A 56455-nucleotide genomic window follows, 5' to 3' on the forward strand; every position below is an offset into this window, starting at 1 on the left:
CGGTTTAAATGTGCCATCTATGTATCCACTGACTAAACCACGCTCTTTTGCTTCTGTTACTTCTGCTGCCAGCCGTCCTTCTACATCTGAAAACTCGGCTCCCGCTGTTGTCGCAAACACGCTCAGCCCCATCGTGATACTTGCTGTAAATAGTGCTGCTGTTTTACTTTGTTTCTTCATGCCATCTCCTCCTCTAGCTATCTACTTTTTAAATTAGCAAATCCAAGTTCTCATTTCTCTTTTCATGTCATATTTCCTTACACGATTTAACGAAAGCCATTTTTACTTGATTGGGAGGAAATAAAAAAACAAGCGCAAATCAATTTGCGCTTGTTTTACTGGCCGAGCTTTTCAATATTATTCCGGAGCTCCTGAAGTTCCTGGACCGTCTTTAACAGTTCCGTATTTTCTAAAAGAGCAGCCGGGTCAAGTGTACCGTTTTCGAGCTTGCTGTTTACTTCATTTAAACCTGATTCAAGCTGTGCACTGTAATCAAGGAGCTTTTCATGCACGCCTTCCGCAATGACCGGCGCTTCCATTTGCTGCACCTGGTCAATTTCCTGCTGCATGTTTTCAAGCTGCGCCTGAGCATCCTCCATCAAGTTCGGATTTGATGCAGCATTTTCAAGCAGCGCCGGAATATCACTTGCAAACTGCTGTGTTTCATCCAAAAAGCCTGATATATCATTGGCATAGGTTAACGTATCATTGGCCTGGTCGAGCAGGCTGCACCCGCTTAATAGAATAGCAGACAGCCCGGCAGCCGCGGCCCATTTTAACATCATATCGTTTCCTCCTGTTTCTTCGTTATCTAGTATACGAATGATACAAGCAAATGGATTCATTTCTTTTCACAAAAAAATTCACCGGCTTTGAGCCGGTCAATGAGGGTGTAGACAAAATAAGAAAACAGGCTGATTGAAAACGCCTGCTCTTCCAGGAACGCCGCCGGCTGAGAAGTGAGTGACCTTTTTCGGGTCATGAGCATTCGCAGACGGCAAGTGACGCCGAAAGCGGACGTTTGCGGGCATCCTTATTCAACGAGGTGCAGCCGGTAAAGCCGCCCTGCTGCTTCTTCTATTCGCTGTGCCGTTCCTTCTTCAAAGGCAACTAAAAAACAAGTAGATGGCCCGGCTGATTTTTTCATATCCAGCTCGCAGCGGCCCTTTTTGCCGGAAAGCTGCTCAAGCTCATAGGCAATTCCTTTTGACCCGACAGGCAAAACAGCCCGGATACCTTCCATTTTGACGATTTCGTGAAAAACAGCGAGAGGCGCTACATCCTCTGTGCATTCCAGTACTTCATTGCCGACGAGCGGCTTGCCAATAACACCGTACTGTACTTCTCTTCCTTCTACACGGCCGGCTTCCCGAGCATCCCGGCCGATGATGACCATGCCGGCGGCTGACTGAAGCATACTGAAGTTCGATTCTGTACTGCCGGTCACCTCCAGTGCACAGCCAAGCTCAGCCGCCGCCCGCTGAACCCCTTCCTTGAGCGCCTTCCATGCCTCATCTCCGGAGAAATTATGAAGAACTGCCGCAAACGGCTCTCCGCCAGCAGCCATACATTCCATTAAAGCAACCCGGGCTGAAAAGTAACCAACTACTTCATATGGAGCCCTGACGGCATCATGTTCCTTTTCTCCAATAGCGCCGCTGTTATCAGCAGCGATAATCAGTCCGTTTGTTCGAATTACATCACGCATAAAAACGGCCATACCGTTTCTTAAATAGGGGTACAAGGCGAGGAAGCAATACGTACGCGGCCGCACCGTTGATCAAAGCAGCAACTCCAATCGCCGGTACCGAGCTTACATAAAACACCATACCCATAAAGGGGATAAACAGCGCCGGCAGCACGATTCCATTTAAAAAGACAAAGACCGGCAGGGCAGTCCATTTCCGGCCTGAACGGTATATCCGGCCGAAAACCCACATAACGGCGGCCATTTCCACTGCCACAATCCCGTGCAGCGGCCCCATTGGAAAGCCGCCGAACAGCGCTGAGACGATATGGCCAAAAGCACCGATCAAGGCTCCTGCGGCCGGGCCCAGCAAAACCGCACCAATCAGTGCCGGAAATGAATCAAGCGCCACACTTGAAACAGGTGCCGGCACTTTTATCATCCCGCCCGCCACAGACAGCGCAATAAACAGCGCCAGCCAGCTTACTTTTCCCGCTCTCATGATTTGTCCTCTTTCCGTTTTCCTTTCCGGAAAACATTGGCGCTCCGGACGTACTCCACATCTTTCACGCCTTCACGAAAGTTAATAACACGGGCAATGGCAAAGAAATAGTCTGATAAACGGTTTAAATATTTCAGTGTCACCGGGTGCACTTCTTCACCCGTGCGCATAAGCGCGACAACAAGACGTTCCGCCCGGCGCGCTACTGTGCGTGCCAAATGAATATGGGCAGAGCCTTTTGAGCCGCCCGGCAGGATAAATCGTTCCAGCTCCGGCGCTTCCTGAATATACGTGTCAATTTTTGCTTCCATGTTATCAATCGATTCCTGCTGCAGCTTAAAACCACGCTTCCCGTTGATCGTGGCAAGATCGCCGCCACAGTCGAACAGTTCATGCTGAATGGTTTCCAGATCCGCCAGAATATCATGAAACTTGACCGGGTCAAGCTCAGTCATCGCTATGCCGACAACTGAATTTAATTCATCAACTGTGCCATAGGCGTCTACCCGGACATTGTCTTTGCCAACCCGCCCTCCGATAATGCTCGTTTCTCCTTTGTCGCCTGTTCGTGTATACAGTCTCATTCTGTTTCCTCCTTTATTGTTTCGGCAATACCATACCAGACGGTGTCTACACGTCTGGAGGCGGCTGCCGTATCTTGAAAACACCAGCCCGCTGCATCACGGAAAAAACGGTCAAAAGCATTCATTGGCACAATGCCTTTTGTAATATCCGTCCCAATTAAAATCACTGTCCGGTCTTCTTTTTGCCACTTCTCCAGCTGTTTTCGAAACAGCAGCCGGGCTTCCTCCGGTGTTTCAGACCGCTCCAGCAGGGCACGTATATACCGCTCTACCCCTTCCAGTACAACGATTTCTTCCCTTAATTCAGGTGCTTCCTTTTCTTTATAAAACGAATGCCACTGGTGCGGCGTCTGCTCCAGCTTATAAAAAGCGGTCACCCATTTTTTCTTGCCGTTAAAGGCACCACCCGTAACGAAGTGCATCGTTTCCCCCTCCTCATGTCGGTCAGGCTTCCCGAAAGCTCGAACCCCTGCCCATTTTCTGATGTCCATTCACCAAATCCTTTTGCTTCCGGCGCCCAAACCGATAATAAATGGCGGATCACACCCCCATGGGTCACAAGCGCCGCACGCTGGATGTTCCGCTCAGCCATTTCGTTTAATACATCGCGAAACCCTTCTTCCACGCGTTTGGCGAAGGAGGCATACGAATCGCCGCCCGGTACTGGAAGGGAGTAGTCCTCAAGCCAGCGCTGATAAGCCGGTTCATGCTCCAGCTCAACATGCGTTTTCCCTTCCCATTCCCCAAAATGAAACTCACGCAGTTTGTCGAACACGGTTTGCGGCTGCGGCCAAAACACTGTGGCAGTTTGCCTGCAGCGCACTAAATCACTTGTTACGATCCAATCATACTCTGCCATTGGCCGCCTAAGCGCTGCTCTCCCGCTTTCGCTGAGCGGCACATCGGTCCAGCCGCAAAATTGCTTCCTCTCGTTTGCTTCTGTTATCCCGTGCCGAAAGAGACCGACAGCCACACAATCATCCATAACAGCAGTTCCGCTCCTTCCTGTGAAGCACCGAGTAAATCTCCGGTCATTCCGCCGAATTCTTTTTTCATGGCGCCTTTTATCCATATAAAATATATCCACGAAGCACCTGCCATTACCCAAAACATAGGGTGAAGCGCATAAACAAGCAAAGCCGCCAGGAAAAAACAGCCGTAGACAAACGGCAGTGAAGCAGAACGCCCTTGTTGAAAAAAAGCGGCTAAGCCTTCTTCTTTCGCCGGCGGTACGTACTGAAGCAGAAGGCCGGTCAGCGCCTGTGCAAAAAACGGGATAAGAACGATGCTGTATGTATACTCGCTGCCAGCGCGCACCGTTTCGTAAATAAATAGAAATTTAGCCGCTAAAAGCAAAACAAGGGCCAGGACTCCGAATGCACCCATATGGGGATCTTTTAAAATAGCAAGCCTCTTTTCCTTATCACGAAAGGAAAAATGGGCGTCTGCCCAGTCCATCCATCCGTCCAAATGCAGCCCTCCGGTTAACGCAATGGGCAGCAGCCAGACAAGAAACGCAGCGGACAGCGCTGAAAAGGGACTCCATTCCAGCAGCAGCCAAAAAGCGCCGGCATAGATACATCCTTTCGCCATGCCAAGCAACGGCAGTAAATGCAGAACGGCTTTTCGCTCAGCCCGCTCCATGGGCAAAGTTCGGTGCAAAGGAACGATCGTAAAAAATTGCAGGATGATCCCGGCAGCGTATAAGTAGGATTTCATTGCCGCTCCTCCAAAATAGCTTCAAACGCCGGCCAATCAAGATGTTTCTCAAGATGAGCGGCAATCCGGTCATAGGTGCCATCCCGATTTATATCTGCCGGCGGCCGCTTCGTCAAACCCTTTGCCTGACGAAGCCTATTCAGCCAGTCGGCTCGAAAAGCATCATTGTAAAATAAATGATGTAAGTACGTGCCGCAGAGCTGCCCATCTTCTGAACGATAGCCGTCCGCATGCGAAGCCCCCGTTAAAAACGGCGGGCCGTCTACGGTCGTCCGGCCAAAGTGAATTTCATAACCGGACAGCGGAATCCCATTCGCCGTTCCTGTTGTACGGATGACCGTTTTTTTCTTTTGGAATACCGTATCAGCCGGAATCAGGCTAAGTGCTCGTTCGATCGAACCCGGCACCCCGGTGTCACGGCCTTCTGGATCAATCAGCTCTCTTCCTATGAGCTGAAAGCCGCCGCATAAGCCCATAACCGTTCCTCCTTTTTCGGCAAAGGAACAGATTTTTTGGGCGAGGCCGGTGTCTTTTAAAAAGCGGAGATCCGCAAAAGCGCTTTTTGTACCTGGAATAATGACAGCATCCGGCTGCCCAAACGTATCCGCACTGCCCACCCAGCGCACACTCACATCTTCTTCAAATGCAAACGGTTCTATATCACTTCCATTGGATACGTACGGCAGACGGATAACAGCAAGCTCTATTTGGGCTCCTTCCCGGTTTACATTGCGGATCGAAAGAGAATCCTCTCCTTCAAGCGCATGCCCCGGCAAAAATGGAAGAACCGCGAGAACAGGAATACCCGTATAATCTTCGATCCACTTTTTCCCGTCTTCAAAGAAAGCAGGGTCACCGTGAAACCTGTTTACGATAATGCCTTTTACCCTCCTGCGTTCTTCTTCCTCTAAAAGAGCGAGTGTTCCGACAAGCGAGGCAAACAGGCCGCCGCGGTCGATATCTGCTGTTAAAAGAACGGGCACATCCGCAAGCTCCGCCGTTTTCATGTTTACGACTTCCCGTTTTTTCAAATTCATTTCAACGGGACTGCCAGCACCTTCAATCACAAGTGTATCGCCCAGCTTTTCTGCTTCTTTGAGCCCTGTTTGAATAGCGGAAATGGCCTGCTCATAATAGGACTTTCTGTACGCCATGCCCGACATGACTTCAAGCCGTTCCCCAAACAGCACAATTTCCGACGAGCCATTGCCCGCAGGCTTTAAAAGCAGCGGATTCATGCAGGGACTGGCCTCAAGGCCCGCCGCCTCGGCCTGCAGTCCCTGCGCCCGGCCGATTTCTTTTCCGTCAGCTGTCACATAGGAGTTATTCGATACATTTTGCGGCTTAAATGGAACCGGCCGGTATCCTTTTTGCAAAAGAAGACGGCAAAGAGCCGTCGCAATAAAACTTTTTCCCGCATCGGAAGAGGTTCCTTGAATCATCACTCCGCGCATAAAATCCCGCCTTTCTTGACAATGGGAATACCGTGCTCTACTAAAATAGCAGTCTCGCATTCCTGTACAAGCCGCTGGTGAACCATGCCGAGCTTTGCCGCATACTGCGCCGTCAATTCACCCGGCATCGGCTCAAACGACAGCTCGTTGGAAACAAGAACGACCGCATGCGTCCGGCCAGCCAGCGAAAGCAAATCACTTACGATTCGTTCATCTGCTTCGGAGGCCGGCTTGTCCTCACGAAAAAACTCACCGGCCAAAAGCGTCGTAATACAATCGACCAGCAGTATATCAGACGGCGCTGTCTCGATCCGGCCCAGGTCAACAGATTGTTCCACCGTTATCCATCTGGCACCTGATTTTGCCCGGCGATCTTGATGGTGGCGGATACGTTCCTTCATTTCGCTGTCTGTCCGCTGTCCGCATGCTGCATAAACGAGCCGGCTTTCCTCACAGGCCAGCTGCATCGCTAGCTTTTCAGCCAGGCTGCTTTTTCCGCTGCGGACACCTCCTGTAATAAAAACGATCATTGCGCCTTCCACTCCTTTAGAGCAGTGAGCAGATGCTCATTTTCCACCCTTCCTTTGACCGCGGAACGAAGCCATTTTCCATCCAGCCCGCGAAAGTTTTCTGTATGGCGCAGGACGACCCCTTTCCCAAGCAAAAAGCGGAGCAGCGGTTTTTGGTCAACGAGTGCCGGATCCCGCAGCAAATAAAAATTTACGGCAGATGGAAGAACCGTAAATCCTGCTTTCACCAGCTCACTTGCGATCCAATCCCTTTCCTCTTCAATCCACTTTCTCGTCTGCTCGGCATGGACCGTATCCTGCGCGATTCTTTCGGCGGTCCGAAGTGCAATCGCATTTACATTCCAGTGAGGCTGGTAAGGTGCAAGAGCATGAATGATTTCCTGTGAAGCCGCCACGTAGCCGATGCGCAGGCCGGCGACCGCGTACATTTTCGTCATGGAATGCAGCACCGCTAAATGCGGAAACGAAGCAATCTCTGCAACCAAAGACTCCCCGCTGTTAAAATCATAAAAAGCTTCATCCACAACAACCCATGTGCCAAACGGGCGGGTTTGGCGAAGCAGCGCAAGCAGCTCTTCCCTTTGAAACACCTGTCCGGTTGGATTGTTTGGCGTGCAAAGAAAGAGTACGGCTGCTTCTTTTGCCTGCTCGGCCAATTCTTCAATTGGCAGCACCCAGTTTTCCGGGTCAACTGGCACATACCGGATCTCGCAGCCGTACGCCCGGCAGGCATCTTCATATTCAGAAAAAGCCGGCGTCGCAATCACCACTTTGCGGCCGGCAGCATGGCGGGCAATAAAATGAATAATCTCGGCCGCGCCGTTGCCGAGCAAAAGATTTCCCGAACCGACGGAAAATCGGGCGGCAATGGCAGCTTTGGCTGCTTTACCGGACGGATCCGGATAGTCTTCCACCACTTCAAAAAGAGACGGCCATGCTTCTTTGAGCCAGCGGGGCGGCCCATACGGATTTGTATTTACACTAAAATCAATCATGCTTTCCGGCTTTTCTACGCCGGATGCCTGATATAAATGACTGGGGTTAGCCCCATGTGATGGCAGCTTCATAAATGATCACTCCTGCAAGGAATAGCAGCACAAATAAATAAGCAGCTCGTTCCATTAATTTAGCGGCTTCGATAATGTGTTCCGCGCGGCGGGGACGAATGGCATCTCCCATTCGGGCACGGTCTGACACAATGCCTTTGTATGTATTTAATCCACCCAGCTCAATTTGAAGCAGCCCCGCTACAGCTGCTTCGCACCAGCCGCTGTTCGGCGATGGATGCTTTTTCGCATCGCGCCGTACGATATGCCATGCATAGCCCCGTCCTCCCTGCGGCTTTTTGGCTGCTAAAATAAGCAGGACGGCGGTCAAACGGGCAGGAATAAAATTAACGATATCATCAAAACGGGCAGATGCCGTGCCGAATCTGCCGTACCGTTCGTTTCGATACCCAACCATCGAATCACACGTATTGACAGCACGGTACAGGAGGGCGGCTCCGCCTCCGCCAACCATTGCCCAAAACAGCGGAGCGATCACGCCATCCGATGTATTTTCTGCGACGGTTTCTACCGCCCCGCGCGTAATCTCCCCTTCATCAAGCTTTTCCGTGTCACGCCCGACGATCCACGAAAGTTTATGGCGCGCTTCCTTCATATCGCCGGCAATGAGCGGGTGATACACATCCATTCCTGCTTCTTTCAAGCTTCGCGGTGCAATTGATGCCCAAATCATGACGGCTTCTAAAGTAATGGAGAAAAAAGGATGAAGACGGGCAGCGAGTGCCAGCGCGCCAAATGAACATACGCCGGTCACGAAAAGAACAACGGCCAGCATAGCCAGTCCTTTTTCGAAACGGCGGGCTCCTTTATTCCACTTTCTGTCCAACAAAGCAATCAGCGCGCCAAACCATTTAACCGGATGCGGCCAGCTGCGCGGATCGCCGACAAGCCGGTCAAGAAACAAGGCGATGACGATTGCCGCCGCATGTGCGATCACAGGCCGCCCTTTCTGCGGGCTGTTTTTTGAAGAGACGCCGTCACCGATTGATAGACCGCCCGGCCAATCGCAATGCCAAGGGGCGTAACCGATCCGGCAAACTGGTGATAGGAACCGCGCTGTGTTGCTGCTATTAATATACTATCTGTTGAGGTGCCCGTTGCCGTTGTTCCCGTATTCACATCCAACACTCCTCTATCCGCAAGCGCTTTTGTTTTTGCCTCGGTAGCTGTCATAACCCCTTGGACAAAAGCTTCTTCTGATAATTTTCCGTTTACAAAAACCCATATATTGATCGTTCCTGGCGCAGGATGCTGCTTCCAGCTGCTGCGCGGATGCGTAACATCTACTGCATTGCCGGCACCAGCTGTTGCCACCGCAAAAACAGAAGCATCTTCCTGCATTTCTTTTCGCCAGGCCGCATCCTCCATATAAACGGCCGTCATCATTCCAACGGTTTCCTGCAGGTTAAATCCATTTTGCGTAAAATAAGCAGCCGCTTCCTGCTCATAGTTATCGATATTATAATGCTTGTCCACATGGCGGTTTACAAACGTGCTCCGCCATCCCCAGCCGGCGCCAATCACGCCGGATGACAGCGATTTAAGGGGAACGGGTGAACGAAGCACCAGATGTCCGCCATGATGCTCAAGCAAATGCGCGTCAATGTCAACGGCTTCTTTTGACAGGACTCTTTCCGGCAGGATACTGATCTGCGGCTTTGGCACTTCCGGATGCGGCTGCTTTTGTACCTCTGTGCTGTACACATCCCGAATCTCCTGCTCCACCATCAGATCAGCCGGCTGGCCGAGCGCATGAATCCTTCCTTTATTCATAAGCAGCAGCCGGTCGCAGTATAAAGAAGATAAATTTAAGTCATGAAAAATAGAAACGACCGTTAATCCATCTGCTGTCATTCTTTTCAGCAAATCGAGCAGGTCTTTTTGAAAAGGCAGATCTAAATGGTTGGTCGGTTCATCAAGCAGCAGGATTTCCGGCTCCTGCGCCAGCGCCTGCGCAAGGAAAACACGCTGCCGTTCACCGCCGGACAGGGCAGACAGCGGTTTTTCAGAAAACGCCGCTGTTCCGGTCCGCTGCATCGCTTCCTGTACCATTTCTTCGTCCCGCTCAGTCCATGATTTAAAAAAACCGGTTTGGTGCGCGTACCGTCCGAGCGACACCGTTTCTTTTACCGTATAAGCAAACTGGCTGGACGTCATTTGCGGAAGAACCGCTATAATGCGCGCCAGCTCTTTCGGACTGTATGAATCAATCGGTCTTCCCTTGATGAGAACTTCTCCCGCAGCCGGCTTGATCAGCCCGCTGATCATATTCAGTAAAGTTGATTTACCACTTCCATTCGGCCCCAAAATACCGAATAATTCTCCCTGCTTAACAGAAAAGGATACGCCGCGGACAATAAGCCCGCTTCCGTATCCTCCTGAAAGCTTGTTCACTTGCAGCATCACGCGACGCCTCCTTTTCGTTTTCGGTTCATTAAAATAAGTGCAAATACCGGTGCACCAATCAGCGATGTAATCACGCCAATAGGCAGCTCTGTCGGTGAAATGATCGTACGGGCGGCAAGATCTGCTATAATCAAAAATCCACCGCCGGCAATCATGGACAAAGGCAGCAAATGCCGATGATCAGGCCCGATCAAAAGCCGTACAAAATGTGGAACCACGAGGCCGATAAATCCGATTGTACCGGATACCGCAACGGCCGCTCCAGTTAAAATGGAACCTGCAATCAGTACAAGTATTTTCTTTCGCTGAACATTCACTCCCAGGTGTTTCGCTTTCTCTTCTCCAAATGACATGGCGTTTAACTCTGGCGCCAAGTACAGCAGAAGGAGTGCACCTCCTGCAAAAAACGGCAGCATCAGCTGTACATAAGGCCATCCCCGCATTGACACACTGCCAAGCAGCCAATTGATGATTTGCCGGAGCTCTTCCCCCGTAAGGGCAATCATGAGCGAAATAAATGAACCTAAAAACGAGCTAAAAATAATTCCGGTTAAGATAATCGTTTCAAGCTTCATTGAGCGCTCGATCAACTGTGCAAACAGCAATACGCAAAAGATAGTCAACACAGCTGCCGCTATACTTACAACAGGAAGCGTAAAGCCGCCCAGAAATGGAATAGATATGTGAAAAAACAACACAAAAACCGCTCCTACCGACGCACCAGACGAAATGCCAAGTGTATATGGATCTGCCAAAGGGTTGCGAAGAAGTCCTTGAAAAGCAGCTCCTGCAATGGCCAGGGATGCGCCGATCAAGCCTGCCAGCAGCACACGCGGAAATCTTATTTTCCAAACAATGTTCTCAAAAGCTTCGTTAGCTCCTTCAATACTGGTTCCAAATAAGTGGTGAGCTAATATTGCTGAAATATCCCAAAACGGAACATGAATAGATCCGATGGCAATGCCTATAAACATAGAAAAAATCAAAAAGAAAAATGCCACCGGATAAGCAACTATTTTACTCCGCAAAAACGTCTGGATAAACGGCCTTTGCAATCTGCTCAGCTCCTTGAACAATACGCGGTCCCGGACGGCTTGTGAGATCTCCATCTACTTCAAATACTTCTTTATTCTTAATGGCCGCTACACTTTCCCATCCTTGGCGTTTTAAAACACCATCCAAGGCATTTTCTTCATATGCTCCGTAATTAATTAAGATGGTATCTGGATTTTTCGCAATAACAGCTTCTTCTGATACTTTCGGCCATCCCTCTTCTGTGTTCATAATATTATTGGCCCCCACAAGCTCAATTACTTCATTAATGAAAGTACCGTTGCCCACCGAATAAATTTCTGGTGATGCCCCAATTTCAAAATAAATGTTTTTCTTGTCTTCTTCTTTAATTTGAGATGCTTTTTCTTGAATCTCTGCAAGTCCTTCTTTTACTTCTTCAATATCTTTTTGCGCTTCATCTTGTGTGCCTGTTGCTTCGCCAATTAATTCAAATGATGTATAAATCTGATCAATACTTTGTGCTTCAGAAGATACAAGCACATCAATGCCCGCTTCACGAATTTGTGAAATAGCCTTTTCGTCATTGGAAATGTCCGCGAGTACCAAATCAGGATTAAGGCTTAAGATTTTTTCTACATTCAGACTCATGCCACCGACTTTTTCTTTTTCGTTTACTTCCTCAGGATATGTATCATTATCAGTTACCCCAACAATCTGATCGCCTAAATTCAGCTCAAAAGCAATTTCTGTTGTACTTGGCATTAATGAAATAATCCGCTCTGGTGCCGCCTCAATTTCTACTTTTTGATTGTCGGCTCCTGTAACGGTCACAGGAAAAGCAGCCGTTTCTTTCGCCGGCTCATTTTCTTTAGCTGTATCAGCCGTTTTTTCTTCCCCGCCTCCGCAGCCTGCTAAGAGTGCTGCTGATAGTCCAAGTGTGATCCACGTTTTTTTCATTTGTATTTCCTCCTTTTTTAACACACAAAAAAAGCACCTCTGTTTAAAAAAAGGCGCATGAAGAACCCGAAATCAGGGTTCGTCACACCACCTATCCGCGCAGGTTTTTGGTGCATGAGCAAGGCAGGTCTCCTGGCTTATGTTCATCACACCCGGCGCCTTCCCGTGCTTTTGCACAGTGGCAAGTCTGCCGGGTGCTCCCATTTACAGTGGCGGGACCGCGCTGGACTTTCACCAGCTTCCCTTTTCAGAATCCGCACAAAGCGGCTTCACCTTGCTCAGTTCCTATATGTTTTCCGTCATCGCTCATTATACCCGAAGAAGAGTCGAAACTGAATACTTTTTGAATATTCCGTTTTGAAGAGTGAGATAAAGGTTTATTGTTTAAAATAAGTGGAAGAGAAGGAATAAAGGAGGCGGGCTCCATGAACGGACTAACAGTCTTTCTGATTTTGGCCGTTATCATCATTGTAGGTTTTATCCTAATCCGCTTTATCCGAGGCTCATCCTATCCTGCCGATGCGCCTAAAGTTGACAGGCCGCCAGATGAAGAGGGCCAATTTATTAATCATCGTGACCATTCACATGATGACAAACTTTAAAAAGAAAAAAACGGCTCCACCATAAACAATATGTTGGAGCCGTTTTTCTGCACGTTTTAAAAACATAATAATAAGGAAGAAAAACGATCCACTCCCGAACTTTACTTTTCGTGTACCGGTTTTTCAGCGATCAGAATGCCATCTTCGTCTGCGTACACATATTGCCCTGGCACAAATTCAGCGCCGCCAAATGTGACCGAAATATCCCTTTCTCCCTCGCCTTTTTTCACACTTTTAAACGGGTTGCTGCCAAGGGCTAAAACACCGATATTTTGTTTGGCAAGCTCTGCTGTATCACGCACACAGCCATTGACAATGATGCCTGCAAGTTTTCTTTCTTCCGCAATCGCACCAAGCAAATCGCCAACAAGTGCACAGTTTTTTGAGCCGCCTCCATCCACTACAAGAACATGCCCGGATGGAATCGTCTGCAACGCCTGCTTTACAAGTACATTGTCTTCAAATACCTGCACGGTTGAAATAGGCCCATGAAATTGCTTTTTGCCCCCGTATGACTTCAGCTCAAGTCCGACGAGCGTGAGTTCTTCTGCATAATAATCACATAAATCAGCTGTTTTAATCACCTTTATCATCTCCCTTTTCCTTTAGGTTCGACAAAACCTGGTTGATCCCTCCAGGTTTTCATGGAGAAAACCCAGGGAAAAGAATGATAATTCATTTTGCAGGGAGGTTTATCATGAAACAGGTAATTGGCTTATTTGATGGAGAAATTGATGTGATTCGTAAAATAGAAGATTTAAAAGTAGAAGGATATGATCCCGCTAAAATAACAGCCCTTACAAAGGATGCCGATGTATACTTAACCATCCAAAATCGGACGGAAGCAAACGTAGAAACAGCCGGTCCTTCCTTAAAAGAAAAAGTAAAATCAATTTTCACCCGTGAAAAGCCGGTCAAAGATGCACTCATTGATTTCGGCTTATCCGAAGAAGATGCGGAAAAATACCATGAAGGGCTCGCAAAAGAAAAAGTGCTGCTCGTCACTGACGAACAGCACTCCGGTACTGCTTAAATAATAGCTGCACTGCTTCGCCGGCAGCACCCGGAAATGCCTTTTCACCAAGTGCCCGCAATGGTACGATTTCTTGAATGGAATTGGTTACAAACACTTCGTCCGCCGCTTCTGCCTCGGCCGGCGTATACAGGCCTTCCTCAAAGCGGAGACCTGTATCACGGGCAATATCCATGACAAATCGGCGGGTAACGCCGCCCAAAATACCTGTTTGGAGCGCTGGCGTGTACAGCGTTCCTTTTTTAATCCAAAACATATTCGATACTACGCCTTCTGCGACAAACCCGTCTTCGGTCAAAAATATCCCTTCTATAGAAGGATCACTCCCGGCTTCCCTTTTCCCAAAAATATTATTTAAATAATGATGGGATTTCAGCCGGCTTTCACCTTCCGGACGGTTCCGCCTCGTTTCAAGCCAAACACCCCTTTTTTCGGCCATTGGCCCGGCAGGTGCCAGCTTTTTTTGAAACACGATCACATTTGGTTTTTGATACGGAGCGGTCTGCAGCCCAATGTCTCCTTCTCCGGCTGACACGTTAAACCGGATGTACGCATCACGCCATCCGTTTGCTTCTTCCAGCTGCGCTAAAATATCCAGCACTTCTTCACGCGCAACGTGTAGATCAATATGAAGCTCCTGCAAGCTTCGATTGAGCCGGTTTAGATGCTCGTCGAGTAAAAAAGGCGTTCCGTCATACGTGCGAAACGTTTCAAATACGCCGACACCATATAAAAACCCATGGTCAAACGGAGAAATACGCACTTCACTGTTCGGGATAACCTGTCCATTTACGTATGTGAACATGGCCGCTCCTTGTACGTATCCATAAAGTTTTCCAGCATTTCTTTTCCATATTCGGTCATGATAGACTCTGGATGAAACTGGACCGCTTCCACCGCGAGTGTTTTATGGCGGATGGCCATAATTTCACCTTCTTCTGTCCAGGCCGATATCTCAAAGCAGTCCGGCAGTGTCTCTCTTTTTACAATCAGTGAATGATAACGGGTTGCCCGAAATGGGCTTGGCAGTCCTTTGAAAATGGTTTTGCCATCATGAAAAACAGGCGACGTCTTGCCGTGCATCAGCCGCTCGGCGCGCACAACATCACCACCGAAGCTTTGTGCAATCGACTGCTGGCCAAGACAAACCCCAAAAAGCGGAACCCGGCCTGACAGCTTTTCAACTGTCTCCAGGCTGATCCCCGCTTCATTTGGTGTGCACGGTCCCGGGCTGATCATCACAAAATCCGGTTTCATCTCCTCAATGGCGGCAACGGTTATTTCATCATTCCGCCGGACAACCAGATCCTCACCAAGTTCTCCAAGATATTGAACAAGGTTATACGTAAATGAATCGTAATTATCAATCATCAAAATCATGTGTGTGCATCCTCCGCAAGTTCCATCGCCTTTAACATGGCGGCTGCTTTTTTCAGCGACTCTTTGTATTCATATTCCGGCTTTGAGTCAATGACAATGCCTGCACCGGCCTGGACATATCCATAGCCGCCCGCACTAAGCATGGTACGAATGACAATGTTTAGTTCCATATCTCCGTTATAGCCAATCCAGCCGATGGAGCCTGTGTAAATGCCGCGGCGTACCGGCTCAAGCTCTTCAATAATTTCCATCGTCCGCACTTTTGGCGCGCCGGTAATCGTTCCGCCCGGGAAAACAGCGTCAATCACATCAGCATTTGTTTTCTTTTCCGCCAGCTCTCCGCACACATTAGACACAATGTGCATGACATGTGAATACTTTTCAATGACCATAAATTCATCCACATGAACAGAGCCGTAGCGGGAAACACGGCCCAGGTCATTGCGCTCCAAATCCACAAGCATTACGTGCTCCGCTCGTTCCTTTTCATTGTCGATGAGCTCTTTTGCAAGACGCTCATCCTCAGCGTCATCCTTACCGCGTGAACGTGTCCCGGCAATCGGCCGGGTTGACAGCTTCTGTCCACTTTTTTTCACCAGCAGCTCCGGCGAGCCGGAAACGACTTGAAAGTCCGGTGTTTGAATATAAGCCATATAAGGAGAAGGATTCAAGTTACGAAGCGCCGCGTACACAGCAAGCGGCGGTACGGTGAGGGGACGGGCACGGCGAACCGATAAATTCACCTGGAACACATCTCCTGCCGCGATATATTCACGAATCCGTTCAACCGCTTCTTTAAACTGTTCCTCCGGGAAAGAAACGTCTGTTTTATCCGTTCCCTGTCCAGATGTCCAATCTACCGGTCCGGCTGGGTCACACCATGCTTCAAACCACTCATCCAGCCCTTCTTCCGTTTCGGCAAGCTGCATTACAAAAAGCTCATTCGTGTGATGATCAAACGCCGCCCACTGATCAAAAAACAAAAAGCATGTATCCGGCAGGCCGGTATCATCCTCAGCGTGATCCGGAAGATCTTCGATAAACCGGACATAGTCATAGCTGATCCAGCCAATAGCGCCGCCTTGAAAATCCGGCAGCCCTTCCTTCCTCAGTACTTTGCGTTCATCAAGAAGCGAAACAAGCGCATGAACCGGATTGCCGGCTATCCGCTTCTCTTTCCCATCTTTTTTTACAACAAGTCCTTCTTCAGCGGAAACCGCGATGGCAGAAGGCTGAATACCGGCAAAGCTATAGCGGCCGCCCCGGCCGCTTTCAAGCAGTGCATGATGGGACTCATTTTTTGAAAGTGCTGTATATTGGTGAAAAAATTGTTCATGTGTATATGACGTTTTTCGGTAAAAAATGTTCACGTGGTGCCACCTTTCGCATGTTGTTGCCCTTATCATAATACGGCGGCACCCATTTTGAAAATGTTATTTCACAGCGATAAAACGATTGACCGTAACGGGATATTTAGACGATACAAGTTCTGTCCAGCCGTTTAATACAGCTTCTTGTGCCGACTTGGCGGACAGCTGCTGAAATAAGATCGTGGAAAAGCCGGCCGCTTTTAGTCTCTCCCAGTAACCGGCAAGTGATTCGGCGTATGGGTAGTCTGATGCCGAAGGCAGAGAGCTTGATTCTGCAAAATCCGCAACAAACCGGCCCCCTTCTTTCAGCGCTTCATAGGCTTTAGCGGTCCATTGTGCTCCGTCCGCATACGGATGAACAGACAGCGGCGCTGCTACCGTATCAAATTCATGCTGCTGAACCTGCGCAAACGAAACGACCGGCAAAACGGCTGCGCCTGCGTCTGAACACCGCGCTGTCAGCGTTTCAGAGCCGCCGATAATCATGACACGCTCTCCCTGCTGAGGTCGAATAGTAGTATATAAATTTCCTTGTTCAATCTTTAACGGCTTGTCTGTTTTGTTTTTGACGGTCATGACCGACGCCTCCTTTTTAAAAATAAAAAAACCTTTCTTCACGAAATAAGAAGAAAGGTTTTCTAGTTAGTCTTCTTATCTCTCAGCTTTCGCTGCAAGAATTAGCACCGTGCCTGCTATAGGTCGGTTGCCGGGTGTCATAGGGCTTGTCCCTCTACCTGCTCTTGATAAGATGTATGTAATTGTCCGTTTATTTGTTAAGGAGGATTATGACATGTTTCATTTTCCCTGTCAACCATGTTACAATTTTTAAAAAGACAACGGAGATGAAAAACATGAAAATTGCCTGTCTGCAAATGGATATAGCGTTTGGCGACCCGGAAGCAAATTACAGCCGGGCGGCAGACTTTTTAAAAAAAGCAAGCGAAGCCGGCTGCGAGCTGGCTGTGCTGCCAGAACTTTGGACAACCGGCTATGATTTAACGCGCCTGAATGAAATTGCGGACCGCGGAGCAGAGCGGGCCAAGCAGTTTTTAACAGAGGCAGCTCAAAAATACGGCATGCACATCATTGGCGGATCGGTTGCCAATGATACGGGCAGCGGTGTTAAAAATACAATGATTATCGTTGACAAAGACGGCCGCCTCATTCATGAATACAGCAAGCTGCACTTGTTCCGGCTCATGCATGAGGAGAAATATTTAATTGACGGCGAGGAAGATGGTTTGTTTGAGCTGGCCGATGAAAAGATGGCTGGATTTATCTGCTATGACATTCGCTTCCCGGAATGGTTCCGTAAACAAGTTGTAAACGGCGCCCGTGTTTTATTTGTTCCTGCCGAATGGCCGCTCGCCCGTGTAGATCACTGGCGAACACTGCTCACGGCGCGCGCGATTGAAAATCAGGCTTATGTGATCGCCTGTAACCGGTCTGGTTCCGACCCTGACAATCAGTTTGCCGGGCATTCTATGATTATCGGCCCGTGGGGTGAAGTGATTGCTGAAGCAGGCGAAGCGGAGGAAATGCTTACCGGTGAAATAGATTTTGGTGCGATTGATGAAATCCGCAGCCGCATTCCTGTTTTCGAAGACAGAAGAACATCGTTTTATTAAGCAAAAAGCGCCGCCGGCACATGCCGGCAGCGCTTTTTTTATGGAGCCCGGGGCAAGCAAAAACCCGCCCATTATGCGTGGACGGTCTTGCTCTTTCATTTCCATTCGTACGGTGTTTCCTGGTAGACGTAATAGTTAAGCCAGTTTGAATAAAGCAAATGAGCGTGAGAGCGCCATTTATTTGGCGGACGACTAGCAGGGTTGTTGCCTGGAAAGTAGTTTTCCGGCATGTCTATCTCAAGGCCTTTCGCACAGTCACGCTCGTATTCTTCCGCGAGCGTAGTTGCATCGTATTCAAGATGTCCGGTAATCATAATATTCCGCGCATCTTTTGACATGATGAGCAGCGGGCCTGCTTCTGGTGAAGAAGCGAGCAAAATCAGTTCATCATTCGCCTCAATCGCTTCCTGGCTGACATCTGTGTGGCGGGAAACCGGTGCCGAAAATACATCGTCAAACCCGCGCAGTAGTTTTACAGTCGGATCGGTGATTGCATGTTCGTATACACCAGAGCATTTTTTCGGCAGTTCAAACTTGCCGATGCCGTAATGGTGATACAACGCTGCCTGTGCTCCCCAGCAAATGTGCAGAGTAGACGTTACATTTGTTTTTGCCCAGTTCATAACGTCCTGCAGCTCCGCCCAGTAGCTGACCGCTTCAAACTCCATCAGCTCAATCGGCGCTCCAGTAATAATCAAGCCGTCATAACGGCGGCTTTTCGCTTCTTCAAGCGTAATATAAAATTGCTCGAGGTGGGATTTACTTACGTTTTTTGATTCATATGTGGCCGTATATAAAAACGAGACATTCACTTGAAGCGGCGTATTACCAAGAAGACGCAAAAGATGAGCTTCTGTTTTTTCTTTTTCCGGCATCAAGTTCAGAATTAAAATATTAAGCGGACGAATATCCTGCGTTCTGGCACGATCCGCGTCCATGACGAATATATTTTCTCTTTCCAGCACTTCGCGTGCCGGCAGCTGATGCGGTATATTAATCGGCATAATGTTCCTCCCTACAAGTCATAATGAATAAACAAACGATACAAACAGTAGCCAAGTAGATATCCCCTGCTCTTGTTTCTGAAATCATTATAGACACCTTTTTCAGAAAAAAACAACCGCCCCAAATTATTATTCTTAAATAATAATTTGAAACGGCTGTTCGATTATAGTTTTAAGTTTTTCAGTGCATCTGCCAGGGCCGTATTCACCGGTTCATCCTGGTTTTGTTTTTTCAGGTACTGATTCACATCGCGCTTCGTTGCCGCACCCTTGCCACTTTTTTGCTTTCGTTTTTCAAATGCAGACAGCTTCTCGCGGTGGCCGCATTTGCATACAAACAAGCGGCCTTCTCCTTCGCCCCGCATTTCCATTTTCTTGTGGCAGTTCGGGCAGCGCGCGTTTGTTACACGGGCAACCTGCTTGCGGTAGCCGCATTCGCGGTCCTGACACACGTGCATTTTACCCTTTTTCCCATTCACTTCAAGCAGCAGCTTGCCGCATTCAGGGCATTGCTTGCCGGTCACATTATCATGCTTGAACTTCGCATCGCTGTTTTTAATTTCATTTGTTACACTTTTTGCATAAGTGCGGATTTCCGCCATAAACGCCTCAAATTCCAGCTTTCCTTTCGCGATTTTCTCAAGCTTTTGCTCCCAGTCCCCTGTCAGCGCCGGCGTCTGCAGGTCTTTAGGAACAAGATCAAGCAGCTGCTTTCCTTTAGAAGTCACACGGATGTTTTGCCCCTGCTTTTCAATTAAAAACGTATTAAACAGCTTATCAATCACATCCGCACGAGTCGCCACCGTTCCAAGCCCGCCTGTTTCGGTTAATGTTTTCTTCACGTCCTGGTCCACATTCATCACCTTCGACGGATTTTCCATAGCTGATAAAAGAGTGCCTTCATTAAAAAACGGCGGCGGCGTTGTTTCCCCTTCTGTCGGAATCAGCTTGCTTACCGGCAGCTGCTGATTTTTTTCAACAGCCGGCAGTGATGGCTCCGCGTCTTCATCCTGGCCATATACTTCCTTCCAGCCGGCAAACTTGACCACGTTGCCTTTAACGGTAAATATTTCTCCGCCAATGCTGGCTTCAATGACCGTCTGCTCGTATTCATATGGCGGGAGAAGCGCAGCTAAAAAACGCTTTACGACCAAATCGTAAATTTTCCGCTCTTTATCGCTCAGCTCATTGAGTATTGGCGGCTGTTCGGTTGGCACGATGGCATGGTGATCGCTTACTTTTGCATCGTTTATAACCGATTTGCCCGGCTGAATGCCGCGGCGCAGCACTTTTGCCGCAAATGGTGTATACGGACGCACTTCTACTGCTTCCACCCGCTCTTTTAAGGTAGACACCATATCCTGCGGGAGGTAGCGTGAGTCTGTGCGTGGATACGTAACAAGCTTGTGGCGCTCATACAAATTTTGCATGGCATTCAGCGTTTCTTTCGCTGAGTAGCCAAACAGCTTATGCGCATCACGCTGCAGTTCCGTTAAATCATACAGCTCTGGGGCATATGATTTTTTCGCTGTTTTTTTCACATTCGTAACCACTGCCTTGGCGCCTTTGATTACCTCTATCCGTTCATCACGTTTTTCCTTTGAAAACGTCCGGCTGTTTCCTTTTGCATCCTGCCACGTCAGTTTCATACCGCCTGCAGATGCCTGGATGCCATAGTAGCTCTTCGGCTGGAAATTCTTGATCTCCTCTTCCCGTTTGGCAATGATGGCAAGCGTTGGCGTTTGAACACGTCCGCATGACAGCTGCGCATTATACTTCGTTGTCAAAGCACGCGTCGCATTGATCCCGACAAGCCAGTCTGCTTCTGCCCGGGCAACGGCAGATCGATACAGGTTCTCGTATTCACGGCCGTCGCGAAGTTTTTGAAACCCTTCCTTGATCGCTTTATCTGTCACAGATGAAATCCATAAACGCTTCACCGGCTTTTTCGCATGGGCTTTGTCGATAATCCAGCGTGCGACCAGCTCTCCTTCACGTCCTGCATCGGTCGCAATGACGATGGTCGAGACATCTTTTCGCAGAAGCTGTGCTTTTACCGCATGAAACTGCTTGCTCGTCTGGCGGATCACCACGGTTTTCAACGTATTTGGCATAAGCGGCAGATCCGCTATGTTCCACGTTTTATATTGATCGCCGTAGCCCTCCGGATCTGCGTGTGTCACAAGGTGGCCAAGCGCCCATGTGACAATATATTGATTTCCTTCTAAAAATCCGTTCCCTTTTTTGCTGCATCCTAGAACGCGGGCAATATCACGGGCAACGGATGGTTTTTCTGCAAGTACAACGGTTTTGCTCATATAACCATCCTTCCTATTGGTGCACTGTTTCTATTATATCACACACTTAAAAATTATTCTGAAATAGTAACCAGAAAAAGGACAAGGGTTAGCGCATATAAGTAAAAGGGAAAAGAACGAAAAAAGGAGGCGATTTTGTGCGAATTTTTTGGCTTAATTTAATTGGCTTTCTTGTCGTTGTGGCCGTAAACAGCCTGGCAAACGCTATCCCCCTTAATGGACAGACGACCGGCGAGATTTCCGACAAAATAAACGTTCTTTTCACACCGGCCGGCTATGTATTTTCGATTTGGGGATTTATTTATTTCCTACTGCTTATTTGGCTGCTTCGGGGCTTCAAACCATCTCATATTGATCGGAAGGTTCATGTGCCCTTTTTATTCAGCTGCGCCTTTAATGCAACATGGATTTTTCTTTGGCACTATGAGTTTTTTGTACTTAGTACGTTGGTGATCATCGCCCTGCTCGTTTCACTTATCATCATTTATTCACGCATAGAAAGGGAACACTTTTCTTTTTGGGACCGGTTTCCATTTTCAGTTTATCTCGGCTGGGTCAGCGTGGCTGTAATGGCTAATATAAGCTATACCTTAACGTATTATGAATGGAACGGCTTTGGCCTTTCGGCTGCCATCTGGACGATTCTTCTGATTGTTTTAGCTTCTGTACTGGCTGTGACATTCCGCTTTGCACACCGGGACCCCGTGTATCCACTTGTGTTTGTTTGGGCCTTCTCTGGCATCGCAGTCCGAAACTGGACAGATGAGCCTCTTATCGCCTTTACAGCCGTCGGAGCCGCTTTAATTGTTTTTCTCTCTTGTCTCTTCTCACGCAAAAAAATAGTATACTGAAAGAAAAAGAAGAGGAGGAATACCGATGTTTGCGCAAAAAAAAGGCGACATTCCTTATTTACTTGGCCTCATTTTTTTCTTTGCTGCCATTATTTATTTTTTCGCCGCCAACTGGCCCGGGCTTGACCGTCCGGTGAAAATCGGCTTAAGCATATCGGTTTTGCTTCTTTGTGCCATACTGGCTTTTTTATACCGCAGAAGCCGCACATTTGCGTATCTCGGCAACTGGTGGCTGCTGCTGTCGGTTGTTGCGTTTGCGGTCGCCGCCGCGCTCATTGGCCAGATGTATAACTCACATGCGGATTCATACGTGCTATTTTTCGTTACACTGATCCCTGCCGTTCTCCTGGCCGCCTTTACCCGTTATCGGCCGCTATACTGGCTCGCATTTTTACTGTTTGAGCTCACCTTCTGGCTGAAGCTGTATCCAACCGGTGCCTTTATTACCTACACGGATGGTGAGCAGCTGCTCATTTATTTAGGGGCCATTCTTTTGCACGGAGCGATTTATGTTTTCTGGCGCAAACTCCAGGAAGAAAAGCTTTCGTTTATATCTCTGGTTATCATGCAGGGGTGCGCGGTTTATTTGCTCGATACGCATATGCTTTATGATACGCTTGCCGGCAATATCGATTACCGTGCCGTTTTTCTGCTGCTTCATGCTGCGTATATTGTATTTATCGTTTTGTTTTGGAGAGCGTTTATCGGCTCACAAAAAAGCCATCCATTTGAATTAGGCGTTCATCTTTTGTTTTTCGGGCTGTACGTGGTTCCGAACGTGTTTTACATGACCTACCAGCTGCTTGGAGAATTTATTTTTTACACAGGTTTTCCGATGCTGCTTTTACTTTTTGCTTTTAGTATTATCGGCCTTCGAAAAATTGCCTCTTCCGGCAGCATGCATGATCATAAATGGAGACGGTACACGATTACTTTTTTCACAGGAGCCCTGGCATTCATCGGCACACTGATTGCCGTGTTTTCTCTGAGCTCGTTTGTCGGCATGCTTTTCGGGTTCAGCGGAAACTTTTCGCTCAGCTTTCTCGTTCTCGCCCTTCTTTGCACGGCTGCAGGCCTGGCTGTAAAAAAAGAATCGTGGCTGGTGGTCCGTCTCACACTTCAAATTACCGGACTTATCTTTTTGTTTTCTTATCTCGTGTCCGAATGGGATCGTACCTGGACAGCTTTTCTCCTTGCGGTTCCGCTCGTGCTGCTGACTGTACTGCTTTTTAAACGAAATGAATCCATTCTTTATTATATATCAGCGAACGCTGTGCTTCTGTATGGCATTTTACGCCTGCTGACTGAAAATGATGTATCGCTTTCTGTCAGCACGTGGGTGTTATTCTCGGCTGCTGTAGGAAATGCGGTCGTGTTTCTTTCTTTCAAAGAGCAGCCTGTCGGCATGGCTGGTTTTTGGCTGTCCCTTCTCTTTATGCTTTACTCGCTGACTGAAAAAGGCTGGGATTCTCTTTTTCTTCATGCCGTGTTTCTTTTATATATTTTCTGGCACCTTTTTAAGCCTGCTTCGGAAAGAAGGCTGTACCGCTGGCCGGTCTGGGCAGCTTTTATCGCCTTTTTTATCTGGAAATACTATGAGTACGCCTGGCTGCTTTTGCACAAGTCGCTTTCTTTTTTACTGATCAGCCTGCTGTTTTTCGTCCTTTGGTTCATCTGGGGAAGAAAACACACCGTCCCTGTTCCTATAAAAAAATGGAGTGCCGGCCTGTTTGCAGTGGTGCTTGTACTGCAAGCTGCCTTTTTAATCACGACTGCCTGGCAGAAAGAACAGCTTCTTCAAAAAGGAGAAGTGGCTGCGCTGGAGCTTGCTCCTGTGGATCCGCGCTCCCTTATTCAAGGAGACTATGTTCAGCTTGGCTACACCATCGGTACAGTGTACAGCGATCAATTTTATAACAGCTCCACAGCTCCTCCGGAAGGCAAAATCAATGTGTCCTTAAAGCCTACTTCAAAGTTTATATCCTATAACGGAAAACAGATTCCAGTCTATCAGGCAGAAACGTTTACGCACCAGCAGCCAGACGGCCTGTTTATAAAAGGTTCCGGGCGATATGGCACATTAACCCTCGGTATTGAGCATTTCTTTATTCCTGAAAATACAGGAACAAAGTGGGAGCAAAAAACACATGCGATTATCCGCATCGCTGAAAATGGAGACGCCCTTTTAGAAACCATTCGCTAAAACACAGCCCGATTTCTTTCGTGCTGTGAGACTATAGACAATTTATATGGATGACTATGCACATGAATGGGATGGGTCGGCGGCGTCCAGGCAGCTCCTCTTTCCATGGGGCAGGCGCTGAGCCCGCTAGTCCCATAGGAGTCCGCGACGCCCTCCCGCCGCCAAGTGGCTTGCGACAAGATTGTATAGAGCGAATAAGGCCGTATTTTCTGTTTAATAAAGAGAAAATGTCTATCCAGCCCTTGCTTATGGGTCTTCAAAACTACTTAGTGAAGCCTGCCGGACGAAGACTCCTGCGGGAAGTCCGGCAGGCTTCACTTATCGGCTCTCATACAAACAGCTTACACCCCCCTTGCATATAAAAAAATGAAACGATATCCCAAAAACAGTTATATCTCTCTATTCCGATTACCCAACTTATTTCAGGTTTCTTTTGTCACGAAACTGTAATATGAAATACATATAACTGTAACTCATTGTCCGGAATTTTCTGATATATTTACATCAACTTACCATGTAACCGTTTAGCAGCGGCGATCAGACCGGAGGGACTAGCGTGAAAAAAGGATTATCGATCTTCCTCAGCATTTGTTTCATCATGTTCGGCGGCCTTTTGCCCGCTCAGCAAACGAATGCAGCTTACAACGCTAAAGCGGCAATCGCTGAAGCAAAAGAACATATTGGCACACCTTATCAATTTGGCGGTACAACACCGGCAGGCTTTGACTGCTCGGGATTTATCCAATACGTACATAAACAAACCGGCTATTCACTGCCGCGTACAGCAGCCGACATGTATAAAAAAGGACAAGCTGTTTCTAAAGCCAACATGGAGCCAGGCGACCTTATGTTTTTTACAACGTACAAAAAAGGTGCTTCCCACGTAGGCATTTACCTTGGCAATAATCAATTTATTCATGCTTCTTCCTCAAAAGGAGTTACGATTGATCAAACGTCTAACTCTTATTGGAGCAAGCGGTATATCGGTTCTAAAACATTAGATTAATAGCTCAAACGCCCGTCGTTGATCCTATCAGCGGCGGGCGTTTTTTCGTAATGAAAATGTCACAAAAACACAGACTTTTTTCATAATACTTATGGTATAAATAAGAAAACAGTTATGCCATCAGGAGGCTCACGGTTATGAAAAGAACGATTACATGGCAGCTTGGCGTTATCATTATCGGCATTATTATCGCAATGCTCATTATCACTTCTGTTGCTACTTATAAAACCGCTTACGACAAATTATATGAAGCTGCCGGAATTGAAGCATATGGCTGTGCCAATATTACAACCGGCTTGATTACAGAAGACACCATGCGTGCCGTCCTAAAAGGAGACGAGGCAGCAGCTCAAGCTCTCGGCACTCAGTTAAACTGGACCACTGGCCATAAAGCTATCTTTGAAACACAATATATTATTGATCAAACCGGAACCATTTTGGCGCTGGACGATCATTTAAAGGACAAAGGCTTTAACGCTGGAGACTCTTTTTATATTGATGAGGAAGCGATATCCACACTGATCCAAACAGGTCATCCTACCTACTCTAAAATGTATGAGTATGGAGGCATGAGCCGCTTGTCAGGCTATGCACCTATTTATGTGGATGGGGAAATTGCGGCTGTCAGCGTCATCGATTTTAATGGAAACATTGTATCCGAGCGGACGTGGGATGTTGTGAAAAACGGTATTTTAATCAGCTTGATTCCGATGGCTCTCGCTTCTATTGTTACCGTATGGTTAATCCGCCGCAAAACAAAACCAATCTCCGCTTTGATTGACCAGGCAAAAGAAATAGCTGATGGCAACCTTTCTGTTGTAAACAAGTATGATAAGACGCAGGATGAAATTGGTGATTTAGCCCGTACACTAAATGGAATGGCCGCCAATTTCAGAAATGTAATGGGGACGTTAAAAGAAACAGCCGAGCAGTTAGCGCAAAATTCAACCCATACAGCCGAGTCTTTAACAGAAATGAAAACATCTGTGCAGCAAGTGTCTGCCAGCATGGGAGAGGTTGCTTCTTCCGTATCAGACGGCACCGTCAGCGCTGAACAATCGAATGATCTTTTGCAGGAATTAGCTTCCCTCATTCAAACAGGAAAACAAAAAGCAGATGTTAGTGTTCATCATTCTGAGAAAACGATGGAAACAGCCGAGGAAGGCCGTGCCAGAGTGGAGGATATCAGCCGGGATATGGAAAAAATTCAACGCGCTTCTTCCGATACAAGCAGAACCATTCATCAGTTAAGTGAATCTACAGCAAAAATCAACCAAATCGCCGGGACCATTGCCGGTATTGCGGCTCAAACCAACCTGCTCGCCTTGAATGCTTCCATTGAAGCGGCACACGCCGGAGAACATGGAAAAGGATTTGCTGTTGTCGCCGAAGAAGTCCGTAAGCTGGCCGAACAATCAAATGACGAAGTGCTCCAGGTTGAAAAACTGGTCCGTGATATTATCGGCCATACCGAGCATGTCGTTCAAGCGATGAATGAAAATACGAGCTTAGTTGAAGCCGGAAATAAAACCGTTCAATTTACTGCCCAGGCACTAACCGACATACACGAGGCAGTTTCACAAACCATGCATGAAATCGACGGAGTATCCCGGCTGACTCATGAAGAAGCAGTCAATTCTGCGCGGGTTGTCGAACTAATCAGCCAGCTGGCCGCTGCCATCCGTGAGATTGAAGACCGGACGGTAGACATATCAGCCGCCGCACAGCAAACTTCCTCTGCCATTGAATCCGTGGCGGACCGGTCTGTTCAAACGAGCTTAGTGGCTGGAAAATTAAACGGCATTGTCGCTCAATTCCGCCTTTAAAAAAAGAGTCTGCGAAAATTTCGCAGACTCTTTTTATTCAGCTGATGCTGATTCGGCTTCCATCGGTCTGGACTTTTTCACTTCAATCGCATGAATATGGTGGCCTTCCGCATCGCGGATAATGAATTCATAGCCATCCTGCTCAATCGAATCACCAAGCTTAACATCGATATTTTCAGTGAGCGCCCAGCCGCCGAGCGTATCTACTTCCTCATCAGAAAGCTCTGTGCCTAACAGGTCATTTACTTCTGAAATAAGCAGGCGCGCATTTAATAAATAATGCTTTTCACCAAGCTTTTGCACATCCGGTTTTTCATCGGTATCAAATTCATCCCGGATTTCTCCAACGATTTCTTCCAAAATGTCTTCAACTGTTACAAGCCCTGATGTACCGCCATATTCATCCATAAGCACAGCCATATGAATACGCTCTTTTTGCATTTTTAAAAGCAGGTCGTGAATCGGAATGGTCTCAATCACACGAATCACCGGCTTCACAAATTCTTCGAGCGGCCGGCTCCGATCGCTGTTCCGGTTTAAATAATACGAAAGCAGCTCCTTCATATTTACCATGCCGAGAATATTATCCTTATCACCATCATCCACTGGATACCTTGTATACTTTTCCAGTTCAATGATGGAGGTAATTTCGTCCCACTTTAAGTCCTTCGACAGCGTAACCATATCGGTACGCGGCACCATAATTTCTTTTGCGACACGCTCGTCAAACTCAAAAATACGGTCCACATACTTGTACTCTGATTGATTAATCTCTCCACTTTTAAAGCTTTCCGATAAAATGATCCGCAGCTCTTCTTCTGAATGGGCCATTTCATGCTCGGACGCAGGCTTTAGTCCGAAAATACCGACAAGTCCGCGCGCAGAACCATTCAATGCTTTAATAAACGGATACATGATTTTATCGAAAATAATAATGAGCGGTGAAAACTTTAATGTTACCCACTCCGCTTTTTGAATCGCAACGGTCTTTGGCGCAAGCTCTCCGACAACAACGTGCAGAAATGTAACCACCGCAAACGCAATAATAAAAGACAGGATGCTTGCAGCGGATGGAGCAACCTCGAAATGTTCAAATACCGGATGTAATATAGCTTCTACCGTTGGTTCACCGAGCCACCCAAGTCCAAGAGCAGTAATCGTGATGCCAAGCTGGCAGGCGGATAAGTATTCATCGAGGTTTGACGTTACTTTTTTCGCTGCCATCGCCCGCTTGTTTCCTTCTTCAACAAGCTGATTGATGCGTGACTGGCGCACACGGATAATAGCAAATTCAGTTGCCACAAAAAATCCGGTTAATACAATGAGTAACGCAAATGATACCAATTTAACAGCAATACCTATATCTATCAATATTCGGAAAAAGCAGTCTGACTGCTTTTTCCTCTCACCTCCTAGGGTAAAAAAGTAAGTTTTTCTGTACCCATGTTTTCTCCTATCATACCAAATGGTAAAGGATTTCTTATAATGATTCGTCTTCTTTTTTCACAATTTGCATGCCTTCCAGCGCAATCGCATAATGAATCGCATGTTTTAGCGTAGCAAAGCACTTTAAATCGTTTAAATAAATGCCTTTTGAAACCATCTCCATCCCCAGTTCCGGTGAAATGCCAGCGACAATCGGCACTGCGCCGATCAACTGAACGGATTGTGTCACTTTCTCAAGTGTGCTTAGAATCAAATTGTCCATTGCTTTAATGCCGGTAACGTCCAAAATCAGCATATTGGCTTTGTGCTCCACGATGGCCTGAAGCGCTTTTTCCGTAAAATCATCTGACCGCTCCTGATCAAACCGCCCCATCACTGGCGTAACCAAAATGCCGTCAAGAACCGGGATAATCGGTGATGACAGCTCGCGGATCAGCTTGCGCAGCTCAATCGTCCGGTTTTCAACCATCGCTTCAAGCTGGGTGATTGTTTGCTGCTCCCGTGTTTGAATATGCTCGCGTACGTTTTCTGACGGTGTTTTTGAGGATGGAAACAATTCAATTTCTTTATACGACTTTTCCTCGTCCGCCTCATACTCCGTTACTTTGTACCAAATTGTTTCCCCTAGCAGTCCGCTCAGTACGCCAGCCCAGTGTCCTCCGAGGAAGGTACCCGCATCCTTTTTCCCCTGTGCCTGAACAACCTTACTTTCCCAGTCATTGCGAATAGACAGAACCGCGCGACGCTCCTTTAAGCAAATCCTCTTAAATTCCGTCACTCCCCAGCCTGCTGCTGCATAAAGATTCGGCAATAGCTCCAGCGTTTCTTCCACGCTCCATTTTTCTTTATAAAAACGACTGACGATTTTTCCCGTCCGGTATCCTGCGGCTTCCATCACAACCCGGGCGGATTCTGCACCTGTTACTTCCTCAATCGTATCAATGAACGTTTTCAGCGCTGTTTTTGTCCAAAAAAGCACCACATCCGCTTCTTCAAACTGAAGCAGCCCACGCGCTTGGTCCCATTGAAGGCTCGTTCCATTGATTTCGATTTGCTGCTTTTCCTGCATCCGTAATCCCTCCCGCGGTTTCTATACAGTCATTTTACAATGAGTACCCGCCGTTTAACAGTTTTCTCCCGTTTTTTTCGGAAAATGATATAATGATCAAAAAAGAACAAGGAGTTTATATAGATGAGTATTTTATCAGTCAGCCGCTTGAGCCATGGCTTCGGCGACCGTGCTATTTTTAATGATGTGTCGTTTCGTCTCCTAAAGGGCGAGCATATTGGTCTTGTTGGGGCAAACGGCGAAGGAAAATCGACTTTTATGAATATTATTACTGGAACGCTTCAGCCGGATGAAGGAAAAGTAGAATGGTCTAAAAATGTCCGTGTCGGCTACCTTGACCAGCACGCGGTATTGAAGCAGGGCATGACCATTCGCGATGTACTCCGAACAGCGTTTCAATATTTATTTGATATCGAAACAAAAATGAACGAATTATTTGGGCAAATGGCGGATGTAACGCCGGAAGAGCTGGAAAAGCTTCTTGAAGAAACAGGTACGATGCAGGATTTGCTGACGAACAATGACTTTTACGTGATTGATGCCAAAGTTGAAGAAACAGCACGCGGGCTCGGCCTTGATGATATCGGCCTTGACCGTGACGTACATGACTTGAGCGGCGGACAGCGGACAAAAGTGCTGCTGGCCAAATTACTGCTTGAAAAACCAGAAATTCTGCTGCTGGATGAGCCGACCAACTACCTGGATGAACAGCATATTGAGTGGCTGAAGCGTTACCTGCAGGAATATGAAAATGCGTTTGTCCTTATTTCACATGATATTCCATTCTTAAACAGTGTGGTCAACTTGATTTACCATATGGAAGACCAAGAGCTAAACCGCTACGCCGGCACATACGATGACTTTATGAAAGTGTATGAAATGAAAAAACAGCAGCTTGAAGCGGCTTATAAAAAGCAGCAGCAGGAAATTTCCGATTTGAAAGACTTTGTAGCCCGTAATAAAGCGCGCGTTTCCACACGGAATATGGCGATGTCACGCCAGAAAAAGCTTGATAAGATGGATGTCATTGAGCTTGCCGCAGAGCGTCCAAAGCCGGAGTTCCGCTTTAAAGAAGGCCGGACACCGAGCAAGCTGATTTTTGAAGCGCGCGACCTGGTGATTGGTTACGGTGAGCCGCTTTCACGCCCGCTGAATCTGCGCATGGAACGCGGACAAAAAATCGCCCTGACCGGTGCGAACGGTATCGGTAAAACCACTCTGTTAAAAAGCCTGCTTGGTGAAATCAAGCCGGTTTCAGGCAAGGTTGAACGCGGTGAAAATCTGCTGATTGGCTACTTCCAGCAGGAAATGAAAACTGATAACGGTAATACGTGTATTGAAGAGCTTTGGACGGAATTCCCGTCATTTACCCAGTACGAAATTCGGGCGGCACTGGCCAAATGCGGTTTAACAACCAAGCATATTGAAAGCAAAGTGTCTGTTTTGAGCGGTGGGGAGAAAGCAAAAGTCCGCCTGTGCAAGCTGATCAACCAGGAATCGAATATTCTGGTGCTGGATGAGCCGACCAACCATTTGGATGTGGATGCAAAAGATGAATTAAAGCGGGCTTTAAAAGACTATAAAGGCAGCGTTCTGCTTATTTCCCACGAACCTGAGTTTTACCGGGATGTTGTCACTGATATTTGGAACGGTGAATCCTGGACGACAAAGGTGTTTTAATGGGAACGCCAAAGCGAATTGCCCTGTCGTGGAGCGGCGGCAAAGACTGCATGATGGTTTTTCACATGTTAAAAAAACAGCCAGTCGACATTGCCTGCCTCATCACTACAGCGCCGATTGAAACGGGACGCACATTCGGGCACGATGAGAAAATGGAGCTGATTGAAGCGCAGAGCAAAGCGCTTGGCGTTCCGGTTCACTTTATTCGGTGCCGCTATGACCACTACACGGAAGATTTTATCCGTGACTTGCACGAGCTGAAAAAGTCGTTTCAGCTGGACGGGATTGCATACGGGGACATTTATACAGATGCTCACTTTGAATGGGGAGAAAACACAGCGGCTGCTGCAGGGCTTGCCGCTCTTTTCCCTCTGCGTGCCGCACCGGACCAAGCTTCCCGCATGCTAGAAGAATTTATTGATACAGAATATAAGGCATTGATTATTCGTACTCGTAAAGGCTCAATCAGCCCGGACTTTCTCGGCCGGACACTCGATGCCTCTTTTGCGGCGGATATCGCGCAGACGGACTGCTGCCCGATGGGTGAAAACGGTGAATATCATACGTTTGTTTATGATGGACCACTGTTTCAGCATCCCATTTCGGTCCGTACTGGAGACGTTTTGGAGTCAGATGCTTCGTTACGTCTGGAGCTATTTTTATAAAAAAGGAGACAGCCGCAGCTGTCTCCTTTTTCTTTCCCGTACTTTGTCGGGATTTGTTTCCCGGCTCCCGTTATTTTTTTTCAGTCCGGATCGGCTTGCTTTTTACCGGCAATGCTTTCCCTTTGAAAAATTCATATTTTTCGAGCTCTACGCCCATTTGGCGCGCCATTTTTTTTAGTTCTTTTTCTTGAAATTCACTTGTAATCAACGTGATAACTGTACCGTCTTCACCGGCTCGTCCTGTACGGCCTGAACGGTGTGTGTACTCACGCACATTGTGGGGTGCCTCAAAGTGCAGCACATGGGTCAGCCCTTTCACATCGAGTCCGCGTGCGGCTACATCTGTTGCAAACAGAAGCGGCGCTTTGCCGTTTCGGAAATCCCGAATGGCTTTCACACGCTCTTCTTTGCGAAGCTCACTATGCAGCACGGCATTTTTAAGTCCTTTGTACGCCAGCTTCTCTGACATCACATTGACATCCGTAATGTCTTTGATAAAAGCGAGCATCCGCTCGGGCTGAAATACACGCATGACCTTTTCGATCATTTGCTGCTTTTCTTTCCACGCGCAGGTAAAATAGAGGTGGCGCACCGTTCCTTCCTTAGGCAGGCTTACTTTTTTGATGCGGACGGTTTCCGGATCCTTCATCAGCTCTTTCGCTTTTTCTTCAGCCGCAGCGGGCAGTGTAGCCGAAAACAGAGCAAGCTGGCGGTCCTTTTGTGTAGCTTTGATAATCGCTTGAACCGGCTCAAAAAGGGCAGTTGTAAATAGCTCATCCCCTTCATCCAGCACGATAAATTTCACTTCATGCATTTTCAATTTTTTCATTTGAATGAGTTCCAAAAGCCGTCCAGGTGTTCCGCAGACAATATGAGGCGGTTTTTTCAGCCGGTCCGTCTGCCGTTTAATGTTTGCGCCGCCAATCATGCCGGCAGATGTAATCACACCGCCGCCGAATGTGCGGATTTCTTCTTGTATTTGCATAATCAGCTCACGCGATGACGCCATGACGATCGCTTGAACTTGATTGCGCTTCGGGTCGATTTTCTCCAGCATCGGTAAAACATAAGCCAGCGTTTTTCCCGTTCCAGTCGGTGATTCAGCAATCACATCACGTCCATCCAATAAAAGTGGAATGGCCTCTTCCTGAACGGGCATAGCCTGCTTAAAACCGGCCTTCTCCCATGATTCTTGTAAAAATGGCTGCAGTGATGATAAAAAATCGGGTTGTGTTGACATAAAAGCTCCTTCATTGTTTTTTGTTTATTATCCATTTTTTTCTCATGTTTAACAATGACAAAATAAGGTTACAGTACAGAAAACGATTTCTTAGGAGATGAATCGAATGAATAAAAAGCTTGATCAAGGCAAAATGGACAATCCAGAGCAAATCGACACTGAAAACGAAAGCCTGTATGATAAATTTGAAGAAGAACAAAACGTAGATGCGATTCCACTTGAAGATTTGAAAATGGAACAGCGGGAAGAAAAGGACAAGCATAAAACAAAAGACTCTTCCTCAAGCGAAGAAAAATATCCGGATTAAAAGCAGCGGCCGTCTCGCCGCTGCTTTTTATCTGGAAACGTACGGATTGCCTTCCACCCAAAAGCGCCATGGATAATCCTTTGCTTCTCCGCTGTTTGCAATGCCGATTCTGGGGCCGACGGCGATTTTTTCGGGTGTGAAGCCGTGGGCAATAAACAGGGGCGGCTCATCAAAACGACGTCCATAATCGATCATATGAATGCCGAGTGCTTTTGTCAGCTTACCGGGACCGCTCGTTAAATTTTTCATCGGCATTTCTCCCCGCCGTTCCATCATTAAATCAATCCCATCGTACGGTTCCACTGCCCGGATCAATACAGCTTCCGGCAGTCCTTCTTCCCCGCTCACCACATTCACGAGACAGTGTGTGTGCATCAAATAGGTATACACGCGCCCAGGCTCCGCAAACATCACTTCTGTACGCTTTGTTCTTCTATTATTATAGCTGTGCGCTGCACGGTCTAATGGACCCCGGTATGCCTCTGTTTCCACAATAAAGCCTGAAGCTGTGCCTTCTTCTGTTTCCTTCACAAGAAGGCAGCCGAGTAAATTGCGGGCCAGAGACAGTGTCGGTCCATGAAAAAACGCGTCACTAACCGGCTTATAGCTATAGCTGTTTGAACCGTTCTGTAATGTTTTGCCGGTCTGCTTCATTTAAAATATCCTCCTCTACTTTCGCCCGGACATAGCTGCCGAAATCGCGCACCTTTTTTTGAATGGCCGGGGTGTTGTTATCCGAAATCATGTCTAATGCATCAAATACAGCCAAAAGCACAGACACGCGATCCCGCCCCGAATAACAAATTTCATAAAACGTTTCATATAAAATCTTTTCAAACGGACGTCGAGGGATGATTACTCTGTCTTCAAAAACAGTGTATTTTCCATCGAGGCGGCTTGCTTCATCAAGTGCCATCCCAATATGGCGGATGCCGTCAATTGCTGTATTCGGATCGTTCGCTCCCGGAGCCAGGGCCCGCAGCGTAATTTCAGCGAGCTTTTGAACGGCAAACTCCACATCCTGTACCGGCGTCCGTTCTTCACCGACTTTTACGTAATCGCGCACATCCTGATGAAACGAACGAGAGCGGTATAGCTTAACGAGAGGCGTTTTTTTTGTTACAAAAGTCCCGATTGGTTCCAGCAATTCGATTACACAATCGTGTTTTTTCGCCGTCTCTAAAAGCTTTTCCCATTCATATAATTGAATGTAGCCTTTTTTACCGGAGATCAGCATTTCCGGTTCTCCCTCTGGCACAGGAGGATGATCATCCACCCGGCTGCCTGCAACCTCCACTTTTTCAACGGTTTCCACTGCATCATCTGCCAGCCGGTCAATTAATTTGGTTACTTGAATAGAATCGGCCACATGCTGCAAGAAATGAGCAAAAAAACCGAGACAGACAAGCGCAATGCATACTCCCACTGCAGCAGAAATAACCGGGTCATCTGCATTTACTTCGCGGATAAACAGCAGGGAAAACATGGAGTAAACAAACCCGCCCATAAATACACCGAGAACCCGAAGCGTGACTTTATCATGAATAAAGTTTTGTAAAATACGCGGTGAAAATTGTCCTGAATAAGTGGTTAATACAACCATCAGTGTAGAAAAAGTAATCGAGGTCATCGTTAAGAGAGAGCCTGCAAGAGAGCCGAGAATGGTCTCAGACAAAGAAGTGCTGGTTAAAAGCCGGTCCGGCACCCACCTTTTGAGCTCTGCGTAATGCGAAATATCCATCCAAACCACTAAACTGGCCAAAAGGAGAGCGCCGATGCTGTAAATTCCCGGTACAATCCAAATATGGCGTGATAAATTTAATCTCGTCCGTTCCTTTATCATCAAACCACCTCCCTTTTCTTTTTTCCGTTTTGACTGTTTTCCAAAACATTTTCTGTTACTTTTCTGTTCGTTCCGGGTACAGTAAAGATAAGCATTGAATTTCAGGAGGTTATGTTTATGGAATGGATTGGCTGGATCAGTCTCGCTATTTTTGTGGCTGCGCTTATTTATCTTGCCGTCGCAGCGGTTAAAGCATTTAAATCGATCAAACCAAAAGTCGATCATTTAAAAGCAGCACAGCAGCGTATTCAAACAGAAACGGATAAAATCAAAGGCGAAACAGATGAATTAAAAGTTCATCAAGAACACATTATGGCGGATGTTGATCATGCAAAACAAGCGGTTACATTAACTGTAAATGAAGCAAAACAAATTCCACAAAACGCCAAATTTTTTGCCAAAACAGCGGCCGACCCAATAAAAAATAAAAAAACTGCTAAGGCTTAATGTGATAGGAATGAAAGGCTTTTCGGACAAGTGCCGAAGAGCCTCTTTTTTTTTACATTTTTATTTAGTTCGTTATAATGGTTACCGTTACGCAAAAAACAAGAAAGGATGTTTGAATGAGTTTTTGGCTGTTGTTTTCAATTGGTATTTACATGGCCGGCATGTTGCTGATCGGGTGGTTAGCGTATCGAAAAACGTCTAACTTAACCGATTACATGCTTGGAGGCCGTGGGTTAGGTCCTGCTGTTACGGCACTTTCTGCCGGTGCATCAGACATGAGCAGCTGGCTCCTGATGGGACTGCCGGGTGCAATTTATATATCAGGTGTTAGTTCAGCATGGATTGTATTTGGATTAACTTTTGGAGCTTGGGCAAACTGGCTTTATGTAGCACCTCGGCTTCGTGTTTACACAGAAGTAGCAAATGACTCCATCACCATACCCGGTTATCTGGAAAACCGCTTTGATGACCGTAAAAAAGTGCTGCGTCTCGTATCGGGCATTGTCATCTTAGTTTTCTTTACGTTTTATGTATCCTCTGGTATGGTATCCGGCGGCGTATTGTTTCATACAACGTTTGGACTTGATTATCATGCAGGACTTCTGCTTGTGACGGGAATTGTTGTGGCTTACACATTGTTCGGCGGCTTTCTTGCAGTGAGCTGGACTGATTTTGTACAGGGAATTATTATGGTTTTGGCACTCCTTCTTGTACCGATTGTGACGCTTATCGAAATGGGCGGACTTGGTACAGCTGTATCAGAAGTACGATCCATTGATCCAAAAATGCTGGATATTTTCCAGGGACAAAGTGTATTAGGCATTGTTTCATTGATTGCATGGGGACTAGGCTACTTCGGGCAGCCGCATATCATCGTCCGTTTCATGGCGATCACGTCCAGAAAAGATGTGAAAACAGCGCGCCGGATCGGCATGAGCTGGATGATTTTCTCTATCGTTGGAGCAATGTTTACCGGTTTCCTTGGCATCGCGTATTACTCGATGAACGGTCTTACGATCGGTGATCCGGAAACGATTTTTATTAAACTGGGTGAAATTTTATTCCATCCCTTTATTACAGGCTTCGTCCTATCCGCTATTTTAGCGGCTGTTATGAGTACGATTTCCTCGCAGCTTCTTGTCACATCGAGTTCGCTCGTGGAAGATCTGTACAGAACGTTTTTACGCCGTGATGCGTCTGATAAAGAGCTGGTATTTCTTGGACGTGCAGCTGTATTGATCGTTTCTGTTATCGCGCTTGCGCTTGGCTGGGAGAAAAATGATACGATCTTAGGGCTTGTCAGCTATGCATGGGCCGGGTTCGGTGCTGCGTTTGGGCCGGCGATTCTGCTCAGCTTGTACTGGAAGCGAATGACGAAATGGGGCGCACTCGCCGGAATGCTCGTTGGAGCCGTAACCGTCATCCTCTGGGCGGAAGTCCCTGCACTGGCAGATTTCCTTTACGAATTAATTCCAGGATTCGTTCTCTCTCTTTTAGCGATTATCCTCGTTAGTCTGCTGACAAAAACAGAGGGTAAAACGGAAGAACGATTCAACGAATTTACCGCGAAAATGAAAGAATAAGGTCCAGCTCTTTCTTTCGTGCGGTCAGTGAAATATAATAGGCATACATGACCTTAACAGAGAAAGGCTGGATTCACTTGGAACAATCATCTAACTTTATTCGCACGATCATCAAACAGGATCTGGAATCAGGCAAACGGGATCATGTTATCACCCGTTTCCCGCCTGAGCCGAACGGCTATCTGCATATTGGCCACGCGAAATCGATCGTCATTAACTTCGGGCTTGCTGACGATTTTGGCGGCAAAACGAATTTGCGTTTTGACGATACAAACCCATTAAAAGAAGATCAGGAATACGTGGATTCGATCAAAGAAGACGTTGCCTGGCTTGGCTATGAGTGGGATGAACTTCGCTATGCATCCGATTATTTTGATGAAATGTACGCACGCGCTGTACTACTGATTAAAAAAGAGCTCGCTTACGTGGACGACCTGTCTGCTGACGAAATCCGTGAATACCGCGGTACGCTGACAGAGCCAGGGAAAGTAAGCCCGTACCGCACCCGGACTGTAGAAGAAAACCTTGATTTATTCGAACGGATGAAAAACGGCGAATTTGCAGACGGAACAAAAGTGCTTCGGGCAAAAATCGATATGGCTTCTCCTAATTTAAATTTGCGTGATCCGGTTTTATACCGTGTTTCTCATGCGTCCCATCACAATACGGGTGATAAATGGTGCATTTATCCGATGTATGATTTTGCACATCCGCTTGAAGACGCGATTGAAGGCGTGACGCACTCTCTTTGTACAACGGAATTCGAAGACCACCGTCCTCTTTATGAATGGGTAGTCCGTGAATGTGAAATGGATATGCAGCCGCAGCAAATCGAATTTGGCCGTCTAGGCCTTACCAATACGGTGATGAGTAAGCGGAAATTAAAACAGCTTGTAGACGAAAAGCACGTAGACGGCTGGGATGACCCGCGCCTTCCGACCATTTCCGGCATGCGCCGCCGTGGTTTTACAGCAGAAGCAATTCGCGAATTTGTGAAAGAAACAGGCGTATCGAAAAACTCTGGTGTGGTGGATTCAGCTATGCTTGACCACTTTGTCCGTGAAGACCTGAAGCTGAAAGCACCTCGGACAATGGGTGTGCTCCGTCCATTAAAACTTGTCATTACCAATTATCCTGAAGGCCAGGTTGAATGGCTGGATGCGGAAATCAATCCGGAAAATCCAGAAATGGGTATGCGGAAAATTCCGTTTTCACGTGAGATTTATATCGAGCAGGAAGACTTTATGGAAGAACCGCCGAAAAAATATTTCCGCCTCTTCCCAGGCAATGAAGTTCGCTTGAAACACGCTTACTTTGTTAAATGCGAAGACTTCATTAAAGATGAGAACGGCAATGTAGTTGAGATTCACTGCACGTACGATCCACGCACAAAGAGCGGTTCTGACTTTAATGAACGGAAAGTAAAAGGAACGATTCACTGGGTAGATGCAACACACGCAGTACCTGCTGAGTTCCGCTTGTATGAGCCGCTCATTATGGACAGCGAAGAAGGCGAGGACACAGAAGGCAAAACGTTCCTTGATTATGTAAATAAAAATTCACTTGAAACATTAAACGGATTTATCGAGCCAAACTTGAAAGATATAGATGTACAAGAAAAACTACAATTTTTCCGCCACGGCTACTTTAACGTAGATCCGAAGCACTCTGAGCCCGGCAAACCAGTCTTTAACCGGATTGTCTCTTTAAAAAGCTCATTTAGATTGTAATGGTAAAAAACCCGCCGTTATTCAAGACGGCGGGTTTTTCTTTATTTTTTTTTATTTTTCTTTGCCGTTTTTTTACTTCTTTTGCCTGGTTGTTCTGTTTTCGCTATCCCTTTGTTCCATGGCTTTTCCTGTGCCAGCTCTTCTTTGATTTCCTTTTTAGCTTCTTCTATCGCTTCTTCTTCAATTTCAGCTTTTACTTCCTGCTTAATTTCCTGTTCGACTTCTTCTTTTAATTCCTGTTTGATTTCCTGCTTGATTTCTTGTTTTACTTCCTCCATGAAGTCCTGTAACAGTTCGTTTTTTCGGTTCTCTTTATGATCCGGTTCTTCTACATCTATTTCTGGAAGCGCCCAAACGGCAACAGAACCCGGATTGACCAGGAATGTGGCACAGCCGTCTTTACCTATTTCGATAATCTCATCACGGGAATTCAGCATGTCTACCCACTTTTCGCCGGCTCTTTCTTCTCCGACAAACATATGCTTTTCTCCACCTTCTTCGCTGTTATTAATGATAACCGCACAGCCGGAGCGCTCAATTTCTTTTACGCCGCGCCGCACCCAGCCGATTGTATTCGGGTGGTCAAAGTAATCTTTCTGATCGCCATATGCTTTATGTAGGCGGCAGTATAAAAGCGGGTCAATTGCTTCTTTTTTCCCTTCTATTGGATGTTCGCCACTAATTCCATAATAATCACCATAAAAAACGCACGGATAACCATCATACCGAAGCAGCGTCAGCGCATACGCACTTTGCTTGAACCAGTCTGCCAGGAAGGACTCCAGCGATTCTCCCGGCTGCGTATCGTGATTATCAACGAACGTTACGGCGTTTTGCGGATAATTTTGTACAACTGTGCCATCGAAAATTTTCGATAAATCATATTTCGCCCCTTCCTGGGAGGCCGTAAATAAATTGTATTTTAAGGGCACATCAAACAAATGAATCCGGCCGCCTGTTGCTTCAATCATATGAGCGCATGATTCGAGATCAGGCACCCAGAATTCACCGACAAAAAAGAAATCTCCATCATGCTCCTCTTCCACTTCTTTCGTAAATTGATCAATAAACTTGTAATCAATATGCTTGATCGCGTCAAGCCGGTATCCGTCACAATTTAATTCTTCCGCCAGCCATTTTCCCCACTTAATCATTTCTTCCCGCACGGCTGGATGTCGATAGTCAATGTTGGCAAACATTAAATAATCATAATTGCCGAATTCGTCATCTACATTTTCATTCCACTTTTTATATTCACCTTCAATTCGGAAAATACCAGTCCGATCCTGTTTGGCATCATAATCAGTGCCATTAAAATGATCAAATGTCCAAATAAAATCAGAGTACTTTCCTTTTCGTCCAGGGAATGTAAATTTGGTCCATCCCTCAATATCAAACGGCGCTTTTGAAATTACTTTTTTGCGATCAAGCTCGTCCACTTCCACAACTGCAAACGTTTCGGTTTCATCCGCTCCCGCCTTGTGGTTCATCACCACATCAACGTAAACATGAATACCGGCTTCATGGCATGCTTTAATCGCTTGCTGTAATTCCTCTTTTGTGCCGTACTTTGTTGGAATGGTTCCTTTTTGATCAAACTCGCCAAGATCAAATAAATCGTACACGCCGTATCCCTGGTCCTCGGCCGACTGTCCTTTCGTAACCGGCGGAACCCATACGGCACCGATGCCTGCTTCCTTTAATTCTTTTGCCCGCTCGGCAAGCCTTTTCCAATGCTTTTGGTCGGCCGGCAAATGCCACTCAAAAAACTGCATCATTGTACGATTTCGCTCCATCTTCATCTCTCCTGTCTTCCTCTTGTGAAAAACTGTATAAACTCTTTATACCCAATTTGCAGAGAAAATGATCAGATTGACAAAAATAAATCGGCTGCCTTATACAAGGCAGCCGATGGTCGTTAAGCTGTTTGAATCGCCATCGCAATTTCATCACAGCTCGGAAATTTCGGGCAGTGCACACAATCCGTCCAGACTTTCTGCGGCATCTCTGTTTTTGAAATAATTTCAAATCCGCATTTTTCAAAAAAAGCGACTTGATACGTTAAGGAAATCAGCTTTGGAATCCCAATTAATTCAGTTTCTTCTATAATGCGCTTGACGAGCATCTTTCCAATGCCCCGCCCTTTTGCGCTGTCTTTCACCGCAAGCGAACGAACCTCAGCGAGATCGTGACCAAGTATCGCAAGGCTTGCAAGACCAAGAATCTCTCCATCTTCTTCTGCAACAGAAATCGATTGCAAATTCAGAATGAGCGAGTCTTTCGTTCGTGGCAGCATCAGCCCTTCTTTTGCATAATGATTCACAAGTTCAAATATTTGCTCCACGTCACCCAGCACGGCTTTGCGTACTTTAATCACGATTTCTCACCCTTCCCGCTTCTCTTTTATCCTTTTATCTTACTCGATTCCGTAAAGATGTCAATACTATGTATTCATTTAGTCTGAATAATTATTCAAATACTCTTCGCGTTCTCCCTTGTTTCCGTGTATAATAAAAGCATCGACATAAACGTATAGGGGGATTTTCTTTGATTCATTTTCCAAAAGGCTTTTCATCCTGCTCACTCAATGCAGGGATAAAAGACGACACACTTGATTTCACCATTATTTACTCAGATACACGGGCAGCGGCAGCGGCTATGTTTACGAAAAACCAATTTTGCGGTGCACCAATTGTGATTGGCAAAGAGCATGTGAAAGACGGTTACCTGCAGGCGATTGCCGTTAACAGCAAAAATGCCAACGTGGCGACCGGCGAAAAAGGACTTCAGGATGCCCGGACGATGACGGAAGCGGTTGCGGCCGAGCTTGGAATTGACCCTTCCGATGTGCTTCCTTCTTCTACCGGTGTAATTGGCGTACCGCTGCCAATCGAAAAAATTGTGTCGGCTGTGCCCGGCTTAAAAGCCGAGCTTCGCCCAGACGGCCTTGAGCAATCTGCGAAAGCAATCATGACAACTGATACGTACCCGAAATTTCGGACCCGCAAAATTGGGGAGGTTACGCTTGCTGCAATGGCAAAAGGATCTGGCATGATTGAACCGAATATGGCGACAATGCTTAGTTATATTTTAACAGATGCAAAAATAGAAGCAGACGATTTAAAAGCGATGCTTCAGCGAGCGGTAAATGTATCGTTCAACAGCGTGTCAGTAGATGGCGATACAAGCACAAGCGATACAGTCGCAATCATGGCAAATGGACTGGCAGGCGAAGTGAACCTGGCCGAGTTTGAAGCAGTACTGACGGATCTCTGCATTGAACTGGCGAAAGAAATCGCCCGGGATGGAGAAGGAGCGACGAAACTTGTGGAAGTGCAGGTTACAGGAGCTGACAGCGATACCGTGGCGAAGAAAATCGGTAAATCCATTATTAACTCGCCGCTTGTAAAAACCGCTCTCTTCGGTGAAGACCCGAACTGGGGCCGGATTATGTCCACGATTGGCAACTCGGAGGATGCCGTTGACACTTCTTCTGTTTCCGTTTCTTTTGCCGACGTATATGTGTTCCAAGACGGTGCACCGACAGAAGACAAACGCGCCGAGCTGGAGGAATATTTAAAAACAGATGAAGTACTCATTAAAATATCACTCGGAACTGGAACGGGTGCTGCTACCGTATGGGGCTGTGACCTTTCCTATGATTATGTGAAAATTAATGGTGAATACACGACGTGAAGCTCTGCCCGCCCCTCTCGGGCGGGCTTTTTGCTTTTTTCATCCACCTGTGCTACCCTTTGACTAACGACCGTTAGGAAGGAAGCTATCATGAAAGAAACTATTAAAAAAGCGGCTGCGGCTCTTTTTGCCGAGTATGGGTATGCCGGAACATCACTGGCACAGATCAGTGAAAAAGTCGGTATTAAAAAGCCCTCTCTTTACGCTCATTTTAAAAGCAAGGATCACTTGTTTGAATGTATTATGGAAGATGCCTTTGATGCGGAAACAAAACGGGTTGAAGAAGCAGGTGATTTACACAAGCTCCTTCAGTCTTACCTTTTTCTTTATGAGGAAGATGCGCTATTTCGATTTTTGCTGACAAGCTCTTTTTTCCCGCCTGATTTTTTAAAGAAGCGTATTTTAGAACAGTATGATGAATATCTTCACGCGCTTGAAGAAAAAGTAAAAACGGTGCTGCCGTCCGATTCTGTTCATGCAGAAGACGCGGCCGTCATGTATACGATTATTTTAGACAGCTTATTTGTTGAGCTGTGTTATGGAACGCGGGAACGCTCGCAAAAGCGGCTCGATACAGCTTGGCGAGTGTATGAACAGGCTTTTATGAAAGGACAGAAAAAGAGATGAATGTAAAATGGCTTCTCGTTCTCGTAGCGGGATTTTTTGAAGTTGGATGGGCAGCAGGATTAAAGCATGCCGATTCGCTGTTTGAATGGATGCTGACCGCGGCAGCGATTGTGATTAGTTTCCTTCTTTTGCTGTATTGCTCAACTCAGCTGCCGGCCACGACGGTTTACGCCGCTTTTGTCGGGCTTGGTTCTGCCGGTACCGTTCTGCTTGAAATGATACTTTTTGATGAGCCCTTCAGCTGGATTAAAATTGGCCTGATTGCCGTGCTCCTCATTGGAATAATTGGATTAAAAACCGTTACGGTTGAAAGAGATGTGACGGCTTCATGAGCTGGGTATTATTAATTTCAGCCGGTTTGTTGGAGGTAGTCGGCGTTGCTGGAATGACGATGGTCAGCGAGCGGAAAACAGTCCGTTCTTTTCTCGTTATGTTCGGCGGCTTTGGCTTAAGCTTTCTTCTTCTTACCCTTGCGATGAGCTCTCTTCCAATGGGAACGGCATACAGCGTCTGGACAGGCATTGGAACTGTCGGCAGCGCGCTGGTCGGCATGATTGTTTATAAAGAGCCCCGGGATGCCCGGCGGATTCTTTTTATTGCCATGATTATTAGTTCAGTCATTGGCTTAAAGCTCGTTTCATAAAAAAAACTGCCCTCAGGCAGTTTTTTATTTTTAGATAAACTTCGTATTGAGCCAGCCGCAAAACAGGACATAATCGCTCTTTACACGTTCTTTGTATGCCATAGACATAAAAATAAGCTGTGTTTCAAATGCGTCATATTCCTCCCCAATGGCTTTTAAAATTTCTTCCTCACTATGGTAGTCAAGCAATGAATGTTCGATGTCACGGTCTGCACGGGCATGAATTTTTGCCGCGATGCCGCCGAACACTTCAAGTACTTTATCAAATTCCTGGTTATTCTCGATATCTTCCGGCTTGATTCGTTTTTTGTATGGCGAGCGCTCCCGCACGTAAAAGTGGCGGTTATCAATCGTGACAAAACCTAGAAACGGATCGTCATAGTGATGCATCGCTTTTTGGGTCGTCACCACCCGTTCACCCTGATGGCCATATCTCAGCCAAAATTCTTCATCGTACGGCATAAAGTAAGCAGGAACCGGTGCGCGAACTTCCTTCATTTCTAAAATAATATCATCAAGCTCTTGTTCGCATTCTTCTTTTCCTTCTATTAAAATGTAAAAGCGGTCGAGGCCGATCGAAGCTGTTCCGGACCCGCTTTTACGAACAATATGCTTGATTTCATAAAATTCACTTTTCTTTCTGTCTTCTTCATCAAGGCTTTCTACATACTGGCACCAGGCGGCCTCGATTTTTTGCTGTTCTTTCTGTGTAACAGGCTGGAGTTCTTCAGAAAGTGCAAACATCCGCCTGCCCGCTTCTTTAACGGTCCAGCGGTCAAGCAGTCTGACAAGGTCACGCTTTTCAAGCTTTTTGAGTACTTTCCGGATCGGTCCTTTCGTGTTTTCCTCTGTGAAAAACAACGTCACCGGACTCTCTTTGCCTTTTACAAACTTTTTCAGCTGTTTGTAATAAGCTTGAAGAAACGCACGCATTCTTTCTTCAGAATCGGTAAATCCATATTGTTCACAATAAAGTGCAATGCTGACCGTCATGCGGAGCAAATCATATACATAGGAACCCATATAACCTTCATCAAAATCATTCACGTCATAAACAAGGTCCCCTTCACTATTTTGAAATGCCCCAAAATTCTCCAGATGCATATCACCTTGAATCCACGTCGGCTTATCTTCCGGTGTATGGAAAGAAAATGGAATTTTCGTTACGTCATAGTAAAATAAATACGCATTACCCCGGAAAAAACGAAACGGATTTTCCGCCATTTGCCGGTATTTCTGTTTTCGTTTATCATGACTCAGGCCGGTGATCCGTGAGTCAAATTCATTCAGCACCGTTTCCAGCATATTGCAACGAAGTGTCCGGCGCGTTTTTTGCACTTCGGCCATCCAATTTTCAATCATCCCTACCCCTCCCTCGTCTTTTTTATTTTACCACAACAAAAAAGAGCGCGGTTTGAAAAAAACAGCGCTTACGCAGGGAACCATATTTTGGCCAAATAAATGACAACAGCGACCGTAACGCTGCTCAGTATCGTCGTAACGATCACCGCTTGAGAAGCGAATTCAGGATAATTATCGTACTCAAGTGCCAAAAGCGCACTATTCCGCGAGGTCGGAAACGAGCTGGCAATAAACATAGCCTGTGCCAGCGTGCCATGCACATTCAAGATTGTAATCACGAGCAGCCCGATTGCGGGAGACAGAAAAAGCCGGGTAAACACAGCCAGCACAAGCGGCTTTGAAAGAGAAGTAATTTTCATATACGCACACTGGGCGCCTAATGTAAGAAGAGCCACTGCCAAAAATGCGTTAGAGGCGTTCTGAATGGGCGACCATAAAAAAGAAGGGACGGTCACACCAGCCGCCTTCAAGATAACCGCTGCCACAAGAGCATGAAGCACTGGCAGCTTCAACACTTTTTTTAATACTTTCTCACCTTGGGCAGAAGCAGAAACGGAATTATAAAACCCCCACGTATAGGTGAGCAGGTTTTGAAAAATCGAGATAATAATCTGAACCGACAAACCGAGCGGGTTCGCCGCAAAGACAAGACCGCTTACCGGCAGCCCATAATTGCCGGAATTGCTTAACACTCCGCTGTTTTGATAGCTTGAGGACAGCTTCCGGTCAAAACCGGCCAGCTTGGAAATAAGGAGCGCTGCCACAATTAAAAGTCCATTGAACAACAGCAAATAGGCAAAAACAATCCCAGCTGTTTTGCCCGATAATTCCGTTTCATATATATTGACGAAGCAAACCATCGGCAGAAAAAAGTTAATCGTAAGCTTTGATAAAGTAGGCATATGCAGCGTGTACTTCCGGTGCAGCACAGCCCCCGCAGCGATGAGTAAAAACATCGGTAAAATAATTTGAAGGAACACACTAGCGAAAACCAACATGTTGAAAACGCCTCCATCTTGTCAAAAAAGAAAACGGAGCGCGGCGCTCCGTTTTCCCTGGGGATGTGATCCACTTCTGTTCACATCAGGGGATAAAACAAGAGTAACATAGTACATTATGAAGGAACAGGTTATTGCTATTTTATTCTTTTTGTTCATATTGTTCATGATCCGGATGCTTCTTCTTTTAAAAACCGGCTGATCCATGCACTTACAATTTCAGGATATTCATGATGAAGCCAATGAGTTGCTTCATCTATTAACACGAGCTGCCCGTTCCCACATTGCTCGACACTTTTCTTGGCCAGTATAAGAGACAACGTCGCGTCTTTTCGGCCCCATAGCATCCGTACAGGCACAGCCGGTCCGGGAGCTGAGATGTCGAAAAAATCCTGCTGCCGCATCGCTCTATACCAATTAAGCATGGCTGTAACGGATCCTTTTTCCGCCCATGCTTCTTTGTACACCCGCATATCCTTCTCATCAAAGGTTCCTGGATGGGCGGTTGCTTTCATCAGCTTTTCGAGCAGGCTGTACTCATTTCGCTTGAGCAGCCATTCCGGCAAAAACGGAAGCTGAAAAAAGAAAATATAAGCGCTTTTGAGCCATTGAAGGGGATAAAACGGAGCGGCTTTGGCAAAAACAGCTGGATGCGGCACATTCAAAATGACCAGCTTTTGTACAAAATCGGGATAAACAGAAGCTAAAAACCAGCCGACAATGCCTCCCCAGTCATGACCCACCACAAGAGCTTTTTCACAGCCGAAAGATTGAATAAGGTTTGTTATGTCTTTCGCAATCACATCGAGTGTATACGCCTCGAGCGGCTTAGGCTTGCTGCTTTTTGAGTAGCCCCGCATATTGGGCACGACCACCCGATAGCCTTGCTCCACTAAAGCATCAGCCTGCTTCTTCCAGCCATAGGAGCATTCCGGGAATCCGTGCAGCAATAAAACAAGCTCTCCATTCTCCGGCCCGGCCATTTCGGTGTAAAGATCAATTCCATTTACCCCAATGAGCCGCTTCGTCCATTTATATGTATCCACCTTCTTCACTCCTTTTCCCGAATGTTTCTTCGTCTCTTTTCTCATTCCCCTTCACTGCCTAAATATGCAAAGAGAGAATAGAAAAAGCTGCCCGGTTTCTCGGACAGCTTAGTGTGTAGACAAATTCTTTCACTTTTAAAAAAGAGCCGATAAGTGGTGTTGAAGATCAATAAACAAGGATTGAATAGACTTTTTCTCTTTTTTAAACAGAAAGATACGACCTTATCTTATTAGCTCTATGGAATCTTATCGCAAGCCACTTGGCGGCGGGAGGGCAGCGCAGACTCCTATGGGACGAGCGGGCAGCTGAGACCGGTGAGCCGCCAGGCGAAGTCGGGCTCAGCGCCTGCCCCATGGAAAGCGGAGCTGCCTGGACGCCACCGATCCATCCCATTTATGTGCACAGTCATCCATATAATTTATTTTCTTATTTCGGCATATTGACAAACAGTTCATCGACAGCCGGTTTTCCTTTAACCAATCCTGTTTGTTCCATCCAATCGGCTGTTTTTTGCCACGTTTCTTCTTCCTGATAGCCAAAGCCCTGCTCTGATTCCATAAGCGGCAGCAAAATATCCAGGCTTTCTTTTTCCACTTTTTCTTCAAGCGGGAAATTTTCTTTTTCCTGGTTCGCCATTAAAATATCCAATGCGCCGTCGGGATCTTTTTTCACATCTTCAAATCCTTTTTCGGCTGCACGCCAGAATGCTTCGATCAATTCCGGATTTTCTTTCCACGTTTTATCGCTCGTCACAGCAATTAATTCATAAAAAGACGGCACACCGTAATCAGTCAAATCAAAATTAGCGGTTTTGTACCCTTCAAATTCTAACAGCGGCACTTCGTGGTTAATATAAGCACCTACCACTGCATCCGCTTTTTTGCTGATAAGAGATGCGTTTAATTCAAAGCCGACATCCACTAAATCTACTTTCGACGGATCGCCGCCGTCTTTCTCCACCATCGTTTTCACAATCGATTCATTCAGCGGAATTCCTGTGTAGCCAACTGTTTTGCCTTCCAAATCTTTTGGCGATTTAATATTGCTTTCTGCAAGCGACACAACCCGGTTCAGCGGCTCCCGTACAATGGCGCCGACTGATTTTACACCAACATTTTGCTCAGTACGCGCCACAATTACATCCGGCTGATACGTAATGGCCATTGTTACTTGATCAGACGCGGCCATTCCAATCGGGTCTGTCGCATTTGCCGGGAATTGAATGTCCAGGTTAATGCCTTCATCTTCAAAGTAGCCCTTTTCCTTCGCTACATATAAAAAACTGTGTACGGCATTTGGATACCAGTCCAGCATAATGCTGACATCCTGCATCTCCTTTTGGCCGCCCTCTTCTGCTGTTTCTTTTGGTTTTTCTTCATTGGCTCCGCATCCTGCGAGCATAACCGCAGCAAGAGCACCCGCTATCCATTTTTTCATTCGTTTTTCCTCCATTTCATTGACCGCTTTTCAAGCAGTTTAACTAATATAAATAACACAATGCCTACAATCGAGAGCAGCACAACAGGCGCAAAAACAGCCGCTCCATCAAACTGGGTCATCATGCGGCGGCTGAAGTAGCCAAGCCCGGCCTGTGCTCCGAGCCATTCACCAATCGCCGCACCAATCACGCTTAGTGTAACCGCGACCTTTAACCCTGAATAAAAGTGCGGCTTTGCAGAAGGCACCTGCACTTTAAAGAAAATATCCTTTTTTGTTCCACCCATTGTGAGCATCAACTCACGCAGCTCTTTACTGCTGGATTTTAAACCGTCAAATGTATTGACCGTGATCGGAAAAAAGGTAATGAGCACTGTTACCACGACCTTGCTCCAGATCCCATAGCCGAAAAACAAGATAAAAATAGGTGCCAGTGCAATGGTTGGAATCATTTGCGATGAAATCACAATTGGATAAAAAGCCCGTTCTGCCGTTTCACTTGCTGCCATCCAGACCGCCAGCGCCACGCCAAGCACAATCGAGATGGCAAGCCCGATTAAAATGATCGACAGTGTAGACGGCAGATGCTCTAGAAAAAGTGTTTCCCGAAGCTCCCAAAAACGAACCGCTACACCGGACGGAGACGGAAAAATAAACGGAAGATTCACCAGGCGGGCGGCCAGCTCCCATAAGCCGAATAGGAGAAGCACAATCAGCAGGGCAGGTCCATACTTCTTCATCATGGCTTTTTCACCCCGTTCCGCAGCTGGTCAATCAAGTCATTTTTCAGCTTTATTACAGCCGGATCATTTAAATCCCGCTGCGATCTTGGGCGGCTAAGCGGAACCGCTACTTCCTCAAGCGTACGGACCGGTGTATCCCGGAAAATAAAAATCCGGTCCGATAAAAACAGTGCCTCATTCACGTCATGGGTAATAAAGAGGATAGTTTTCTCCCGCTGCTCCCATTGATCCAAGAGCCACTCCTGCATGGACAGGCGTGTAATGGCATCCAAGGCACTGAACGGTTCATCGAGAAGCAGAATATTGGAACCAGTCAAAACAGAGCGTAAAAAGGATACACGCTGGCGCATACCGCCGGACAGTTCAGACGGGTATTTGTCCGCTGAGCCTTCAAGTCCAAACTCATCCAGCAGCGGTATAATGCGTTTGGCTGCTTCTCTTTTGGATACGCCGGCCAGCTCAAGCGGAACAGACGCATTTTCAAGCACTGTCCGCCACGGCATTAGCAAGTCCTGCTGCGGCATGTAGCCGGTACGGCCATGCCGGCTTTTGAACTGCTCTCCATTTAACCAAACAGCACCCATCTCCTCCTGTTCCAGCCCGGTAATGAGCCGAAACAGAGTGCTTTTGCCGGAGCCGCTCGCTCCAATAATCGTGACAAATTCATGGTCGTACACCGTCATATTCAACCGATTAAGGATTGGTTTTTTGCCGCCGTACGAAAACGATACATCCTGAAACTCAAGCACCGGCTTACGCATCGCCAGGCCACATTTCTCCGTTGTATGCCATGTCCCAAAACATGTATTCAAACCGGGTTGTGTTTAAGAAAATGTCCTCAAGCCGTGCACGCTCCCGTTCTGACTTTCCATCCGCCTGCTCATCCATTAAATCAATGCACCACTGGGCAAGCTGGCCGAATTCTTCGGAAGCATACATCCGAATCCACTCACCATACAGCTCATGGTCTGCAGCGCCCGGCCGTTTACTTAATTCCTTGCCAATTTCCCAATAGCTCCAGGCACATGGAAGTACAGCCGCCATTACATCCGCCAGCGTTCCATTTTGAGCCGCGTGCAGCATGTAATGCGTATAAGCAAGTGTAACCGGCGACGGCTTTGCCGCTTCAAGCTCTTCTTCTGTAATGCCAAAACGTGCAGCATACTGCCGGTGCAGAGCCATTTCTTCGGTTAACGTTCCGTCTAAAAGTGCCGCAAACCGGCCCATCGTCGCCACATCTTCCGCTTTCACTGCTCCAATCGCAAACACTTTCGCATATTGAATTAAATACAAATAATCCTGCACCATGTAAAAACGAAACCGGTCGGGATGAAGCGTTCCATCTCCCATTCCCTGCACAAATGGATGCTGATGGTTTTGCTTCCAGATCGGCAGGCATTTTTCTCGCAAATGATCACTAAATTTCATTTTAGCGCTCTCCTTTCTTTTGATGTGTCCAATTGTAAATAAACGCCGCCATCACTTTTGTGTAGCGAACGAGTTCATCAATGTCGAGCTGTTCATTCACCGCATGCGCATGACGAAGCGCGCCGGGTCCGTAAATAGCCGTTGGAATCCCGGCATCTGCCAGCCAGCCGCCGTCCGTTACAGAAGGGGACACATCGAGTACAGGCTTTTCATGAAAAACCGTTTGATGGGCATCTGCCAGTGCATGGACAGCCGCATGGTGAGGATCCACCTCAAACGAAGGGAAGATTTCGCCCCGGTCTTCAATCATAGACGTACCGCCCCACTCAAACCGTGGCGGATTTTCCTGCATCCACAAATCACTTTTGGCGATGTTTCCGATAAATTCTTCGACTTCCTGCGCTACACTTTCGTACGTTTCATTCGGATAAAAATGAACCGTAATCCATAGACGGCATTCGTCCGCAATAAAAGCAGCATGGCGTCCGCCTTCGATCACCGCTGGATTGATTGTCGTCGTTCCCGGCGGAAAGCCCCGATAGCTTTTCATTACCGCCCAGTGCCGTTCAAGCTCCTGCAGGCCGTGGATGATTTTTGTCATTTTTTCAATGGCGCTCGCACCCATCAGCCGGCCGCCTGCATGAATCATCTGCCGCCGTGTAGCATCGTGAAAGGTCTGGTCACTTTTTAGCGTAATCCAGCCGGTGATGACACCGCCCTGTCCCTGGATGTGCAGTTCACTCGTATCAGCTACAAGCGCAAAATCAGCATTGTAGCCGCGCTTGCAGCACTCCAGCGTTCCAGCTTCGCCGACTTCTTCGCCGATTACGGACTGAACGATCAAGTCACCCGGAAGCTTTATGCCCGCTTCATGAAGAAGCTGGATGGCAAACAGGGCCCCGGCCAGGCCGCCTTTCATATCCGCCGCTCCGCGTCCGATCACAGCATTTTCTTTTACGATTGGCGTAAACGGGTCTGATTCCCATTTCTCATCCGGCGTTACTTCTGCCACGTCCATATGGCCATTTATAATGAGACTTTTATAAGCTTCGCTGTTTGTTCCTTTTAATGTACCCACCACATTCGGATCGCCCGGGTATACATCCCATTTATCAATATCAAATCCTTTTGTGCTTAAAAACCGGGAAACAAACTCCTGGGCTTCTTCTGTATTGCGGGCTGGCGGTGCCGGTGTCCGAAACGAAATTAATGTTTTCAGCAGTTCAACCAGCTCTTCTTTTCGTTCATCTATTTGTTTATGTATTCCTTCGATCGTCTCTTTCACAGCTCTCTTCCTTTCCCAAACAAAAAACCGTTTCTTCACATGGAAGAAACGGTTGTGATGACATATCGGACATAAAGCGTCAAAACACCTCTTCCTTACGCCGGTACAAACCGGATCAAGTTTTAAGGGTTAAGGCAGCTCGCCTCTCTCAGCCCGAAGGCACCCCCAGCGGTGATTCCTATTTAATTTGATCTTGATACTAGTTTTATCACACTAAAGCATCTCATTCAATAGCAAATGCAATTTTACCAATTTGTTCGGCCTTTTCCATTCGGATGAATGCGTCTTCAAATTGGTCCAGCGTGTAGGTCTGGTCCATTATCGGACGCAGATTGTGAGTTTCAATAAACGCGAGCATCTCTCTCATTTCTTCTCCGCTCCCAAGCGTGGAGCCGTACATATTAAACTGCCCATAGAAAAATGTGCGCAAATTGATCATTACTTCATCGCCGGCAGAGGCGCCAAAAGTCACAATGGTGCCGCCTGTTTTTAACTGCTCAAGTGACCGGTTAAAGGTTGCTGCCCCGACAGACTCGATCACCAGATCCACTTTTTCTCCTCCAAGTGCTTCGCGCCAATCAGCAGCTGAATCGATCGCTTTATCCGCACCGAGCTCCAATGCTCTTTGGCGCTTTTCCTCTGACCGGGATGTTACATACACTATAGCACCGGCCGCTTTGGCAAACTGCAATAGGAAAGTGGCCACCCCGCTGCCAATTCCGGGAATAAAAACGGTCATGCCCGGCTTTACTTTTCCTCTTGTAAAAAGAGCACGGTAAGCAGTCAGGGCAGCGAGCGACAGGACACCCGCTTCTTCCCACGATAAATGAGCCGGCTTCGGTACAGCAGTTTCTGCCGGTACCGTAATAAACTCGGCAAATGTTCCATGAAAAGGCAGGCCGACAATTTCAAAGCCTTCCGGCGGGGCATCGCTTTTATCCGGCCATCCCAATCCCGGGTTGATAATCACTTCATCGCCAGTTTGAACTGTGGTTACGCCAGCACCCAATTCATCTACAATGCCGGCACCGTCTGATCCGATTACAAGCGGCGGCTCTGTTTCTTTATGGCGGTGCAGCACAAAAAGATCGCGGTGGTTTAAGCCGGCTGCTTTCAACCGTATGCGTACTTCTCCTGGTCCGGGTACCGGCTTTTCAATCTGCCCGGCCGAAACGCCTGACAGGCCTGGTTTTCCTGCGTGCAGAATGGCTTTCATCAAATTCCCCCTTCATTTTATCCATATGGTATGATTTTAACATACATATAGATAGAGACTGGTATTTTGTGTTTTGGTAATCAGGCTCGCAAAAAGAGACAATAGAATGAAAGAAATCGTAATAGACCTTTTAGCTTCCGTTTTTTTCACTGTTAATCCCGTGTTAAAACGGTCGATGGAGGAGCTGTGTGAACGGACCGCATCACAAATAGCAGACGATCAAAGGAGGATAACAATGAATCTCCCGGGTAAACCAGATTATGTAATTGAGCTGGATATGAAAAGGATTCACATTTGGTCGCTAGTGCTGACTCTTCTGTTCGTCCTGATCGGCAGTTTTGCCGCTGTCATGCTTCACGGAGAAAGCTTTTTTTCCTTTTCCATGCTTGGTATCCTGTTATGGCTTATTCTTTACGTCATCCTTATTGTGCTTCATGAAATTTGTCATTTGATCGGGTTTAAACTTTGGGGAAAATGCAAACGTGAAGATCTTGTATACGGAGTGAACCGGGAACTTGGTGTTGCGTATGCGGGCACGAAAAAAATGCTGCCGGCACGGGCTATGAAAAAAGCGCTCCTGCTCCCGTTTTGGCTGACCGGGCTGCTTCCGTTTGTAATAGGTATTTGGCTGAACAGTGCTTCTCTTATGACCGTTTCTGCTTTTTTAATCGGGGGAGCTGCAGGTGACTTTTCTATGTATGGGCAGCTGCGCCGGGTACCTAAAAATGCGTTCGTTTTTGACCATCTTCACAAACCAATTTTGTATATTTTTAATCAAAAAATAGACAGTCCTTCTTGAGGAGCTGCCCACTTTTGCTTTCCAGCTTGATGCATTTCGATATGCGGTCATTAAATATTGAGTACGATTTTTCCGAATGAATCGCCATTTTCCATGTAGTCGAGAGCTTCCGCAGCTTTTTCAAGCGGAAAATGCTTATCAATGACTGGACGAATTTTTTCTTGTTCAAATAATGTCAGCATATCGGCAAATTCCTGTGGACTGCCCATTGTGGTTCCGCGTATATCCAGGTGCTTAAAAAACGCGCGGGGCAAAACGAGCTGGGGCACTGGACCCGTTGTAGCACCAAAGCTTACAATCCGGCCTCCCGGCTTGGCAAGGTCGATTAAACGGTTAAAGGTATCCCCGCCAACCCCATCAACAATCAGATCGGCGCCGCCCATTTCGCTCTTTAACGCTTTGGCCCAGCCCTCACTCCGATAGTTGATGCCGCCGGCTGCACCCATTCGTTTAGCCCGTTCAATTTTTTCATCATTGCTTGACGAAACAAATACACGCGCTCCCTTTGCAACAGCAATTTGAAGAGCAAACAAAGCTACACCGCCGCCAATGCCGGGGATAAAGACCGTATCGCCTTTTTTCAGTTCTCCGCGCGTAATGAGTGCCCGGTAAGCCGTAAGGGCGGAAAGCGGAAGAGCCGCTGCTTCCGGCCATGTTAAGTAAGCCGGCTTTTTATATACATTCTCGCATGAGATTTTTACATATTCAGCATAGGTTCCATCTGCAGGCATGCCGAGAACGTGAAAGTCCGGCTGATTGAATCGAATGTCATCTCCCCATTGAAGGCCGGGATTGATGACAACTTCATCCCCCGCCCGCAGACTTTCCACACCGTCTCCCACGGACTCTACGATACCTGCTCCGTCTGCCCCAAGAACAGCCGGCAGCTTCATGCCCGGGTACATGCCATATGTAATGAAAACATCGCGCCGATTTAAGGAAGCATTTTTCAGCTTCACAATAATTTCCCAGCTGCCCGCAGACGGCTTTTCTACTTCCACGCACTTTACCGCGTTCGGTCCGCCTGTTTCCTGCAGTAACATGGCTTTCATTGCATTCTCCTCCTTTGTTCGACATTTTTCTGCGTTTACCCGTTCATTTTAACAAGAAAACATACCTCTGCATACGATATAGCACTACGCTGCTGAAAAGGATGTGCTTGTGATGCTGACCGAGAAACTCACAAAAGCGATCAATGGAGAATATACAGCCATTCACATTTATGAGAAGCTGGCAGATATGGCTTCAACGCCTTCCCAGAAAGAAAGAATTTTAGCCATTCGCACGGATGAAGTCCGCCATTTGGAAACATTCTCCTCTCTTTATCATGCGTTAACCGGAAACGCTCCTTCTCCTGTATGTGCCGAACCTTTTCCTAAAACATTCAAGCAAGGCATTTTGCGGGCTTTTAAGGACGAACAGGAAACGTCTGAGTTTTATCAGGACATAGCCGATTCCACTCATCTTCCTTACGTGAAAAAAGTATTTAACCGGGCGGCGGCCGATGAACAGCGCCATGCAGTTTGGTTTCTATCTTTTTTATAATCTCTTTTAAAAACCGTGCTTGCGAAGCCAGCTTTCACATACAGACGTCCATTTAGACACTTCCTTATACCCCTCAGCAAGACCAAGTCCGTGACGGCCGCTTTCAAAGATGTGCAAATCAAAGGGAACCGAAGCACGGCTCAATGCAGCCGCGAATAATAAGCTGTTTTCCACTGGGACCGGCTCATCATCTGCTGTGTGCCATAAAAAGGAGGGCGGCGTTTCTTTCGTTACGTGCCGCTCATTCGATAAAAACAGACGCTGTTCGCCCGATGAACCGGGTCCAAGCAGATTTTCCATCGATCCTTCATGGCGATGCTCGCCGAATGTAATAACAGGATAACCTAAAACGAGCAAGTCCGGACGAGACGGCTGCTGTTCAACTGGATCAGCAGCATCTGCTATTCCCTGATCGTATTTAGTGGCGAGCGTTGAGGCAAGGTGGCCTCCCGCCGAAAAACCGAGCACGCCAATTCGG

At 47.0% G+C, this 56455-nt stretch carries 58 protein-coding genes, 1 pseudogene and 3 riboswitches (2 of these 62 cut by a window edge); of the genes and pseudogenes, 19 read left to right on the top strand and 40 right to left on the bottom strand.

The features are described from left to right. The 15 genes from M3221_RS12220 to M3221_RS12290 form a co-directional block, all read right to left on the bottom strand. Positions 1-180, bottom strand: partial view of an amidase family protein gene (locus tag M3221_RS12220; RefSeq protein ID WP_251272037.1) — the start only. Its footprint begins 1890 nt before the window's first position; 180 of the gene's 2070 nt are visible here — the first part of the coding sequence; its start codon is at positions 178-180; the stop codon falls past the left edge of the window. 155 nt (positions 181-335) lie between these two features. Continuing rightward, entirely contained in the window at positions 336-785 is a 450-nt protein-coding gene (locus M3221_RS12225; RefSeq protein ID WP_251272038.1) for a DUF6376 family protein, read from the bottom strand. A gap of 248 nt (positions 786-1033) precedes the next feature. Then, entirely contained in the window at positions 1034-1708 is a 675-nt protein-coding gene (locus M3221_RS12230; RefSeq protein ID WP_251272039.1) for an ATP-binding protein, read from the bottom strand. Continuing rightward, the gene (locus M3221_RS12235) at positions 1701-2189 is read right to left on the bottom strand and encodes an ECF transporter S component (RefSeq protein ID WP_251272040.1); all 489 of its coding nucleotides are present in this window, start codon (positions 2187-2189) and stop codon (positions 1701-1703) included. The genes M3221_RS12230 and M3221_RS12235 overlap by 8 nt, the downstream gene beginning before the upstream one ends. Further along, on the bottom strand, positions 2186-2773 hold the full coding sequence (locus tag M3221_RS12240; protein WP_242233857.1) for a cob(I)yrinic acid a,c-diamide adenosyltransferase: 588 nt from the start codon (positions 2771-2773) through the stop codon (positions 2186-2188). The genes M3221_RS12235 and M3221_RS12240 overlap by 4 nt, the downstream gene beginning before the upstream one ends. Next, positions 2770-3195, bottom strand: coding sequence for a bifunctional adenosylcobinamide kinase/adenosylcobinamide-phosphate guanylyltransferase (locus M3221_RS12245; RefSeq protein ID WP_251272041.1), 426 nt, complete (start codon positions 3193-3195; stop codon positions 2770-2772). The genes M3221_RS12240 and M3221_RS12245 overlap by 4 nt, the downstream gene beginning before the upstream one ends. Further along, on the bottom strand, positions 3147-3758 hold the full coding sequence (locus M3221_RS12250; RefSeq protein WP_251272042.1) for a histidine phosphatase family protein: 612 nt from the start codon (positions 3756-3758) through the stop codon (positions 3147-3149). The genes M3221_RS12245 and M3221_RS12250 overlap by 49 nt, the downstream gene beginning before the upstream one ends. Further along, a complete protein-coding gene (gene cobS, locus M3221_RS12255) occupies positions 3716-4492 on the bottom strand; it encodes an adenosylcobinamide-GDP ribazoletransferase (protein ID WP_251272043.1) in 777 nt (258 codons plus the stop codon). Before cobS ends, M3221_RS12250 begins: the two co-directional genes overlap by 43 nt. Beyond that, positions 4489-5946 (bottom strand): cobyric acid synthase, encoded by a 1458-nt coding sequence (locus tag M3221_RS12260; protein WP_251272044.1) that lies wholly within the window; start codon positions 5944-5946, stop codon positions 4489-4491. Before M3221_RS12260 ends, cobS begins: the two co-directional genes overlap by 4 nt. Continuing rightward, positions 5934-6476 (bottom strand): bifunctional adenosylcobinamide kinase/adenosylcobinamide-phosphate guanylyltransferase, encoded by a 543-nt coding sequence (locus M3221_RS12265; RefSeq protein ID WP_251272045.1) that lies wholly within the window; start codon positions 6474-6476, stop codon positions 5934-5936. The genes M3221_RS12260 and M3221_RS12265 overlap by 13 nt, the downstream gene beginning before the upstream one ends. Next, entirely contained in the window at positions 6473-7543 is a 1071-nt protein-coding gene (cobD, locus tag M3221_RS12270) for a threonine-phosphate decarboxylase CobD (RefSeq protein ID WP_251272046.1), read from the bottom strand. The genes M3221_RS12265 and cobD overlap by 4 nt, the downstream gene beginning before the upstream one ends. Then, positions 7518-8480 (bottom strand): adenosylcobinamide-phosphate synthase CbiB, encoded by a 963-nt coding sequence (cbiB, locus tag M3221_RS12275; RefSeq protein WP_251272047.1) that lies wholly within the window; start codon positions 8478-8480, stop codon positions 7518-7520. The genes cobD and cbiB overlap by 26 nt, the downstream gene beginning before the upstream one ends. After that, the gene (locus M3221_RS12280) at positions 8477-9946 is read right to left on the bottom strand and encodes an adenosylcobinamide amidohydrolase (RefSeq protein ID WP_251272048.1); all 1470 of its coding nucleotides are present in this window, start codon (positions 9944-9946) and stop codon (positions 8477-8479) included. The genes cbiB and M3221_RS12280 overlap by 4 nt, the downstream gene beginning before the upstream one ends. Next, on the bottom strand, positions 9946-11004 hold the full coding sequence (locus M3221_RS12285) for a FecCD family ABC transporter permease (RefSeq protein ID WP_251272049.1): 1059 nt from the start codon (positions 11002-11004) through the stop codon (positions 9946-9948). The genes M3221_RS12280 and M3221_RS12285 overlap by 1 nt, the downstream gene beginning before the upstream one ends. Further along, positions 10967-11920 carry an ABC transporter substrate-binding protein gene (locus M3221_RS12290; protein ID WP_251272050.1) on the bottom strand — a complete coding sequence of 318 codons (954 nt, stop codon included), beginning with the start codon at positions 11918-11920 and terminating at the stop codon, positions 10967-10969. Before M3221_RS12290 ends, M3221_RS12285 begins: the two co-directional genes overlap by 38 nt. Before the next feature lie 105 nt (positions 11921-12025). Further along, positions 12026-12212: riboswitch (cobalamin riboswitch) on the bottom strand. A 133-nt stretch (positions 12213-12345) separates the two neighbouring features. On the opposite strand from M3221_RS12290, the gene M3221_RS12295 reads away from it, so the two are divergent. Continuing rightward, entirely contained in the window at positions 12346-12522 is a 177-nt protein-coding gene (locus M3221_RS12295; protein WP_251272051.1) for a hypothetical protein, read from the top strand. Positions 12523-12623: 101 nt separating this feature from the next. Here M3221_RS12295 and rraA read toward each other — a convergent pair whose 3' ends face one another. Further along, positions 12624-13106, bottom strand: coding sequence for a ribonuclease E activity regulator RraA (rraA, locus tag M3221_RS12300; protein ID WP_251272052.1), 483 nt, complete (start codon positions 13104-13106; stop codon positions 12624-12626). Positions 13107-13219: 113 nt separating this feature from the next. Between rraA and M3221_RS12305 the strand changes: the two genes are divergently transcribed. Beyond that, complete coding sequence (locus M3221_RS12305) at positions 13220-13555, top strand: YflT domain-containing protein (RefSeq protein WP_251272053.1); 336 nt, start codon at positions 13220-13222, stop codon at positions 13553-13555. Here M3221_RS12305 and pabC read toward each other — a convergent pair. From pabC to M3221_RS12325, 4 genes are all read right to left on the bottom strand, one after another. After that, the gene (gene pabC / locus M3221_RS12310; RefSeq protein WP_251272054.1) at positions 13524-14360 is read right to left on the bottom strand and encodes an aminodeoxychorismate lyase; all 837 of its coding nucleotides are present in this window, start codon (positions 14358-14360) and stop codon (positions 13524-13526) included. The genes M3221_RS12305 and pabC overlap by 32 nt on opposite strands. Further along, on the bottom strand, positions 14345-14935 hold the full coding sequence (pabA, locus tag M3221_RS12315) for an aminodeoxychorismate/anthranilate synthase component II (protein ID WP_251272055.1): 591 nt from the start codon (positions 14933-14935) through the stop codon (positions 14345-14347). The genes pabC and pabA overlap by 16 nt, the downstream gene beginning before the upstream one ends. Further along, on the bottom strand, positions 14932-16305 hold the full coding sequence (locus tag M3221_RS12320) for an anthranilate synthase component I family protein (RefSeq protein WP_251272056.1): 1374 nt from the start codon (positions 16303-16305) through the stop codon (positions 14932-14934). Before M3221_RS12320 ends, pabA begins: the two co-directional genes overlap by 4 nt. A gap of 63 nt (positions 16306-16368) precedes the next feature. After that, positions 16369-16881, bottom strand: a complete 513-nt coding sequence (locus M3221_RS12325; RefSeq protein ID WP_251272057.1) for a class I SAM-dependent methyltransferase — start codon at positions 16879-16881, stop codon at positions 16369-16371. Between the two features lie 72 nt (positions 16882-16953). Further along, a riboswitch (SAM riboswitch) is annotated at positions 16954-17055 on the bottom strand. Between the two features lie 92 nt (positions 17056-17147). Between M3221_RS12325 and M3221_RS12330 the strand changes: the two genes are divergently transcribed. After that, a complete protein-coding gene (locus M3221_RS12330) occupies positions 17148-17933 on the top strand; it encodes a carbon-nitrogen family hydrolase (protein WP_396120277.1) in 786 nt (261 codons plus the stop codon). Between the two features lie 95 nt (positions 17934-18028). On the opposite strand, the gene metA is transcribed toward M3221_RS12330, so the two are convergent. Together metA and M3221_RS12340 are read right to left on the bottom strand one after the other, a co-directional pair. After that, a complete protein-coding gene (gene metA / locus M3221_RS12335; RefSeq protein WP_251272059.1) occupies positions 18029-18937 on the bottom strand; it encodes a homoserine O-acetyltransferase MetA in 909 nt (302 codons plus the stop codon). A gap of 164 nt (positions 18938-19101) precedes the next feature. After that, on the bottom strand, positions 19102-21255 hold the full coding sequence (locus tag M3221_RS12340) for a DNA topoisomerase III (RefSeq protein WP_251272060.1): 2154 nt from the start codon (positions 21253-21255) through the stop codon (positions 19102-19104). A 137-nt stretch (positions 21256-21392) separates the two neighbouring features. Between M3221_RS12340 and M3221_RS12345 the strand changes: the two genes are divergently transcribed. The 4 genes from M3221_RS12345 (at position 21393) to M3221_RS12360 (ending at position 27141) form a co-directional block, all read left to right on the top strand. Beyond that, on the top strand, positions 21393-22106 hold the full coding sequence (locus tag M3221_RS12345; protein ID WP_251272061.1) for a TspO/MBR family protein: 714 nt from the start codon (positions 21393-21395) through the stop codon (positions 22104-22106). Between the two features lie 25 nt (positions 22107-22131). Beyond that, positions 22132-24309, top strand: a complete 2178-nt coding sequence (locus tag M3221_RS12350) for a GDYXXLXY domain-containing protein (RefSeq protein WP_251272062.1) — start codon at positions 22132-22134, stop codon at positions 24307-24309. Positions 24310-24865: 556 nt separating this feature from the next. Then, the gene (locus M3221_RS12355) at positions 24866-25315 is read left to right on the top strand and encodes a C40 family peptidase (protein WP_251272063.1); all 450 of its coding nucleotides are present in this window, start codon (positions 24866-24868) and stop codon (positions 25313-25315) included. 137 nt (positions 25316-25452) lie between these two features. Then, complete coding sequence (locus M3221_RS12360; protein WP_251272064.1) at positions 25453-27141, top strand: methyl-accepting chemotaxis protein; 1689 nt, start codon at positions 25453-25455, stop codon at positions 27139-27141. A 33-nt stretch (positions 27142-27174) separates the two neighbouring features. Here the strand turns inward: M3221_RS12360 and M3221_RS12365 are convergent, their stop codons facing one another. Beyond that, entirely contained in the window at positions 27175-28503 is a 1329-nt protein-coding gene (locus M3221_RS12365) for a hemolysin family protein (protein ID WP_251272097.1), read from the bottom strand. Between the two features lie 118 nt (positions 28504-28621). Beyond that, complete coding sequence (locus M3221_RS12370) at positions 28622-29656, bottom strand: STAS domain-containing protein (protein ID WP_251272065.1); 1035 nt, start codon at positions 29654-29656, stop codon at positions 28622-28624. Positions 29657-29779: 123 nt separating this feature from the next. Here M3221_RS12370 and M3221_RS12375 point away from each other — a divergent pair, with 123 nt between their 5' ends. Together M3221_RS12375 and M3221_RS12380 are read left to right on the top strand one after the other, a co-directional pair. Further along, positions 29780-31336, top strand: coding sequence for an ABC-F family ATP-binding cassette domain-containing protein (locus tag M3221_RS12375; protein ID WP_251272066.1), 1557 nt, complete (start codon positions 29780-29782; stop codon positions 31334-31336). After that, positions 31336-32001: a Dph6-related ATP pyrophosphatase gene (locus tag M3221_RS12380; protein WP_251272067.1), complete on the top strand. Its 666-nt coding sequence runs from the start codon at positions 31336-31338 to the stop codon at positions 31999-32001. The genes M3221_RS12375 and M3221_RS12380 overlap by 1 nt, the downstream gene beginning before the upstream one ends. Before the next feature lie 70 nt (positions 32002-32071). On the opposite strand, the gene M3221_RS12385 is transcribed toward M3221_RS12380, so the two are convergent. Beyond that, on the bottom strand, positions 32072-33241 hold the full coding sequence (locus M3221_RS12385) for a DEAD/DEAH box helicase (RefSeq protein WP_251272068.1): 1170 nt from the start codon (positions 33239-33241) through the stop codon (positions 32072-32074). 106 nt (positions 33242-33347) lie between these two features. Here M3221_RS12385 and M3221_RS12390 point away from each other — a divergent pair, with 106 nt between their 5' ends. Then, positions 33348-33548, top strand: a complete 201-nt coding sequence (locus M3221_RS12390) for a hypothetical protein (RefSeq protein ID WP_375337577.1) — start codon at positions 33348-33350, stop codon at positions 33546-33548. Positions 33549-33575: 27 nt separating this feature from the next. Here the strand turns inward: M3221_RS12390 and M3221_RS12395 are convergent, their stop codons facing one another. Together M3221_RS12395 and M3221_RS12400 are read right to left on the bottom strand one after the other, a co-directional pair. Next, positions 33576-34202, bottom strand: a complete 627-nt coding sequence (locus tag M3221_RS12395) for a DNA-3-methyladenine glycosylase (protein ID WP_251272069.1) — start codon at positions 34200-34202, stop codon at positions 33576-33578. Next, positions 34156-35391, bottom strand: coding sequence for a DUF2254 domain-containing protein (locus tag M3221_RS12400; protein ID WP_251272070.1), 1236 nt, complete (start codon positions 35389-35391; stop codon positions 34156-34158). Before M3221_RS12400 ends, M3221_RS12395 begins: the two co-directional genes overlap by 47 nt. Before the next feature lie 117 nt (positions 35392-35508). Here M3221_RS12400 and M3221_RS12405 point away from each other — a divergent pair, with 117 nt between their 5' ends. The 3 genes from M3221_RS12405 to M3221_RS12415 all read left to right on the top strand — a co-directional run bounded on the left by M3221_RS12405 (position 35509) and on the right by M3221_RS12415 (position 39151). Further along, positions 35509-35838 (top strand): DUF948 domain-containing protein, encoded by a 330-nt coding sequence (locus M3221_RS12405; protein WP_251272071.1) that lies wholly within the window; start codon positions 35509-35511, stop codon positions 35836-35838. 152 nt (positions 35839-35990) lie between these two features. Next, entirely contained in the window at positions 35991-37421 is a 1431-nt protein-coding gene (gene putP, locus M3221_RS12410) for a sodium/proline symporter PutP (protein WP_396120278.1), read from the top strand. 77 nt (positions 37422-37498) lie between these two features. Then, positions 37499-39151 carry a glutamine--tRNA ligase/YqeY domain fusion protein gene (locus M3221_RS12415; protein ID WP_251272098.1) on the top strand — a complete coding sequence of 551 codons (1653 nt, stop codon included), beginning with the start codon at positions 37499-37501 and terminating at the stop codon, positions 39149-39151. A gap of 338 nt (positions 39152-39489) precedes the next feature. Here the strand turns inward: M3221_RS12415 and M3221_RS12420 are convergent. Together M3221_RS12420 and M3221_RS12425 are read right to left on the bottom strand one after the other, a co-directional pair. Beyond that, a pseudogene (locus M3221_RS12420) lies at positions 39490-40947 on the bottom strand (alpha-amylase); the annotation flags it as partial. Between the two features lie 122 nt (positions 40948-41069). Beyond that, positions 41070-41528: an N-acetyltransferase gene (locus M3221_RS12425; protein WP_251272073.1), complete on the bottom strand. Its 459-nt coding sequence runs from the start codon at positions 41526-41528 to the stop codon at positions 41070-41072. Between the two features lie 170 nt (positions 41529-41698). Here M3221_RS12425 and argJ point away from each other — a divergent pair, with 170 nt between their 5' ends. The 4 genes from argJ (at position 41699) to M3221_RS12445 (ending at position 44117) form a co-directional block, all read left to right on the top strand. Continuing rightward, entirely contained in the window at positions 41699-42847 is a 1149-nt protein-coding gene (argJ, locus tag M3221_RS12430; protein ID WP_251272074.1) for a bifunctional glutamate N-acetyltransferase/amino-acid acetyltransferase ArgJ, read from the top strand. Between the two features lie 90 nt (positions 42848-42937). Next, positions 42938-43474, top strand: a complete 537-nt coding sequence (locus M3221_RS12435) for a TetR/AcrR family transcriptional regulator (protein ID WP_251272075.1) — start codon at positions 42938-42940, stop codon at positions 43472-43474. Beyond that, positions 43471-43806, top strand: a complete 336-nt coding sequence (locus M3221_RS12440; protein WP_251272076.1) for a DMT family transporter — start codon at positions 43471-43473, stop codon at positions 43804-43806. Before M3221_RS12435 ends, M3221_RS12440 begins: the two co-directional genes overlap by 4 nt. Beyond that, positions 43803-44117 (top strand): DMT family transporter, encoded by a 315-nt coding sequence (locus M3221_RS12445; protein ID WP_251272077.1) that lies wholly within the window; start codon positions 43803-43805, stop codon positions 44115-44117. Before M3221_RS12440 ends, M3221_RS12445 begins: the two co-directional genes overlap by 4 nt. Positions 44118-44147: 30 nt before the next feature. Here M3221_RS12445 and M3221_RS12450 read toward each other — a convergent pair whose 3' ends face one another. The 9 genes from M3221_RS12450 to M3221_RS12490 form a co-directional block, all read right to left on the bottom strand. Beyond that, a complete protein-coding gene (locus M3221_RS12450; protein WP_251272078.1) occupies positions 44148-45479 on the bottom strand; it encodes a DUF2252 domain-containing protein in 1332 nt (443 codons plus the stop codon). A gap of 68 nt (positions 45480-45547) precedes the next feature. Beyond that, on the bottom strand, positions 45548-46477 hold the full coding sequence (locus M3221_RS12455; RefSeq protein ID WP_251272079.1) for an AEC family transporter: 930 nt from the start codon (positions 46475-46477) through the stop codon (positions 45548-45550). A 164-nt stretch (positions 46478-46641) separates the two neighbouring features. Next, positions 46642-47523, bottom strand: coding sequence for an alpha/beta fold hydrolase (locus M3221_RS12460; protein ID WP_251272080.1), 882 nt, complete (start codon positions 47521-47523; stop codon positions 46642-46644). Positions 47524-47950: 427 nt separating this feature from the next. Beyond that, entirely contained in the window at positions 47951-48961 is a 1011-nt protein-coding gene (locus M3221_RS12465; protein ID WP_251272081.1) for an ABC transporter substrate-binding protein, read from the bottom strand. Next, entirely contained in the window at positions 48958-49701 is a 744-nt protein-coding gene (locus M3221_RS12470; RefSeq protein WP_251272099.1) for an ABC transporter permease, read from the bottom strand. The genes M3221_RS12465 and M3221_RS12470 overlap by 4 nt, the downstream gene beginning before the upstream one ends. Beyond that, positions 49701-50465 carry an ABC transporter ATP-binding protein gene (locus M3221_RS12475; RefSeq protein ID WP_251272082.1) on the bottom strand — a complete coding sequence of 255 codons (765 nt, stop codon included), beginning with the start codon at positions 50463-50465 and terminating at the stop codon, positions 49701-49703. Before M3221_RS12475 ends, M3221_RS12470 begins: the two co-directional genes overlap by 1 nt. Continuing rightward, positions 50458-51132: a thiaminase II gene (tenA, locus tag M3221_RS12480; RefSeq protein WP_251272083.1), complete on the bottom strand. Its 675-nt coding sequence runs from the start codon at positions 51130-51132 to the stop codon at positions 50458-50460. Before tenA ends, M3221_RS12475 begins: the two co-directional genes overlap by 8 nt. Position 51133: 1 nt before the next feature. After that, entirely contained in the window at positions 51134-52417 is a 1284-nt protein-coding gene (locus M3221_RS12485; protein WP_251272084.1) for an acetylornithine deacetylase, read from the bottom strand. Between the two features lie 75 nt (positions 52418-52492). Beyond that, positions 52493-52594: riboswitch (TPP riboswitch) on the bottom strand. A gap of 46 nt (positions 52595-52640) precedes the next feature. Then, on the bottom strand, positions 52641-53633 hold the full coding sequence (locus M3221_RS12490; protein ID WP_251272085.1) for a zinc-binding dehydrogenase: 993 nt from the start codon (positions 53631-53633) through the stop codon (positions 52641-52643). 106 nt (positions 53634-53739) lie between these two features. On the opposite strand from M3221_RS12490, the gene M3221_RS12495 reads away from it, so the two are divergent. Then, positions 53740-54432 (top strand): DUF3267 domain-containing protein, encoded by a 693-nt coding sequence (locus M3221_RS12495; RefSeq protein WP_251272086.1) that lies wholly within the window; start codon positions 53740-53742, stop codon positions 54430-54432. Between the two features lie 50 nt (positions 54433-54482). On the opposite strand, the gene M3221_RS12500 is transcribed toward M3221_RS12495, so the two are convergent. Beyond that, a complete protein-coding gene (locus M3221_RS12500; protein WP_251272087.1) occupies positions 54483-55484 on the bottom strand; it encodes a zinc-binding dehydrogenase in 1002 nt (333 codons plus the stop codon). 112 nt (positions 55485-55596) lie between these two features. Between M3221_RS12500 and M3221_RS12505 the strand changes: the two genes are divergently transcribed. Beyond that, positions 55597-55977, top strand: a complete 381-nt coding sequence (locus tag M3221_RS12505) for a ferritin-like domain-containing protein (RefSeq protein WP_251272088.1) — start codon at positions 55597-55599, stop codon at positions 55975-55977. A 6-nt stretch (positions 55978-55983) separates the two neighbouring features. On the opposite strand, the gene M3221_RS12510 is transcribed toward M3221_RS12505, so the two are convergent. After that, on the bottom strand, positions 55984-56455 hold the 3' portion of the coding sequence (locus M3221_RS12510; RefSeq protein ID WP_251272089.1) for an alpha/beta hydrolase. It continues 305 nt past the right edge of the window; 472 of the gene's 777 nt are visible here — the last part of the coding sequence; its start codon lies off the right edge, out of view — the gene reads right to left on this strand; its stop codon occupies positions 55984-55986.

This window comes from Domibacillus indicus (assembly GCF_023715895.1).
GTDB lineage: Bacteria > Bacillota > Bacilli > Bacillales > Domibacillaceae > Domibacillus > Domibacillus indicus_A.

What these genes read in the sequence shown, in the direction of transcription:
- M3221_RS12505 (WP_251272088.1), top strand. Translation starts at nt 55,597, where the DNA reads ATGCTGACCGAGAAACTCACAAAAGCGATCAATGGAGAATATACAGCC.
- M3221_RS12340 (WP_251272060.1), bottom strand. Translation starts at nt 21,255, where the DNA reads ATGAGCAAAACCGTTGTACTTGCAGAAAAACCATCCGTTGCCCGTGAT.
- M3221_RS12375 (WP_251272066.1), top strand. Translation starts at nt 29,780, where the DNA reads ATGAGTATTTTATCAGTCAGCCGCTTGAGCCATGGCTTCGGCGACCGT.
- M3221_RS12295 (WP_251272051.1), top strand. Translation starts at nt 12,346, where the DNA reads ATGAACGGACTAACAGTCTTTCTGATTTTGGCCGTTATCATCATTGTA.
- M3221_RS12350 (WP_251272062.1), top strand. Translation starts at nt 22,132, where the DNA reads ATGTTTGCGCAAAAAAAAGGCGACATTCCTTATTTACTTGGCCTCATT.
- M3221_RS12225 (WP_251272038.1), bottom strand. Translation starts at nt 785, where the DNA reads ATGATGTTAAAATGGGCCGCGGCTGCCGGGCTGTCTGCTATTCTATTA.
- M3221_RS12435 (WP_251272075.1), top strand. Translation starts at nt 42,938, where the DNA reads ATGAAAGAAACTATTAAAAAAGCGGCTGCGGCTCTTTTTGCCGAGTAT.
- M3221_RS12235 (WP_251272040.1), bottom strand. Translation starts at nt 2,189, where the DNA reads ATGAGAGCGGGAAAAGTAAGCTGGCTGGCGCTGTTTATTGCGCTGTCT.
- M3221_RS12440 (WP_251272076.1), top strand. Translation starts at nt 43,471, where the DNA reads ATGAATGTAAAATGGCTTCTCGTTCTCGTAGCGGGATTTTTTGAAGTT.
- M3221_RS12325 (WP_251272057.1), bottom strand. Translation starts at nt 16,881, where the DNA reads ATGACCGTCAAAAACAAAACAGACAAGCCGTTAAAGATTGAACAAGGA.
- M3221_RS12280 (WP_251272048.1), bottom strand. Translation starts at nt 9,946, where the DNA reads ATGCTGCAAGTGAACAAGCTTTCAGGAGGATACGGAAGCGGGCTTATT.
- M3221_RS12360 (WP_251272064.1), top strand. Translation starts at nt 25,453, where the DNA reads ATGAAAAGAACGATTACATGGCAGCTTGGCGTTATCATTATCGGCATT.
- M3221_RS12330 (WP_396120277.1), top strand. Translation starts at nt 17,148, where the DNA reads ATGAAAAACATGAAAATTGCCTGTCTGCAAATGGATATAGCGTTTGGC.
- M3221_RS12245 (WP_251272041.1), bottom strand. Translation starts at nt 3,195, where the DNA reads ATGCACTTCGTTACGGGTGGTGCCTTTAACGGCAAGAAAAAATGGGTG.
- M3221_RS12265 (WP_251272045.1), bottom strand. Translation starts at nt 6,476, where the DNA reads ATGATCGTTTTTATTACAGGAGGTGTCCGCAGCGGAAAAAGCAGCCTG.
- M3221_RS12470 (WP_251272099.1), bottom strand. Translation starts at nt 49,701, where the DNA reads ATGAAGAAGTATGGACCTGCCCTGCTGATTGTGCTTCTCCTATTCGGC.
- pabC (WP_251272054.1), bottom strand. Translation starts at nt 14,360, where the DNA reads ATGTTCACATACGTAAATGGACAGGTTATCCCGAACAGTGAAGTGCGT.
- M3221_RS12465 (WP_251272081.1), bottom strand. Translation starts at nt 48,961, where the DNA reads ATGAAAAAATGGATAGCGGGTGCTCTTGCTGCGGTTATGCTCGCAGGA.
- M3221_RS12240 (WP_242233857.1), bottom strand. Translation starts at nt 2,773, where the DNA reads ATGAGACTGTATACACGAACAGGCGACAAAGGAGAAACGAGCATTATC.
- M3221_RS12250 (WP_251272042.1), bottom strand. Translation starts at nt 3,758, where the DNA reads ATGGATGATTGTGTGGCTGTCGGTCTCTTTCGGCACGGGATAACAGAA.
- M3221_RS12475 (WP_251272082.1), bottom strand. Translation starts at nt 50,465, where the DNA reads ATGCGTAAGCCGGTGCTTGAGTTTCAGGATGTATCGTTTTCGTACGGC.
- M3221_RS12445 (WP_251272077.1), top strand. Translation starts at nt 43,803, where the DNA reads ATGAGCTGGGTATTATTAATTTCAGCCGGTTTGTTGGAGGTAGTCGGC.
- M3221_RS12290 (WP_251272050.1), bottom strand. Translation starts at nt 11,920, where the DNA reads ATGAAAAAAACGTGGATCACACTTGGACTATCAGCAGCACTCTTAGCA.
- pabA (WP_251272055.1), bottom strand. Translation starts at nt 14,935, where the DNA reads ATGATTTTGATGATTGATAATTACGATTCATTTACGTATAACCTTGTT.
- putP (WP_396120278.1), top strand. Translation starts at nt 35,991, where the DNA reads ATGGCCGGCATGTTGCTGATCGGGTGGTTAGCGTATCGAAAAACGTCT.
- cobD (WP_251272046.1), bottom strand. Translation starts at nt 7,543, where the DNA reads ATGAAGCTGCCATCACATGGGGCTAACCCCAGTCATTTATATCAGGCA.
- M3221_RS12500 (WP_251272087.1), bottom strand. Translation starts at nt 55,484, where the DNA reads ATGAAAGCCATGTTACTGCAGGAAACAGGCGGACCGAACGCGGTAAAG.
- M3221_RS12490 (WP_251272085.1), bottom strand. Translation starts at nt 53,633, where the DNA reads ATGAAAGCCATTCTGCACGCAGGAAAACCAGGCCTGTCAGGCGTTTCG.
- M3221_RS12450 (WP_251272078.1), bottom strand. Translation starts at nt 45,479, where the DNA reads ATGATTGAAAATTGGATGGCCGAAGTGCAAAAAACGCGCCGGACACTT.
- M3221_RS12385 (WP_251272068.1), bottom strand. Translation starts at nt 33,241, where the DNA reads ATGTCAACACAACCCGATTTTTTATCATCACTGCAGCCATTTTTACAA.
- M3221_RS12405 (WP_251272071.1), top strand. Translation starts at nt 35,509, where the DNA reads ATGGAATGGATTGGCTGGATCAGTCTCGCTATTTTTGTGGCTGCGCTT.
- M3221_RS12400 (WP_251272070.1), bottom strand. Translation starts at nt 35,391, where the DNA reads ATGATAAAGGAACGGACGAGATTAAATTTATCACGCCATATTTGGATT.
- metA (WP_251272059.1), bottom strand. Translation starts at nt 18,937, where the DNA reads ATGCCGATTAATATACCGCATCAGCTGCCGGCACGCGAAGTGCTGGAA.
- M3221_RS12370 (WP_251272065.1), bottom strand. Translation starts at nt 29,656, where the DNA reads ATGCAGGAAAAGCAGCAAATCGAAATCAATGGAACGAGCCTTCAATGG.
- cobS (WP_251272043.1), bottom strand. Translation starts at nt 4,492, where the DNA reads ATGAAATCCTACTTATACGCTGCCGGGATCATCCTGCAATTTTTTACG.
- M3221_RS12455 (WP_251272079.1), bottom strand. Translation starts at nt 46,477, where the DNA reads ATGTTGGTTTTCGCTAGTGTGTTCCTTCAAATTATTTTACCGATGTTT.
- M3221_RS12495 (WP_251272086.1), top strand. Translation starts at nt 53,740, where the DNA reads ATGAAAGAAATCGTAATAGACCTTTTAGCTTCCGTTTTTTTCACTGTT.
- tenA (WP_251272083.1), bottom strand. Translation starts at nt 51,132, where the DNA reads ATGAAATTTAGTGATCATTTGCGAGAAAAATGCCTGCCGATCTGGAAG.
- M3221_RS12390 (WP_375337577.1), top strand. Translation starts at nt 33,348, where the DNA reads ATGAATAAAAAGCTTGATCAAGGCAAAATGGACAATCCAGAGCAAATC.
- M3221_RS12230 (WP_251272039.1), bottom strand. Translation starts at nt 1,708, where the DNA reads ATGCGTGATGTAATTCGAACAAACGGACTGATTATCGCTGCTGATAAC.
- M3221_RS12260 (WP_251272044.1), bottom strand. Translation starts at nt 5,946, where the DNA reads ATGCGCGGAGTGATGATTCAAGGAACCTCTTCCGATGCGGGAAAAAGT.
- M3221_RS12395 (WP_251272069.1), bottom strand. Translation starts at nt 34,202, where the DNA reads ATGAAGCAGACCGGCAAAACATTACAGAACGGTTCAAACAGCTATAGC.
- M3221_RS12380 (WP_251272067.1), top strand. Translation starts at nt 31,336, where the DNA reads ATGGGAACGCCAAAGCGAATTGCCCTGTCGTGGAGCGGCGGCAAAGAC.
- M3221_RS12305 (WP_251272053.1), top strand. Translation starts at nt 13,220, where the DNA reads ATGAAACAGGTAATTGGCTTATTTGATGGAGAAATTGATGTGATTCGT.